57 protein-coding genes and 1 pseudogene (2 of these 58 cut by a window edge) are annotated in these 55228 nt (G+C 60.9%); 26 read left to right on the forward strand and 32 right to left on the reverse strand.

Translation table 11 applies throughout. The features are described 5' to 3' along the window. Positions 1-174, reverse strand: partial view of a GFA family protein gene (locus ACA060_RS17305; RefSeq protein WP_497312001.1) — the beginning only. It extends 219 nt beyond the left edge of the window; 174 of the gene's 393 nt are visible here — the first part of the coding sequence; its start codon is at positions 172-174; its stop codon lies beyond the left edge, outside the window. A gap of 316 nt (positions 175-490) precedes the next feature. On the opposite strand from ACA060_RS17305, the gene ACA060_RS17310 reads away from it, so the two are divergent. After that, positions 491-2197 carry an amidase gene (locus ACA060_RS17310; protein WP_497312003.1) on the forward strand — a complete coding sequence of 569 codons (1707 nt, stop codon included), beginning with the start codon at positions 491-493 and terminating at the stop codon, positions 2195-2197. A gap of 239 nt (positions 2198-2436) precedes the next feature. Here the strand turns inward: ACA060_RS17310 and ACA060_RS17315 are convergent, their stop codons facing one another. The 8 genes from ACA060_RS17315 to ACA060_RS17350 form a co-directional block, all read right to left on the reverse strand. Next, positions 2437-3588 carry a carboxylate-amine ligase gene (locus ACA060_RS17315; protein WP_497312005.1) on the reverse strand — a complete coding sequence of 384 codons (1152 nt, stop codon included), beginning with the start codon at positions 3586-3588 and terminating at the stop codon, positions 2437-2439. A gap of 36 nt (positions 3589-3624) precedes the next feature. Then, positions 3625-4554 (reverse strand): ZIP family metal transporter, encoded by a 930-nt coding sequence (locus tag ACA060_RS17320; RefSeq protein WP_497312007.1) that lies wholly within the window; start codon positions 4552-4554, stop codon positions 3625-3627. A gap of 352 nt (positions 4555-4906) precedes the next feature. Beyond that, entirely contained in the window at positions 4907-5731 is an 825-nt protein-coding gene (locus ACA060_RS17325; RefSeq protein WP_497312009.1) for a DUF3618 domain-containing protein, read from the reverse strand. Further along, positions 5728-6159 (reverse strand): phage holin family protein, encoded by a 432-nt coding sequence (locus tag ACA060_RS17330; protein ID WP_497312011.1) that lies wholly within the window; start codon positions 6157-6159, stop codon positions 5728-5730. Before ACA060_RS17330 ends, ACA060_RS17325 begins: the two co-directional genes overlap by 4 nt. After that, positions 6159-6797: a hypothetical protein gene (locus ACA060_RS17335; RefSeq protein WP_497312013.1), complete on the reverse strand. Its 639-nt coding sequence runs from the start codon at positions 6795-6797 to the stop codon at positions 6159-6161. The genes ACA060_RS17330 and ACA060_RS17335 overlap by 1 nt, the downstream gene beginning before the upstream one ends. A gap of 791 nt (positions 6798-7588) precedes the next feature. Continuing rightward, positions 7589-8914, reverse strand: coding sequence for an OprD family porin (locus tag ACA060_RS17340; RefSeq protein ID WP_497312015.1), 1326 nt, complete (start codon positions 8912-8914; stop codon positions 7589-7591). A gap of 139 nt (positions 8915-9053) precedes the next feature. Then, positions 9054-10403, reverse strand: a complete 1350-nt coding sequence (locus tag ACA060_RS17345; protein WP_109627859.1) for a GntT/GntP/DsdX family permease — start codon at positions 10401-10403, stop codon at positions 9054-9056. A 184-nt stretch (positions 10404-10587) separates the two neighbouring features. Further along, the gene (locus tag ACA060_RS17350; RefSeq protein ID WP_109632739.1) at positions 10588-10968 is read right to left on the reverse strand and encodes a RidA family protein; all 381 of its coding nucleotides are present in this window, start codon (positions 10966-10968) and stop codon (positions 10588-10590) included. Between the two features lie 162 nt (positions 10969-11130). On the opposite strand from ACA060_RS17350, the gene ACA060_RS17355 reads away from it, so the two are divergent. Next, complete coding sequence (locus tag ACA060_RS17355; RefSeq protein WP_178082311.1) at positions 11131-11286, forward strand: hypothetical protein; 156 nt, start codon at positions 11131-11133, stop codon at positions 11284-11286. A 52-nt stretch (positions 11287-11338) separates the two neighbouring features. On the opposite strand, the gene ACA060_RS17360 is transcribed toward ACA060_RS17355, so the two are convergent. Continuing rightward, positions 11339-12355 (reverse strand): M14 family metallopeptidase, encoded by a 1017-nt coding sequence (locus tag ACA060_RS17360; protein WP_497312017.1) that lies wholly within the window; start codon positions 12353-12355, stop codon positions 11339-11341. Positions 12356-12525: 170 nt separating this feature from the next. Here ACA060_RS17360 and ACA060_RS17365 point away from each other — a divergent pair. Further along, positions 12526-13011, forward strand: a pseudogene (locus tag ACA060_RS17365) (TetR family transcriptional regulator C-terminal domain-containing protein); the annotation flags it as partial. Here the strand turns inward: ACA060_RS17365 and ACA060_RS17370 are convergent. The 5 genes from ACA060_RS17370 to ACA060_RS17390 all read right to left on the reverse strand — a co-directional run bounded on the left by ACA060_RS17370 (position 12967) and on the right by ACA060_RS17390 (position 18354). Continuing rightward, positions 12967-13974 (reverse strand): DMT family transporter, encoded by a 1008-nt coding sequence (locus tag ACA060_RS17370; protein ID WP_497312019.1) that lies wholly within the window; start codon positions 13972-13974, stop codon positions 12967-12969. The pseudogene ACA060_RS17365 and the gene ACA060_RS17370 overlap by 45 nt on opposite strands. Then, positions 13974-14672, reverse strand: a complete 699-nt coding sequence (locus tag ACA060_RS17375; protein ID WP_497318295.1) for an ABC transporter permease — start codon at positions 14670-14672, stop codon at positions 13974-13976. The genes ACA060_RS17370 and ACA060_RS17375 overlap by 1 nt, the downstream gene beginning before the upstream one ends. A gap of 5 nt (positions 14673-14677) precedes the next feature. Continuing rightward, a complete protein-coding gene (locus tag ACA060_RS17380) occupies positions 14678-15391 on the reverse strand; it encodes an ABC transporter permease (RefSeq protein WP_109632746.1) in 714 nt (237 codons plus the stop codon). 130 nt (positions 15392-15521) lie between these two features. Then, complete coding sequence (locus ACA060_RS17385) at positions 15522-16322, reverse strand: transporter substrate-binding domain-containing protein (RefSeq protein ID WP_497312021.1); 801 nt, start codon at positions 16320-16322, stop codon at positions 15522-15524. Positions 16323-16350: 28 nt separating this feature from the next. Beyond that, the gene (locus tag ACA060_RS17390; protein ID WP_497312023.1) at positions 16351-18354 is read right to left on the reverse strand and encodes an aminotransferase class I/II-fold pyridoxal phosphate-dependent enzyme; all 2004 of its coding nucleotides are present in this window, start codon (positions 18352-18354) and stop codon (positions 16351-16353) included. A gap of 285 nt (positions 18355-18639) precedes the next feature. Here ACA060_RS17390 and ACA060_RS17395 point away from each other — a divergent pair, with 285 nt between their 5' ends. Then, positions 18640-19185, forward strand: coding sequence for a hypothetical protein (locus tag ACA060_RS17395; RefSeq protein ID WP_497312025.1), 546 nt, complete (start codon positions 18640-18642; stop codon positions 19183-19185). A 39-nt stretch (positions 19186-19224) separates the two neighbouring features. Here the strand turns inward: ACA060_RS17395 and ACA060_RS17400 are convergent, their stop codons facing one another. Both ACA060_RS17400 and glcC read right to left on the reverse strand, forming a co-directional pair. Further along, the gene (locus ACA060_RS17400; RefSeq protein ID WP_497312027.1) at positions 19225-19860 is read right to left on the reverse strand and encodes a hypothetical protein; all 636 of its coding nucleotides are present in this window, start codon (positions 19858-19860) and stop codon (positions 19225-19227) included. A gap of 106 nt (positions 19861-19966) precedes the next feature. Beyond that, positions 19967-20734, reverse strand: a complete 768-nt coding sequence (gene glcC / locus ACA060_RS17405; protein WP_109632754.1) for a transcriptional regulator GlcC — start codon at positions 20732-20734, stop codon at positions 19967-19969. 233 nt (positions 20735-20967) lie between these two features. Between glcC and glcD the strand changes: the two genes are divergently transcribed. The 4 genes from glcD to ACA060_RS17425 are packed head-to-tail and all read left to right on the forward strand — an operon-like array spanning position 20968 to position 25174. Next, a complete protein-coding gene (gene glcD / locus ACA060_RS17410) occupies positions 20968-22467 on the forward strand; it encodes a glycolate oxidase subunit GlcD (protein WP_497312029.1) in 1500 nt (499 codons plus the stop codon). After that, positions 22467-23531 carry a glycolate oxidase subunit GlcE gene (glcE, locus tag ACA060_RS17415; RefSeq protein WP_497312031.1) on the forward strand — a complete coding sequence of 355 codons (1065 nt, stop codon included), beginning with the start codon at positions 22467-22469 and terminating at the stop codon, positions 23529-23531. Before glcD ends, glcE begins: the two co-directional genes overlap by 1 nt. A 3-nt stretch (positions 23532-23534) precedes the next feature. Next, positions 23535-24776 (forward strand): glycolate oxidase subunit GlcF, encoded by a 1242-nt coding sequence (gene glcF / locus ACA060_RS17420; RefSeq protein WP_497312033.1) that lies wholly within the window; start codon positions 23535-23537, stop codon positions 24774-24776. Then, a complete protein-coding gene (locus tag ACA060_RS17425; RefSeq protein ID WP_109632761.1) occupies positions 24773-25174 on the forward strand; it encodes a heme-binding protein in 402 nt (133 codons plus the stop codon). The genes glcF and ACA060_RS17425 overlap by 4 nt, the downstream gene beginning before the upstream one ends. A gap of 158 nt (positions 25175-25332) precedes the next feature. Here ACA060_RS17425 and ACA060_RS17430 read toward each other — a convergent pair whose 3' ends face one another. Beyond that, positions 25333-25641: a hypothetical protein gene (locus tag ACA060_RS17430; protein WP_371922084.1), complete on the reverse strand. Its 309-nt coding sequence runs from the start codon at positions 25639-25641 to the stop codon at positions 25333-25335. A 368-nt stretch (positions 25642-26009) separates the two neighbouring features. Here ACA060_RS17430 and ACA060_RS17435 point away from each other — a divergent pair, with 368 nt between their 5' ends. Both ACA060_RS17435 and ACA060_RS17440 read left to right on the forward strand, forming a co-directional pair. Next, positions 26010-27215 (forward strand): NAD(P)/FAD-dependent oxidoreductase, encoded by a 1206-nt coding sequence (locus ACA060_RS17435; protein ID WP_497312035.1) that lies wholly within the window; start codon positions 26010-26012, stop codon positions 27213-27215. 169 nt (positions 27216-27384) lie between these two features. Beyond that, the gene (locus ACA060_RS17440; RefSeq protein WP_497312037.1) at positions 27385-28836 is read left to right on the forward strand and encodes a M15 family metallopeptidase; all 1452 of its coding nucleotides are present in this window, start codon (positions 27385-27387) and stop codon (positions 28834-28836) included. A gap of 227 nt (positions 28837-29063) precedes the next feature. Here ACA060_RS17440 and ACA060_RS17445 read toward each other — a convergent pair whose 3' ends face one another. Beyond that, complete coding sequence (locus ACA060_RS17445; RefSeq protein ID WP_497312039.1) at positions 29064-29786, reverse strand: tellurite resistance TerB family protein; 723 nt, start codon at positions 29784-29786, stop codon at positions 29064-29066. Between the two features lie 465 nt (positions 29787-30251). Between ACA060_RS17445 and pcsA the strand changes: the two genes are divergently transcribed. The 4 genes from pcsA to ACA060_RS17465 all read left to right on the forward strand — a co-directional run bounded on the left by pcsA (position 30252) and on the right by ACA060_RS17465 (position 32995). Then, entirely contained in the window at positions 30252-30974 is a 723-nt protein-coding gene (pcsA, locus tag ACA060_RS17450) for a phosphatidylcholine synthase (protein WP_109636136.1), read from the forward strand. Positions 30975-30980: 6 nt separating this feature from the next. Beyond that, on the forward strand, positions 30981-31367 hold the full coding sequence (locus ACA060_RS17455) for a DUF488 domain-containing protein (protein ID WP_497312041.1): 387 nt from the start codon (positions 30981-30983) through the stop codon (positions 31365-31367). A 133-nt stretch (positions 31368-31500) separates the two neighbouring features. Next, complete coding sequence (locus ACA060_RS17460) at positions 31501-31968, forward strand: GNAT family N-acetyltransferase (RefSeq protein WP_497312043.1); 468 nt, start codon at positions 31501-31503, stop codon at positions 31966-31968. Positions 31969-32068: 100 nt separating this feature from the next. Next, positions 32069-32995, forward strand: a complete 927-nt coding sequence (locus ACA060_RS17465; RefSeq protein WP_497312045.1) for a universal stress protein — start codon at positions 32069-32071, stop codon at positions 32993-32995. 135 nt (positions 32996-33130) lie between these two features. On the opposite strand, the gene ACA060_RS17470 is transcribed toward ACA060_RS17465, so the two are convergent. Next, on the reverse strand, positions 33131-33943 hold the full coding sequence (locus ACA060_RS17470; RefSeq protein ID WP_497312047.1) for a class I SAM-dependent methyltransferase: 813 nt from the start codon (positions 33941-33943) through the stop codon (positions 33131-33133). Positions 33944-33980: 37 nt separating this feature from the next. Then, the gene (locus ACA060_RS17475) at positions 33981-34250 is read right to left on the reverse strand and encodes a DUF4242 domain-containing protein (RefSeq protein WP_497312049.1); all 270 of its coding nucleotides are present in this window, start codon (positions 34248-34250) and stop codon (positions 33981-33983) included. 182 nt (positions 34251-34432) lie between these two features. Here ACA060_RS17475 and ACA060_RS17480 point away from each other — a divergent pair, with 182 nt between their 5' ends. Beyond that, positions 34433-35425, forward strand: coding sequence for an AraC family transcriptional regulator (locus ACA060_RS17480; RefSeq protein WP_109632775.1), 993 nt, complete (start codon positions 34433-34435; stop codon positions 35423-35425). A 9-nt stretch (positions 35426-35434) separates the two neighbouring features. Here ACA060_RS17480 and ACA060_RS17485 read toward each other — a convergent pair whose 3' ends face one another. The 3 genes from ACA060_RS17485 to ACA060_RS17495 all read right to left on the reverse strand — a co-directional run bounded on the left by ACA060_RS17485 (position 35435) and on the right by ACA060_RS17495 (position 37384). Next, positions 35435-36643, reverse strand: a complete 1209-nt coding sequence (locus tag ACA060_RS17485) for a cytochrome c biogenesis protein DipZ (RefSeq protein ID WP_497312052.1) — start codon at positions 36641-36643, stop codon at positions 35435-35437. Between the two features lie 171 nt (positions 36644-36814). Beyond that, entirely contained in the window at positions 36815-37069 is a 255-nt protein-coding gene (locus ACA060_RS17490; RefSeq protein ID WP_497312054.1) for a hypothetical protein, read from the reverse strand. 48 nt (positions 37070-37117) lie between these two features. Further along, positions 37118-37384: a DUF2790 domain-containing protein gene (locus ACA060_RS17495; RefSeq protein ID WP_109632780.1), complete on the reverse strand. Its 267-nt coding sequence runs from the start codon at positions 37382-37384 to the stop codon at positions 37118-37120. Positions 37385-37690: 306 nt separating this feature from the next. On the opposite strand from ACA060_RS17495, the gene ACA060_RS17500 reads away from it, so the two are divergent. From ACA060_RS17500 to ACA060_RS17520, 5 genes are all read left to right on the forward strand, one after another. Further along, positions 37691-38431 carry a response regulator gene (locus tag ACA060_RS17500; protein ID WP_109632782.1) on the forward strand — a complete coding sequence of 247 codons (741 nt, stop codon included), beginning with the start codon at positions 37691-37693 and terminating at the stop codon, positions 38429-38431. Then, on the forward strand, positions 38428-39738 hold the full coding sequence (locus ACA060_RS17505; RefSeq protein WP_109632784.1) for an ATP-binding protein: 1311 nt from the start codon (positions 38428-38430) through the stop codon (positions 39736-39738). Before ACA060_RS17500 ends, ACA060_RS17505 begins: the two co-directional genes overlap by 4 nt. A 104-nt stretch (positions 39739-39842) precedes the next feature. After that, the gene (locus ACA060_RS17510) at positions 39843-40475 is read left to right on the forward strand and encodes a CDP-alcohol phosphatidyltransferase family protein (protein ID WP_497312056.1); all 633 of its coding nucleotides are present in this window, start codon (positions 39843-39845) and stop codon (positions 40473-40475) included. After that, positions 40462-41061 carry a lysophospholipid acyltransferase family protein gene (locus ACA060_RS17515; protein WP_497312058.1) on the forward strand — a complete coding sequence of 200 codons (600 nt, stop codon included), beginning with the start codon at positions 40462-40464 and terminating at the stop codon, positions 41059-41061. The genes ACA060_RS17510 and ACA060_RS17515 overlap by 14 nt, the downstream gene beginning before the upstream one ends. Next, positions 41058-42005, forward strand: coding sequence for a phosphatidate cytidylyltransferase (locus ACA060_RS17520; RefSeq protein WP_497312059.1), 948 nt, complete (start codon positions 41058-41060; stop codon positions 42003-42005). The genes ACA060_RS17515 and ACA060_RS17520 overlap by 4 nt, the downstream gene beginning before the upstream one ends. Positions 42006-42151: 146 nt before the next feature. On the opposite strand, the gene ACA060_RS17525 is transcribed toward ACA060_RS17520, so the two are convergent. The 3 genes from ACA060_RS17525 to ACA060_RS17535 all read right to left on the reverse strand — a co-directional run bounded on the left by ACA060_RS17525 (position 42152) and on the right by ACA060_RS17535 (position 45221). Beyond that, a complete protein-coding gene (locus tag ACA060_RS17525; RefSeq protein WP_497312061.1) occupies positions 42152-42910 on the reverse strand; it encodes an HvfC family RiPP maturation protein in 759 nt (252 codons plus the stop codon). Next, complete coding sequence (locus tag ACA060_RS17530) at positions 42903-43742, reverse strand: HvfB family MNIO-type RiPP peptide maturase (RefSeq protein WP_497312063.1); 840 nt, start codon at positions 43740-43742, stop codon at positions 42903-42905. Before ACA060_RS17530 ends, ACA060_RS17525 begins: the two co-directional genes overlap by 8 nt. Before the next feature lie 144 nt (positions 43743-43886). Then, positions 43887-45221: an acetamidase/formamidase family protein gene (locus ACA060_RS17535; RefSeq protein ID WP_497312065.1), complete on the reverse strand. Its 1335-nt coding sequence runs from the start codon at positions 45219-45221 to the stop codon at positions 43887-43889. Between the two features lie 434 nt (positions 45222-45655). Between ACA060_RS17535 and ACA060_RS17540 the strand changes: the two genes are divergently transcribed. Further along, positions 45656-46702, forward strand: a complete 1047-nt coding sequence (locus ACA060_RS17540; RefSeq protein WP_497312067.1) for a class I SAM-dependent methyltransferase — start codon at positions 45656-45658, stop codon at positions 46700-46702. A gap of 132 nt (positions 46703-46834) precedes the next feature. Beyond that, a complete protein-coding gene (locus ACA060_RS17545) occupies positions 46835-47665 on the forward strand; it encodes an NAD-dependent protein deacetylase (protein WP_497312069.1) in 831 nt (276 codons plus the stop codon). 122 nt (positions 47666-47787) lie between these two features. Here ACA060_RS17545 and ACA060_RS17550 read toward each other — a convergent pair whose 3' ends face one another. Then, on the reverse strand, positions 47788-48690 hold the full coding sequence (locus ACA060_RS17550) for a LysR family transcriptional regulator (protein WP_497312071.1): 903 nt from the start codon (positions 48688-48690) through the stop codon (positions 47788-47790). 151 nt (positions 48691-48841) lie between these two features. On the opposite strand from ACA060_RS17550, the gene ACA060_RS17555 reads away from it, so the two are divergent. Genes ACA060_RS17555 through ACA060_RS17565 form a run of 3 tightly spaced genes read left to right on the forward strand, consistent with a single transcriptional unit; the run spans position 48842 to position 51432 of the window. Beyond that, on the forward strand, positions 48842-49540 hold the full coding sequence (locus ACA060_RS17555) for a CoA transferase subunit A (RefSeq protein ID WP_497312073.1): 699 nt from the start codon (positions 48842-48844) through the stop codon (positions 49538-49540). A gap of 33 nt (positions 49541-49573) precedes the next feature. After that, on the forward strand, positions 49574-50239 hold the full coding sequence (locus ACA060_RS17560) for a CoA transferase subunit B (RefSeq protein ID WP_054051104.1): 666 nt from the start codon (positions 49574-49576) through the stop codon (positions 50237-50239). Between the two features lie 11 nt (positions 50240-50250). Next, complete coding sequence (locus ACA060_RS17565; protein WP_497312075.1) at positions 50251-51432, forward strand: acetyl-CoA C-acetyltransferase; 1182 nt, start codon at positions 50251-50253, stop codon at positions 51430-51432. A 121-nt stretch (positions 51433-51553) separates the two neighbouring features. Here the strand turns inward: ACA060_RS17565 and ACA060_RS17570 are convergent, their stop codons facing one another. Then, a complete protein-coding gene (locus ACA060_RS17570) occupies positions 51554-52156 on the reverse strand; it encodes an NADPH-dependent F420 reductase (protein ID WP_497312077.1) in 603 nt (200 codons plus the stop codon). Positions 52157-52269: 113 nt separating this feature from the next. Between ACA060_RS17570 and ACA060_RS17575 the strand changes: the two genes are divergently transcribed. Then, the gene (locus tag ACA060_RS17575) at positions 52270-53163 is read left to right on the forward strand and encodes a LysR family transcriptional regulator (RefSeq protein WP_497312079.1); all 894 of its coding nucleotides are present in this window, start codon (positions 52270-52272) and stop codon (positions 53161-53163) included. Between the two features lie 101 nt (positions 53164-53264). On the opposite strand, the gene ACA060_RS17580 is transcribed toward ACA060_RS17575, so the two are convergent. The 3 genes from ACA060_RS17580 to ACA060_RS17590 all read right to left on the reverse strand — a co-directional run. Then, a complete protein-coding gene (locus tag ACA060_RS17580; protein WP_497312081.1) occupies positions 53265-54584 on the reverse strand; it encodes an Nramp family divalent metal transporter in 1320 nt (439 codons plus the stop codon). 79 nt (positions 54585-54663) lie between these two features. Further along, entirely contained in the window at positions 54664-55188 is a 525-nt protein-coding gene (locus ACA060_RS17585; protein WP_109632812.1) for a DUF3833 domain-containing protein, read from the reverse strand. 10 nt (positions 55189-55198) lie between these two features. Continuing rightward, a protein-coding gene (locus ACA060_RS17590) for a chalcone isomerase family protein (RefSeq protein ID WP_497312083.1) crosses the window boundary here: on the reverse strand, positions 55199-55228 show its 3' end. It continues 504 nt past the right edge of the window; only the last 30 of its 534 coding nucleotides appear in the window; its start codon lies beyond the right edge, outside the window; its stop codon occupies positions 55199-55201.

Genomic DNA, 55228 nt, shown 5'->3' on the forward strand with positions numbered 1-55228 from the left:
ACGGGTTTCGCCCGCGATCTTCACCGCCTCCTGAGGGAATATCGCGCTGGCGTTGAAAAGCGCCCCGTGATGCTTGCGGCAGTCCAGACAGTGACAGAGGCCGACCCGGTAGGGCCGCCCTGACGCCTCGATTCGAACATTGCCGCACACGCAGCCACCGGTGAATCGGTCCATGTTGCGTCTCCTCTGAATCAAGCGGTCGAGTCAGTGAAAATAGCATCTGAACGAATGCAGTGGTCCAGAGACCCTAGCCGCAGGTAAAAGCCGGACACACGCCATCACCCGCGCATAAACCGTTTCACTGTTTCCCTCCGTGCCCGCCTTGGTGCTAAATAGACCACCCAGATGATAAGTCCAGCCCCTGTCGTATTGCCGTGCAACGAGAAATCGATATGAACACCCGTTTTGAGACAAGTGCTGCCCCTGCGCCCAACACCCGGCAAGGCGCAAACACTCACCCCCTTCCCCATCAGCCGTCGGTGGTAACAGCATGATCGAAGTCACCGAAGTGTCCATCGCCCAACTGCGTGCCGCATTGGAGTCTGGTCAAACCACAGCGGTGGAACTGGTCCAGGCCTATCTTGCCAGGATCGACGCCTACGACGGCCCCGACACGCTGACCGCGCTCAACGCGGTGGTGGTGCGCAACCCCGAGGCACTCAACGAAGCGCAGGCCTCAGATGCCCGTCGGGCCAAGGGCCAGACGCTCGGCCCGCTGGATGGCATTCCCTACACGGCCAAGGACAGTTATCTGGTGAAAGGCCTTACCGCGGCCTCAGGAAGTCCGGCCTTCAAGGACCTGATTGCCTATCGCGATGCGTTCACCATCGAACGGCTGCGCGCCGCCGGTGCGATCTGCCTGGGCAAGACCAATATGCCGCCGATGGCCAATGGCGGCATGCAGCGCGGGGTCTATGGCCGTGCCGAGAGCCCGTACAACGCTGACTACCTGACGGCTCCTTTTGCCTCGGGCTCATCGAACGGCGCCGGGACGGCCACCGCCGCCAGTTTCGCGGCCTTCGGGCTTGCTGAAGAAACCTGGTCGAGCGGGCGCGGTCCGGCCTCGAACAATGGTTTGTGCGCCTATACGCCTTCGCGCGGGGTGATCTCGGTGCGCGGCAATTGGCCGCTGACGCCGACGATGGACGTGGTCGTGCCGTACGCCCGAACCATGGCCGACCTGCTCGAAGTGCTCGACGTGGTGGTGGCGGATGATCCCGACACCCGGGGCGATCTGTGGCGGATGCAACCGTGGGTGCCGATTCCGAGCGTCGCTTCGGTGCGCCCCGCTTCTTACGCCGAACTGGCCGTAAAGACCGATGTGCTTGCCGGAAAACGCTTCGGCGTTCCGCGCATGTACATCAACGCCGATCCTGAAGCGGGCACCAGCGAGTCGCCGGGCATCGGTGGCCCGACGGGGCAGAAAATCAACACCCGTCCTAGCGTGATCGGCCTCTGGGAAGAGGCTCGCAAGGCACTAGAAGCGGCGGGCGCCGAAGTGGTCGAGGTCGATTTCCCGTTGGTCTCCAATTGCGAAGGTGATCGTCCGGGCGCGCCGACCGTGTTCACCCGTGGGCTGGTGTCGAAGGAGTTCCTGCACCATGAGTTGTGGGACCTGTCGGCTTGGGCGTTCGATGATTTCCTGCGGGCCAACGGTGATCCGAAACTGAATCGCCTGGCCGACGTCGACGGGCCGCTGATTTTCCCGCACGACCCGGGCACCCTGCCCAATCGCGAAGACGACCTTGCCGCGGGCATGGACGAATACGTGAAGATGGCCGAACGCGGCATCACCCCCTGGGACCAGATCACCACCGTGCCGAACGGTCTGCGTGGATTGGAAGAGACACGTCGGATCGACCTTGAAGACTGGATGGATCGACTGAACCTTGATGCGGTGCTGTTTCCGACAGTGGCTGACGTCGGGCCGGCGAATGCCGATGTCGATCTGCAGTCGGCGGACATCGCGTGGAGCAACGGTGTGTGGGTGGCCAACGGCAACCTCGCCATCCGGCATCTGGGTGTTCCGACGGTGACGGTACCGATGGGCGTGATGCCCGATATCGGAATGCCAGTGGGGCTGACCTTCGCCGGTCGTGCCTATGACGATTCAGCGCTGCTGCGCTTTGCTTCGGCGTTTGAATCGGTCGACAACAAACGAGTAGTCCCGCCCCGGACTCCGCCGTTGCAGGGCTGAAAAAGCTGCGCATTGGACCTCAGCCGAACAAGCCCCCTCTGGTGAGGGGGAGTTACCCCTGTTGGGTCGCGAAACAGCCCCCTGTGGCGAGGGGATTTATCCCCGTTCGGCTGCGAAGCAGTCGTAAATCCCGACAACTCGGTTTGTCTGGGCGGACGCTGGGGCTGCTTCGCAACCCAACGGGGATAAATCCCCTCACCACAAAAGCCCCTCTCGCCACATAAGTGTGGTGACCGCGCTTAAATGAGCGCCATTTCACTGGTGCACGGCGCTTGTGACGTTTCCATCAGCAACTGATCGACAACGTCCGACAGAGCGCTTGGCACATCCTCTCCCCCGCGCAAGGCTCGCGCATAGACGCTGCGCTGCCGGTCTGCACTGGTGCCGTCCTGTAGAATTCGGCGCCCCTGGGCAAACACGTTCTCCACTCCCAACTTCTGCGCCGTATCTCCAAGAATCTGTTGCGCCCTGAACAGCCATTGCCCGGCAGAGAATGGCCGGTCGTAACCTTCCATGATGAATGATGCGTGGATCCCGGACCGTTTCGCCCGCCACCGGTTTTCCTTGAGAATCCACTGCGACGCTTGCGAATAACTCGACCCCGGGCGAGGTTGCTCAATGGCATGGGCCGCCAGCAATCGAAACAACGAGACCACGCACAAGACGTCATCCAGGCGCGGACAGGCATCGGTCATGCGCATCTCCAGCGTCGGGTATTTCGCGGCGGGCCGCAGACCCCACCAGCAGTCGCCCGCCTGTTTGATCGTGCCAGTGCGGATCAGCAAGGCGACGTAGGCGTCATAGGCACGTTGATCTTCGAAGAACTCCGGAATGCCCATCCGCGGCCACTCATCACACGCGGTCTGCCGGTAGCTCATGAAGCCGCTGTCGGCGCCGTCCCAGAAAGGTGAAGAAGTGCTGAGTGCCAACAACAACGGCATCCACGGCAAGACTTCGTTCATCACCTGAATACGGTCCACGTGCGCCGGCACTTCAACATGCACGTGCAGGCCGGACAGCAAGCTGCGCCTTGCCACGCGCTGGTAGTCTTCAAACAGTTGAAGAAAGTGCGGATGGTCCGTGGCCTGCTGCAGGCGCCAATCCGCCAACGGATGGCTACCGGCACTGAGCAGTCCCAGACCGTACAATTCGAGCGTTTGCCGCAACCTGGTGCGCGCCGAAAACAGGTACTCGGTTGCTTGTGCGATGCTGGTAAAGATCGGGGACGCGACTTCGATTTGTGCCTTGAACATCTCATGGGCAAAACACTCGCCCAACACTGCCTGGCACGCTTCAATCGAAGCACCGGGAGGGTTCTCGGACATGCGCCGGGTGTTCAGGTCGGTGATGAAGTATTCCTCTTCAATGCCAAACTTCAGGTGTCTGTTCATCGCTTCACCCCTCGCCTTGCGCCCTTGAATATAAGCCTAGCCCAACGCCGTATCGAGAAACATCATGAGCCCGAAACCCAGCATCAGGCCCAGCGTCGCCGGGGTTTCGTGACCGTTACGGTGTGTCTCGGGAATCACTTCATGGGAGACGACGAAGATCATCGCGCCCGCCGCCAGGCCCAGGGCAATCGGGTAACCCAGCGCGAAGCCCGTGGAAATGCCGAGGCCCACGACCGCCCCTAACGGCTCCATCAGCCCTGAGCCGACCGCGATCAGCGCCGCTCGCAATGTCGAGATCCCAGTCACTCGCAGCGCCAATGCAACGGCCAATCCCTCGGGGATGTCCTGGATGGCAATCGCCGTGGTCAATGGCAAACCTACCTTCATGTCGCCATTGGCAAAACTGACGCCGATGGCCATGCCTTCCGGCAAGTTATGCAGCGTGATAGCCAACACGAACAGCCAGACCCGATTGATGCGCTGCGCTTGCGGCCCTCTGCGCCCGATCTTCTGGTGCTCATGGGGGACAAAGCGATCCAGCCCGATCATCAGTGCCACACCCAGGCCCAACCCCAGGACCACGACACACGCCGCCAGCAGCTTGTTACCGCAAATGGCCTGCGCCGCCGCGATGCCCGGCAGGATGAGCGAGAAAGAACTGGCGGCGAGCATCATGCCGGCGGCGAACCCCAGCATGATGTCCTGGGTCCGTGCGGCAATGTCGCGCAAGACCACGGCTAACACCGCGCCGAGCGCGGTCGCGGCGAAACCCGAGACGCCGCCCAGGAACGCATACTTCAGGTTGACGCTGTCCGCCCCGGTCAAGGCGCTGTACCCGCTGACCAGCAGCAAAATGGTGACCCCCACCAAGGTCGACCAGAACAGAATACTCGGCCAACGGCTGCTTTTTCCTGGGTCAAACCAGGCACGCCATGGTGCTTTCACGGGCGAAGAATGTTCCGACATAAGGACACCTATTTTCCGTTGGAACGCTACGCCACACAAAAACCACGCCGAGAGGGACACTCACCCGGTGAAAGCCCCAATGCGCCGCCCACAGTTATCTGAAGGTGCCGCGCCTGAGAAAATTTTAAAAAGATTGATCGCTCGCGACGGGCGGCATCGGAGAGGTGTTTTTGCGCGGTTTTATCACCAGTCGTCGGCGCTCAATCAATCGATTCAAACTTTTGTCTGCCGGCAGATCTCCACTGCAGTCACGAGCGTTTTCATCGTACAGCGGTCTGTGCAAATCGAAAGAAAACGGGAGGCCTGTGTCAGACCTCCCGCTGTTTTTTGCCGCCCTTTATGAAGCACCTGATTACGATGTGCCCAAACCTCGGGACAGATCGGCTGGCGTATCTGAAGCTGCGCGGTACTCCCCTTGCGGTTTCGCTTCTACGTCCGAGTGATCGGTGGTTTTGGTCACGGTATCGCGCACGGCTTCGAACCCTTCCCTTGCCTGCTGCTTTACCTTGTCGGTCAGCCCGGCGCTGGTTTTGCCCATGTAGCGTTGCTCGGTCGCTGTCGAAGGCAATGCCGCGCCCAGCATGGCGCCCAAGGCGATCCCTGCTGCGGCGACCATCAGCGGTTGTTCCTTCAACAACTGACTGAACTGAGTGCCCAGCACCTGTGTACTGCGCACCAATCGGTCACTGGCGTCATGCACGGCATGACTGATGTTGTCGGTGGCAGCCCCCAGGTTGTCGCCCAGATGTGCTGCCTTGCCTTTGACGTTCTCATAACTCTCCTTGAGTGTGTCCGCCGTCTGGTGCAAATGGTCACGCGCACTGTCGATGCCGTCAGCCAGACCGTCGGCCCATTCTCCGACGGTGTTCTGATCCGGGCCCACGCGATAGCCTGGGCGCGGTGACGGTGGCCGATTCTGGCTCATCATCAACCACAGCAAACCGACAGATGTCAGCACGGCGGGAACCGGATTATTACGAACGCTGGTTCCCAGATTGCTCAGGAAGGTGGTGCCGTTGCTCTGCATCAGCGACAGCGCCTGATCGAACATCTGACCTGGGGTGAACTTGCTTTCCAGCGCATCGACGATGTTGCCGATACTCGCCCGCTGCGCATCGATTTCACGCTCGATGGTTTCCGGGCTTTTTGCCGCTTCGGTGTCGAATTCACTGTTCATGAGACTTTCCTCCGCAACGCTTCCTGGTCTTTGTTCAAGGCATCCAGCGTGCGATCAGGCTTGAAGTGGGACGGCTCGAACTGTTTTTTCCCGGACTGCAGCATGGCGTAACCGACGATCATCACCACCACGCCGACAATCAGCGCCGCCAGCCACGGCGCCATCACGGTGCTAAGGCCGTAGACCGCAGACATCAACAAGATGATGAACCCCGCCAACAGGACAATTGCACCTCCCGCAACCCCGGCAATGCCGGCTTTCAGCGTCGTGAGACTGGCTTGAAGTTCGGCTTTGGCCAGCGCCAGTTCCTTGGTGAACAGCGCGGGCACTTCACGGGATAACTGACGTAACAGGCCGACGACCGAAGCGTCATGTTCAGGTGCGGGCACCGGTCTTGAGCCTGGAAAATCCGGATCTTCTCTGTTCATCACAGTGCTCCGTTGAAGGTTGTCGAACCCGGTGTCGAGGTCGTCGCGAAGTTCGAAGGGTGGTCTTGCTCGCTCGGTGTCGCCGGTGTATTGCCGGGGCTTTGATCGGTGCGTGGCGCCACGGAGGTTTCATAGGGGCGTTGCGCACCAAAGCCGCCTGACGGTGGCATCGAGTGGCCGGCTGCCGGGTTGTCGGCATCGGTGAATGTGGCCGCTGGAGAACTGCCAGCTTTGAGGAACCGCGACAGGCCGAAGCCCAGCGCGATGCTGCCGGCGATGAACAGCCCTGGATTGCTGCGGGCCAGCTCGGCGCCGTCATGGAGCAGTTGCTCGGCACTTTTGCCGCGCAGGTTTCCGGCCAGGCCGCTCATGGATTCCGCCATGTCGGCCAGGTAGTCGGACATGCCAAGGGTGTCCTTGCTTTCGAGTTCGGAGACGACTGATTTCGCGCCCTTGGCCAAGGCCTCGATCTGATCGGCGGCGGTGTCGCGGTATTGTCCGAACTGTGCATCCGCTTGTTGTCGGGCACCCTCAATTGCCTCCGTCACGTCCTCCTTCAAGTGCTGGTAGCCTGGCTCCGGCCCTGGGGAGTTGGGCTGGTCTGGCTGACTCCCGGTGGTGCTGTCTGAAGTATTCATGTCGTCCCTCGCCTTCTGTTTTTTAGTCAAGCGTTCCGGGAGTTCGCAGTGAGTGCCAGGCTCCCTCACTGCAGATGACGAAGGGGGGTGATTCGGAGTTCCAATGGAATGATGAGTGATGTGTTCAGTTCGTCGGCTGGCAACTTTTGATGTGAACCTGAGGGGGCATATCCGTTATTTCGGTAACGGCGGCTTAGGGTTCCGCCCTTACGGCGGGCTGCCCACTGCGCAGAACCTCCACTCGGCCTCTCGAGGGGCGACTACCGCCACAGCACCGCGAGGCGGCCTTCGGGCCGAGCTGGCTCTTCGTGCGTATGCATTTCCCTGTGGGAGCTAGCCTGCTAGCGATGGACGTTAACGATTATGCGTGCGGTCTGAATGAACGCGGTGTCTGGACATCCATCGCTAGCAGGCTAGCTCCCACAGGGGATTTTTGGCGGGCATGACATGAGTGTTCACCGCCGATGACCGGGACGGACAACAGGTCGGCTATCAGGCCGCCTCGCTTTGGTTTTTGATCCTGATCTGCCCCGTCGGAAGGCCGAGCGGAGGTTCTGCGCAGTGGGCACCGCGGCAGGGATGCCGCGGTAGCCGCCCCCGGCCATGGATGGCCGATGGCGGCGGGCCCACGGAGCAGGACCGGAGCGAGGGCATGCCGAGCCTAGGCGAGGCACCGTACGTCAGGGGCGAAAGCGTTTGGTTACTTTGCGCTCTTCAAAGTGACCCGCCGTAAGGGCGGAACAAATAGCCGCCATTACTCCAAAAACGGATATGCCCACCACCCAAAACCGTCACAACAACGAAAGCGTGTAGTTAATGATGAACCGATTCTGATCCACATCCCTCCCGGCATCCGTATTCGACTTGCCATTACGCAAACTGAACCCAAGCCCCTTGAGCGACCCCGATTGCAGCACGTAATCAAGCGTCATATCACGCTCCCACTCAGACTGATCCCCCGCATTTTGCGCCTTGATCCCCGTCCCCTTCAGATACGCGATCGTAGCCTTCAACCCCGGCACCCCCAACGGCGCGAAATCATAGCTGTACTGCCCAAAACTGGTCTCCTCACCCGCCCGGGCAAAGCTCTGGATCATCCGGTCCGTAGGCAGATAAACGCTACCACCACCCGCCCCCTTATCAATCAGGCTGCCCTGGTTCGGCTGTACAAAGTTGCTGCCATCACCCACCCGCTGATGCCCCACCGACACCGCATGACCACTGTTCGCATAGGTAACCATCGCCACCCAGGTGTTGTTGTCGATCTCACCGTTGTTATCCTCGGTAAAACCCGACACCCGATACCCTTGCGCCCTGCCCGCCGCAGAACTGTTGGCACCGGTCGACGTGGTACGGAAATAACGTAAGTCAGTGGTAAAGGAGCTTTTGCCATCGATCGGCAGCACATGGGTCAGGCCGAAGAAGTTCTGGTTGTAGAAGTCTTCCATCTGCGCAAAGTAATACTGCGCCTTCAAGTCCTTGGTGACGTTGTAGTCACCCCCGGCGAAATAGAACTTGTTGCTGTCCTGAGTGCTGCCCGCCACCGACAGTCCAGTGCGGTCAGTCGAAGCACGACCGACCGCGTGTTCAAGCACACCACTGGTCAACATCAGGCCATCGATGTCGTTCGAAGTGACCTGCGCACCCGTGAACGATTGCGGCAACACCCGGGCATCGTTCGAGATCAGGATCGGCAACTTCGGCAGCAGCGTGCCATAGCGAAATTCGGTTTTTGAAATGCGCATCTTCGCCGTCGGGCCAAAGCTGCTCCAGGCATCCGCTGCACCGTCGCCATCGGACGGGATCATGCCGCTGCCGTTGTGGCGCCCGGTGCCACTGTCCAGGGTAACGCCGAGCAACGCCTGGGCATCGACCCCGAACCCGACCCGGCCTTGAGTAAACCCGGACTCGTAACGCAAGACAAAACCCTGCGCCGCCTCCTCGGTTTTCGAAGGCTCGGCCGCGCCGTCGCGGTTGTCGCTGTTGAAATACAAGGTGCGCATCGACAGGCTGGCTTTGCTGTCTTCGAGAAAACCATGGCCGGCAGAGTCGGCTGCCTGTGCGCACATCGAACCGGTGGCCAACAAAAGTGCGGTGGGGATTGCTCGCTTGAACATACAGTGCTCCAGGGTGATTTTTTGTTTTTTTGAGTTCTTATGCGACCGCGATCCGCCCCTGGCACCCAACAGCGGCGCGCACAATCACGCGCTCCATGGGTGACCATGAGCCTTGAGGGAAGCGATCGGAGTGTTCGAGTTAGATCAAGTAAGAGAGACCCACGGTCAGCGCAAACGCCACCACCGAAATAATGGTCTCAAGCACGGTCCAGGTCTTGAACGTCTGGGCAACGGTCATGTTGAAGTATTCCTTGATCAACCAGAAGCCGCCGTCGTTGACGTGGGAAAAAATTACCGAGCCGGCGCCGGTCGCCAGCACCAGCAGCTCCGGATGCGGATAACCCAGACCGATGGCCACCGGCGCCACGATCCCCGAGGCGGTGGTCATCGCCACCGTGGCAGACCCGGTGGCAATGCGCATCAACGCCGCAAACAGCCAGCCCATGATCAGCGGCGACAAGTGAAACTCATCGGCCAGGCTGACGATCTGGTTGGTGACGCCGGCATCCACCAGAATCCGGTTCAAGCCACCGCCGGCACCGACCAGCAAGGTGATGCTGGCGGTCGGTGCCAGGCATTCGTTGGTGAACTTGAGGATCGATTCGCGGTTGAAACCCTGGGCGATGCCGAGGGTCCAGAAACTCAGCAGTGTCGCCAGCAGCAGCGCGATCACCGAGTTGCCGATGAACAGCAGAAACTGGTTGAAACCGCTGCCTGGTGTGGAAATCAGGTTGGCCCAGCCACCGATCAGCATCAGCACCACCGGCAACAGAATGGTCGCCATGGTGATGCCGAACCCCGGCAGGCTGTCACGCGGTTCGCGGTCGAGAAACTGGCGTTCCAGCGGGTTCTCCGCCGGCAGTTGAATGCGCGGCACGATGAATTTGGCGTACAGCGGACCGGCAATGATCGCGGTCGGAATGCCGATCAGAATCGCGTACATCAACGTCTGCCCGACCGACGCCCCATACACCTGCACCGCCAGCATTGCCGCCGGGTGCGGCGGCACCAGCGCATGCACCACCGACAAGCCGGCGACCATCGGCAAGCCGACCATCAGGATCGACACGCCGACCCGGCGCGCCACGGTAAAGGCGATCGGCACCAACAACACAAAACCGACCTCGAAGAACAGCGGCAGCCCGACCAGAAACGCGATGCAGACCATGGCCCAGTGCGCATTCTTCTCGCCGAACCGGTCGATCAAGGTGCGCGCCACCTGCTCGGCACCGCCGGACTCGGCCATCATCTTGCCGAGCATGGTGCCCAGCGCCACCACCAGCGCGATGTGTCCCAGGGTCTTGCCGACCCCGGCCTCGTAGGCGCCGACCACGCCGGACGGCGGCATGCCCGCCAGCAAGGCGAGGCCGATGGACACGAGGGTGATGACAATGAACGGATTAAGTCGGTAACGGGCGATCAGAACGATCAGGGCAATGATGGCGATGGCGGCATACACCAGCAGCCAATAGCCGAAGGACAGGGTCATGCGGTACTCCTCGAAAGGGTCACGTCGAATGGGTTGTGAAACTCATAAAACATTTCGAGGCGTGATTTTCAAACGAGGCGAAACTAATTTTCGTAGAGGGATAAGGGTTGTCGCGCAGAGGCATGAAGCCTCGGTGTTTTTGAAACTGGGTCAGGCGGATTTTCATCACGCCTGACCCAAAACGTCAGGCTTTGGCGGCCATCGCGGTGACTTCCACGCGCATGCCTTCGACCGCCAGCGCGGCCACACCGACGGCGGCACGAACCGGCCACGGCTTGGCGAAAAAGCGTTTGTAGACTTCGTTGAACGCCGCGCGGTCGGCCATGTCGGTGAGGTAGATGGTCAGGTGCAGAACCCGGTCCATGGAACTGCCGGCGCCTTCTAGCGCGACCTTCAGCGCCTGCAACGTGCATTCGCTCTGCAGCGTGATGTCGCCCAGTTCCAGGCTGCCGTCGGCGCGGGTGGGAATCTGCGTGGAGACCAGAATGCCGCCGAAGCCGGTGACGTCGGAGGAGATGGAATCCGCGTCAGGATCAGGAGTAAACGCGATGTCTTGGTTTGCCATGGGGGATCTCGTGCTTGAGGAGGTAAAGAGGCGGTCGATGCCTTTTGCGCGGACAGTTTACAGCCCGCAGGCTGGAATGCGTGCGCGGCGGCCCCCAGGAAAAAATCTCGAACTCCCTCCCAGGTGCTGCATCCAATGTGTAGGTCAACGGAGGTACGCACGATGAACAACGATGACAGTGTCAGTGACACCGAAAGGGATCGCAAAGACAGGGACGCCGAAGAGGTCGATGAAACAACGCCTCCCGAAGAGAATGAAGCCGAGGCGCTCCAACGGAAAATAGACGAGATAGAACGCAAAGTCGCGGATGGGAACTAGCGTGAAGGCCATCCCCGCGTGTGTTCAGCGGGGATGGCCGCATGCTCCGCACCTAGTTCGGGTCCAGCAACCCGCCACTCCAGTTGCGCGAAATCCGGCTTCCGGTGAATTTCGCGACCACCATGCCCTGTGACACCAGCCGGTCCCGATAGCGAGTGACCATCCGCCCCGCTTGCTCGGCCACCAGCACCACTTCGGAAGACGGATCACCGGGCCGTCGCAGAATCCGCGCAAACCGTTGCCCTTCCTCGACGAAATCACCCAGTTCCTTTTCAAAGATCAGCACCCCGGGTTGCGGCGCGAGGATAGTTTCCATCTGCCCCATTTCCATCACTTCGACGGGCCAGTCAGCGGGTGACAGCGCTTCGTCGATGACCCCGTAACTGCATAGCCAGGCGTACAGCCCTGCGGCATCCTGCTCGGCCAATCGATCGCTGACATCGCCCTGCCCGCGCAACTCCAGGGTCGCGGCCATGCGCTGGTCGGTGACGCCATCGCGCAACCAGGGCGCAATGATGGTTTCTTCGAAGGAGCCGTCGCCGCCGTCCTCCCAGATGATCGCCACGTCCATTTTCATCGCCGCTGCCAGTTCGCGGCCACGGGGCCAGAAACGGCGGTGCACGTAGAGGTACGGCAAGGCTTCGTCATCGGTGTGCAGGTCGAGCATCACATCCGCCGTGGCCGCCAGTTGCACCAGTTTTTTCTGCCATTCCTGGACGTTGGTCGATGGTCGCTCCATCGCGGCCGACTGGTCGAACGAGCGGTTGAAGTTATGCCCGGTCGCGTCGTGAAAGCGACCGAGAATCCGCCCTTGGCGAAACTGCCCGATGCCCAGTGGATTGGCTTGCGGCACCACGGTCACACGGCCCTTGAGCCGGCCCTCCGCCTCGGCGACCTGAAGCCGTTGCATCAACAGATGCAGCACCAGCATCCCGGCGATTTCGTCGGCATGCACCCCCGCCTGCAAATGCACCGTCGGCCCGCTGCCGTCGCCCTCGAAGCGCCAGGCGCCGACTTGCACCGCGTCGCCGTTGTTGTTGCGAACACCGAACGAAATATCCTGCGCCATCTGCTTGTCCTCCCCCGTCTTGACCGTTAAAAACCGATGCATCGCTGCCGACACTGGAGATTGAACGCACGTTCAACTAAGCTCGCCAGCCAGGCACCGCACCCAAGGATTCCCTTGTGACAACCACCCCTCCTAAAAACCGTCGCGCAGAACCCGATGAGCGTCGCGAAATGCTGGTGGCCGCCACCTTGCGTTGCCTGGTCCGTGACGGGCATGCCGGCATTTCCGTGCGCCGCATTGCCACGGAGGCCGGGGTGTCCGTCGGACTGCTCAATCACCATTTCGGCAGCATCGATGCGCTGATCGCCGACACTTATCAGAAGATCGCCAGCGAACTGACCACCGCCCTGCTCCAGGAAATCCAGCAGGCCGGCACGCCCGCCGAAAAGATGGACGCGTTCCTCAGCGGCTCTTTTTCGCCTCGGGTCATGGACCCGCAATTGCTGGGCGCCTGGGTGGTGTTCTGGAGCCTGATTCGTCACTCCGAACACGTCAGCCAGTCCCACGAAAAAAGCTACAGCGCGTATCTCGATCTGCTGCGCCAACTGCTGGATGAGATGGCCGCCAGCGAAGGGTTCGTGATCCACGACACGCGCCTGGCCGCCATTGGTTTATCGGCGATGCTCGACGGACTCTGGATCGAGTGGTGTCTGAACCCCGAAACCTTCAGCCCCGCCAACGGCCTCCACATCTGTCGTTGCTGGATAAAGGGGCTGCGTCACGGAGCATTCAGCACCGACGACGTCCTGTGACGGGTGGCGACCGAAGATCATCGCCAGGGTGCCGCTGACCGCAATCAACCCGGCACCGATCATCAGCGACACATCCATCAGCGTGCCCCAGATCAGGCTTGACAGCAGGAACGCCCAGATCAATCCGGTGTATTCGAACGGCGCCAACAAGGTGGCGGTAGCTCGCTGAAAACTGGCGAACAGCAGGAACTGACCAATACCACCCACCAGCCCGGCAACCAGCATGCCCAACCACGCCGGGGTCGGCGCCGGGGTGAACGTCCAGGGCAATGCGACGGTCATGCACAGCACAAACACCACGTTGGTGATCAGCATCTGCTCCAGTACTGACGTCTGGTCGTCCACCTGGCGCAACTGGATGTAGGTGAACGCCCAGCACATCGCCGCCAGCAGCGTCAGCACGATTGGCCACGGGTCGACGATCTGGCTTGGGCGACAGGCGATGATCACCCCGACAAACCCGAGGATCAGGGAAAACCACTGCCAGCCGCTGGCCCGTTCCTTGAGAATCACCGCCGCCAGCACCGTGACCATGATCGGCGCGGAAAAATACAGGGTGGTCATTTCCGCCAGCGACAGGTCCCGGGCGGCCGTGTAATACAGCAGCCAGGCGACAATCGACAGCAAACCGCGCACCACCAGCAAGCGTCGGCTCGGCGAATTCCAGGCGCGCTGGATCAGACGCAGGCGCCCCGCCAACAGGCAAGCGACGACCACCACCAGGCTGCGCCAGAACAGGATGGTGACCACTGAGTAGTCGGCCACCAGCCACTTGATGACCGCGTCCTGCAACGCCAGGAACGCGTATCCCAAGGTGCACAGGCCAATGCCTTGCAGCGACCGGTCGACGACTTGCGACGTGCTCATTACACCGACCTGCGCACAGGCGTCCCGCGCCGTTCGGCAAAGGCAAACAGCGCCTCGATCAGGAACGTCAGGCAGACGTAAACGCCGGCCACCAGCAACAGCGGTTCATAGACTTGCAGGGTTTGCGCCCGCACCACGTTGGCGGCGCCCAGCAGGTCGACAATGGCAATCGTCGAGGCCAGCGCCGTGGATTTCAGCAGCATCACGGTCTCCCCGGCCAGTGTCGGCAACAGCAACCGCAGTGCCCGAGGCAAGCGCACCCGCAGCAGCGACTGACGCGGGGTCATGCCAAACGCCGAGGCCGCTTCCATCTCGCCTTTGGGCACCGCCAACAGACCGCCGCGAATCACTTCGCCGACATAGGCCCCCACCGACACCACCAGGGCGAACACGATGTACCAATATCCGTCGCGCAAATAAGGCCAGAGAAAACTGCCGCGTATCAGCGGGAACTGCGCAAACAGACTGCCGAGCCCGTAGTAGAAAATGTAGATCTGGATCAGCAACGGCGTGCCGCGGGTCACGCTGGTGTAGAACAAGCTGACCTTGGCGATCACTTTGTTTTTCGAGATCCGCGCCAGCGCCACCAGCACCGCCAGCGCAAAACCGAACACGCTGGAAATCAACAGGATGGTGATGGTCGTTTGCAGCCCCCGGCCCAACAGCGCCGCGTATTCAACTATCCACGCTGGAATCATTTCATTCACTCAGCCAAAGGCATCCAGCGACGAATACGCCGCTCAAGCCGTCCAGACAGGTAGTTGGACACCAACGTCACCGCGTAGTACAACGCTGCGGCCGTGAGGTAGAACAACAAGTAATGACGCGTCGAGCCCGCGCCTTGCTTGGCGGTGTACAACAGCTCATTGGTGCCGACCACACTGATCAAGGCGCTGTCCTTGATCAGGTTGATCCACAGGTTGGCCATCCCGGCCATCGCATACGGCGCCATGATCGGCAGCGTGACGCGGCGGAACAGGCCAAAACCGCTCAAGCCGAAAGCCTTCGCCGCTTCGATCTGGCCGAAAGGAATCGCCTGGATCGCTGCACGGAAAATCTCCGAGGCGTAGGCGCCCTGCACCAGCCCCAGCACCACGATGGCGGCCAGCGGACCGCTGACATTCACGGTGCCGTAACCCATCTGGGTCATCAGCGAATTGAGGAGCATGGAGCCGACGTAGTACAGCAACAGGATCAGCAGCAACTCCGGAATTGCGCGGAACAAGGTCGTGTAACCGCGCATTAGCGCGGCGATAGGCTTTGGCGCGCCGAGCTTCAGGCAGGCCACCACCAGACCGATGAACAGCCCGAGCACAAAGGCCCCGGCCGATATTTGCAGGGTCATCCAAAGACCCTTCAACAGCGCACCGCCCCATCCTGTTTCGCTGAAGTTGATCAATTCGAACATGGCTGGCATTTCAGTCTCCGGTTAGCGCAATCACTGTCTGATGCAATCCCCTGTGGGAGCGGGCTTGCCCGCGATGGGGCCCTTGAGGCCGCCAAAAGCATCGCGAGCAAGCCCGCTCCCACAGGGATTTGTGTTCAGGTCAGAACGCGGGTTTCACGCTGGTACCGAAGTAGTGCTGGGACAGGTCGTCATAGTCTTTGCTGGCCAGTAAAGAGGAGATGGCCTTGTCGAGTTTGGCCTTGAGTTCGGCGTCATCCTTGCGCAGACCGGCGCCCACGCCCTTGCCGAAGATCGGGTCATACGGCACGGCGCCCAGGTACTCGAGGTTGCTGTTGCGGGCATCCGGGGTCTGGACGAAAGCCGCCATGGCCGTACCGTCCGCCATCATCAGGTCGATGCGCCCGGCAATCAGATCGGCGTTGGCCGAGTCTTGGGTGTCGTAATACTTCACGTCAGCGATTTTTTCGTAGTACTGCTTGAGGTAGCTGGCGCTCACCGTCGAGTTCTGCACACCGATGATCTTGCCCTTGAGGTCATCCGGATACTTTTTCACCGACGCGCCTTTGGGCCCGACAATCGCAATCACAGAGTCGTAATACGCTTTGCTGAAGGCGATCTGTTTTTCCCGTTCTTCTGTCACCGACATCGAAGAGAAAATCACGTCGATCTTCTTCGCCAGCAACGACGGAATGATCCCGTCCCACGCCACTTCCTTGATCTCGCACTCGGCTTTCATTTCGCTGCACAGCTTGTGGATCAGGTCGACTTCAAAACCTTTCCATTCACCGTTGGCCTGCTTCTCGGTGTACGGCGGATAGGGTTCCGCTGCGACCGCGAACCTGATCGGCTGCGGCTGAGTTTGAGCTTGGGCCGCGCTCATGCCAGCCAGCAACACGCAGGCCACGCCCGTCATCCAGTTTGCCAAACGTCGATTTCCCATGATTTTGCCCCGTCTTTTTATGATGTTTTCAGCGAGTCTGATGAGCGTTGACGAACTGCCGGCAACGCTCGCTGCGTGGGTGTACGAACACTTCGTCCGGCGAACCGGTTTCCTCGATCAGCCCTTGGTGCAAGTAGGCGACTTTGGAAGAGACATCGCGGGCAAACGCCATTTCATGAGTCACCAGAATCATGGTCCGGCCTTCTTCCGCGAGGGAGCGGATCACCCGCAGCACTTCGCCGACCAGTTCCGGGTCGAGTGCCGAGGTGGGTTCATCGAACAGCATGACCTTGGGCCGCATGGCCAGGGCCCGGGCGATGGCCACCCGTTGTTGCTGTCCCCCGGAAAGAAACGCCGGGTACTCGTTGCGCTTGGCCGACAGCCCCACGCGTTCGAGCAAGGCTTCGGCCCGCTCAGTGGCCTCCGCACGGCTTTCACGCAGGACCTGGGTCGGCGCTTCGATGAGGTTTTCCAGCACCGTGCGATGGGGCCAGAGGTTGAAGTTCTGGAACACCATGCCCAGGCTGGACCGGATGCGCACCAGTTGCTTGGCATCCTTCACCAGCGGTGCACCGGGACGGTCGAAGTTCAGGTGGATGCTTTCGCCGTCCACCAGAATGCGCCCCTGGTCCGGCACTTCGAGCATGTTGATGCAGCGCAGCAAGGTACTTTTACCCGAGCCGCTGGCACCGATCAGCGAGATCACATCGCCTTCGCGGGCGGTCAGGGAAACGCCTTTGAGCACCTCGATATTGCCGAAGCGTTTGTGCAGGCCATCGACCTCAATCATGGTCTTGGCCTTGACCGGTTCAGCAATCGCTTCGCAGGTGACACGGCTGATCACCGGGCGCGGCGCTTCACCTTTCAACACCAGGACAAAATCGCGGATGCGCTGGCAGGCTTGGGCCAGTCGTTCTTCACCCAGGGTGAATGAAAGCCGCACAAAGCCTTGGGCCGGCTCGCCGAAAGCGGCCGCGTCCAACACCGAGACGCGCGCCTCACGCAACAGCCGCCAGGCGAACTCCAGAGAAGTCAGGCCGGTTTCTCGCACGTCCACCAGCACGAACATGCCGGCATCGGGGTTGAGCACTGAAATGCCCGGGCACTCCGACAGGCTGGTCACCACCAGATCACGGCGACGCCGATAGATGTCGCGCATGCCGTGGGTCACGTCTTCATGGGCCTGAACCGCCTTGAGCGCGGCCTCCATGACAAAGCCCGGCAAGCCGTAAAGCATGCTCAACACCAGGGTTTCGGCATGCGCCACGAGGGCTTCATCGGCGACGATCCAGCCGGTACGCCAGCCGGTCATGGCGTGGGATTTCGACAGACTGCCGACCACCACGCAGCGCTCGGCCATGCCCGGCAATGCCGCCAGGCTGAGGTGTTCGCGTTCGAAGGTCAGGCTCTCATAGACCTCGTCCACCACGACCCACAGGTCATGCTGGATGGCGAGGTCGGCAATGGCTTGCAGCTCTTCGCGGTTGAGCACCACGCCGGTAGGGTTATTCGGATTGGAGAAGAACAGCGCCCGGGTGCGCGGGGTGATGGCCTTGGCCAGCACGGCGGCATCGAGGCGAAAACCTGAATCCGCCGCGCACGGCACGCGTACCAACGTGGCGCCGGAAGCCTTGAGCGTCGCCTCGTAGGTCACGTACATCGGGTCCAGGGCAATCACTTCGTCGCCGGTATTGAGCAGGCACATCGAGGTGATGAACAGCGCGTTCTGTGCCCCCGCCGCGATGATCACGTTGGGTGCCGTCACCTCGCGGTCGAACAGCAAGCTGTATCGGGTGGCGATGGCTTCTCGCAACGCCTGGCGCCCGGCGATTTCGGTGTAGTGGGTGTCCCCTTCGCGCAGCGCATGAATCGCGGCATCGGTGATGAAATCGGGGGTGGGAAAATCCGGATCGCCGACGCTGAGAATGATCACATCCTCACCACGGCGTTGGGCTTCAAAGGCCGCATTGTGAATATCCCAGGCGGCAACGCCGTCGCCTGAAATCCGCTCAACAAAGGGTGAAAACCGCATGCCAGTGCCTCGTTCGAATAGAAGAAACGCAAGCCCGCGCTACCAGCCGGGGAGGTGGAACGAACATAGTCGAAGCTGAACACTCGTTCAACAGAAAAGTGACCAGGGTTCGCGTTCAGCGTAAACAGGTCGTTTTTACGACAGTCGTGCCGTTTCCAGGCCGACAAAACGAAAGGCTTCGACAAGCGGCTCGCCGCCGTCGACAAGACGTTTAAAAGCCAGTTGCTAGCCATCTGCCATCAACCGATAATCCTGCCCCCGCAAACACTCACGCAAGGAAACGCCGTGAAAAAGTCCCTACTGTTAGTCCCCCTGTTCGCCCTGTTGCTGCAAGGTTGTGGCGTGACCATGACCCGTTATGAGCCGAGCTTCGAAAACGTCCAACAACTCAAGCAGACTCCACCCCTGCAATCGATCAGCAATGCTCAGGTCAAGGCAGATGCCGGTCAGGGCTCGTTGACTGTCCGGGCCAACCCGATCAGCTCGCCGAGTGGCAGCATCACGCAACATATACAGGATGCCATTACCGAAGAGCTGGGCCGGGCGGGCCTGCTGAACCCGCAAGCTCAGCGACATCTGGATGTGTTGGTGGTCAAGAATGAGCTGACTGCAGGCATGGGCACCGGAACGGGCCAGCTTGCGGCGCGCTTTACGTTGCTCAAGGGTAATGAGGTGGTTTACGACGCGACCAAGGATGTCAGCCGCCAGTGGGACAGTAGCTTTTTCGGCGCCATCGCGATTCCCAATGCCGCCAATGCCTACAACCCGATGGTTCGTGATTTGCTGAAGACGTTGTACAGCGACCCGCAGTTCATTCAAGCCCTCAAGTAAGGGCAAAAAAAGAGCCGCTCATGCGGCTCTTGTTTTTTGTCAGGCTCGCGGCACGTTTGCATCGAGTGCCGAGTACTTCAGGCTTTTGCTCTCGACCACCTGCTTGAGCAACGCATTGACCTGGCGGCTGAAGGTATCGGTGATTGCCTCTTTCGGGGTGTTGGCCATCAACGGCACAAACCAGATGCCCATCCAGGTGTTGATCCCGTCATGGTTGCTCGCGTTGGTCAGCGTTTGCCCTTGCGAGTCGAGTGTCTCCAGGCTCATGGTGTATTGGTCGGTCGCCATGGTCGGAATGACGGTAAACGTCAGGCCGCTGATAAAGGCCATGACCAGCTGACCACCGCCCGGTGGATGGTTGTAAACCTTCAAGCGCAGGTTGTAATCACCCGGCTGTTTCTGGAACTCGTCCAGCGTGACACGGCCGAACAGACCGGAATCGCTCAGCACTTTTTGCAGTTCGGGTTTTAGCATGTCGCGTGCTTGCGGCATTTCGACGGCTGAAGCGCTTTTCGGCTCGCCTTGATAGAAATCGAAGTCTACATAGACGTTCGGTTTGTTCGAATAACTGGACATCGACGGCAGGTTGACCGGAGCGACTTCGTCTTGGGTGAAGCTGGCGCAACCACTTAGCCCGAGCACCAAGGCCAACCCTAGAACTTTCCCAAATTGCATGACAACTCCCTTAAATGATGGCATAGCGCCTCCATGCGGGAGGCTGGCCGCGATTCTAGAGCGTTGTCAGCGATTGTAAAAGGCCATCACTTAAAAACGAGCTGCCTCACGCCCACCCTTCCAGCCGCAACGTGGCCCTGACCAGACGCTGCTCTTCGCTTTCGATTTCCCTGAGGTTCTCGCAGATGCTCTGGATGTGCGCGATGGCGGCCTTGCGCGCCTGCTCGGGCATGCGACCGGTCACGGCGTTGTAGAGCCGGGCGTGCTGCCGGTCGATCTGGCGCTTTTGCGGTGCGCGGTGGTAGAGGTTGTTGACCGAGGCGAACACCGTGTTGAGCAGCAAGTCCGTCAGCGAGCGCAAGGTTTGCACCAGCACCGGGTTGTGCGAGGCCTCGCAAATCGCCAAGTGAAAGGCATGATCGAGCCGCGCGTGTTCGCTCGCTTCCATCGACCGCGTGTGAGCATCAAGCAGCGCTTCATAGCTGCGGGTGATGAGGACAAAATCCGCCTCGGTGCCGCGTAAGGCGGCCAGCCGAGCGGACTCGCCTTCCAGCAGGCTGCGCACCTCGAACAAATCGTAGAGCGTGCGCGGTTGCGAGCTGAACAAATGCATCAGCGGCGATGCGGCCCCCTGACCCGACAGATCCGCGACAAACGATCCCTTGCCCTGCTCCGTCTTGATAATCCCCCGGGCACGCAGCAATTTCAGGCCCTCGCGCAGCGCTGTGCGCGAGACGCCGAGCTTTTCGGTCAGGCGCCGTTCCGAGGGCAACAGCTGCCCGGTCTTGAGGACCCCGTCCACGATCAGGCGCTCTATGCGTTCACAGACCACGTCTGCGACTTGAGGATTGCGGGTCACTTGCGCACTGTCCATCGAGCCTCCAACTGGTATGACCAGCGTTGCCGGCAAAACCCGACACGTCGAATACAACTCTAACTGCCTGTTTAGACGCTTATTTTTTCCATGAACTCGGAAATCACCGCCAAGGAACTGGTTCGACCACTCAAACAACCCATGGACAGTAGGACGCGCCAGGCCAATGATGCAAGTGAGCTTTCACCAGAAACAGGCCTCTAATAAAAACAACGGAGGGTCGTGAACTGCCTATGAACATCCTCTACGATGAGCGCGTCGACGGCGTTCTGCCTGATGTCGACCGAGCGGCACTGCTCCAGGCATTGCGCACTCGCTTGCCAGACCTGGAAGTCCTGCATCAGCAGGAAGAACTCAAGCCATACGAATGCGACGGACTTTCCGCTTACCGCACCACGCCGATGCTGGTGGTGCTGCCGCGCCATCTCGACGAAGTCCAGGGCGTGCTTAAACTCTGCCATGAATTTCACGTCCCGGTGGTCGCTCGCGGCGCCGGCACCGGGTTGTCCGGCGGTGCGTTACCGCTGGAGAAAGGCGTGCTGCTGGTGATGGCGCGCTTCAATAACATCCTGCACATCGACCCCGCTGCCCGTACCGCACGGGTCCAGCCGGGTGTGCGCAACCTGGCAATTTCCCAGGCCGCCGCGCCGTTCGGCTTGTACTACGCGCCGGATCCCTCCTCGCAGATCGCCTGTTCCATCGGCGGCAACGTCGCCGAAAACGCCGGCGGCGTGCATTGCCTGAAATACGGCCTGACCGTGCACAACCTGCTCAAAGTCGACATCCTCACCGTCGATGGCGAACACCTGAGCCTGGGCTCCGAAGCGCTCGACTCCCCGGGTTTTGATCTGCTGGCGTTGTTCACCGGTTCCGAAGGCATGCTCGGGGTGATCACCGAAGTCACGGTCAAACTGCTGCCCAAACCGCAAACCGCCAAGGTGCTGCTGGCGGCGTTCGATTCCGTTGAAAAAGCCGGTCGCGCCGTGGGCGATATTATTGCCGCCGGCATCATTCCCGGTGGCCTGGAGATGATGGACAACCTGGCCATTCGCGCCGCCGAAGATTTTATCCACGCGGGGTATCCGGTCGACGCCGAAGCCATTCTGCTGTGCGAACTCGATGGCGTTGAAGCCGACGTTCACGATGACTGCGACCGCGTGCGCCAAGTGCTGGAACAGGCCGGTGCCACCGAAGTGCGCCAAGCTAAAGATGAGGCCGAACGCGTGCGCTTCTGGGCCGGGCGCAAAAATGCGTTCCCGGCGGTGGGTCGCCTCTCGCCGGATTATTACTGCATGGACGGGACGATTCCGCGCCGCGAACTGCCCGGTGTGCTGCAGGCGATTGCTGCGCTGTCGGCTGAATACGACCTGCGCGTGGCCAACGTTTTCCACGCCGGCGACGGCAACATGCACCCGCTGATTCTGTTCGATGCCAACCAGCCCGGCGAACTCGATCGCGCCGAAGCCCTGGGCGGAAAGATCCTCGAATTGTGCGTGAAAGTCGGCGGCAGCATCACCGGTGAACACGGGGTCGGCCGCGAGAAAATCAATCAGATGTGTGCGCAGTTCAACAGTGATGAGCTGACGCTGTTCCATGCCGTCAAAGCCGCGTTCGATCCGGGCGGTCTGCTCAATCCGGGCAAGAACATTCCAACCTTGCACCGCTGCGCCGAGTTCGGCGCGATGCATGTCCACATGGGTCAGTTGCCCTTCCCGGACCTGGAGCGTTTCTGATGCGCAGCGAACACGATATCGATGACAGCGCCAGCCTGCTGGAGCAGGTCAACCTGGCTCTGCAAAGCGCCATCCCGTTGCGCATCCAGGGCTCCAACAGCAAAGCGTTCCTGGGCAGGATCGCGGCGGGAGAAGTCCTCGACACGCGCAGCCACCGCGGCATCGTCAGCTACGACCCGACCGAACTGGTAATCACCGCACGCTGCGGCACGCCACTGTCTGAATTGGCCGTGGTGTTGGACGCGGCGCAGCAGATGCTGCCGTGCGAACCGCCCTCCTTCGGTGACGGCGCTACCGTGGGCGGAATGATTGCCAGCGGGTTGTCGGGACCGCGGCGTCCGTGGTCAGGATCGGTCCGGGACTTCGTCCTCGGGACACGGGTCATCACCGGCCACGGCAAGCATTTGCGCTTCGGCGGCGAGGTCATGAAAAACGTCGCCGGCTACGACCTGTCGCGCTTGATGGCGGGCAGTTATGGCTCCCTTGGCGTGATCACCGAAGTCTCGCTGAAGGTGCTGCCCAAACCTCGGCAAGCGTTAAGCATCAGTCTGGAAATGGACAGTGATCGCGCCTTGCTGCGCCTCGCCGAATGGGGCCAGCAACCGCTGCCGATCAGCGCTGCGTGTCACGACGGTCAGCGCCTGCACCTGCGGCTTGAAGGTGGCGAAGGCTCGGTGAAAGCGGCGCATGACCGCTTGGGTGGCGAGTTGCTGGAGGGTTCGTATTGGGCGGATCTCAACGAACATCGGTTGAGTTTCTTTGATGAAGACCAGCCGCTCTGGCGCTTGTCCGTCCCGCACAACACCCCACGGCTTTCCCTGCCCGGCCTGCAAATGATCGACTGGGGCGGCGCCCAGCGCTGGCTCAAATCAGACGCGCAAGCGACGTTCATTCGCAAAGTCGTCGATGAAGTCGGCGGGCATGTGACCTGTTACAGCCACGGTCTGATCGACAGCCCGTTCCAACCGCTGCCCGCAGCACTGATGCGCTACCACCGCAACTTGAAGGACCAACTCGATCCACGGGGCCTCTTCAACCCCGGTCGCCTGTACGCGGAGCTTTGACCCATGCAGACCACCTTGAGCGAACAGGCCCGCCAACTGCCCCGCGCCGAAGAAGCCGAAAGCATTCTGCGCACCTGCGTGCATTGCGGCTTCTGCAATGCCACCTGCCCGACCTATCAACTGCTCGGCGATGAACTGGACGGACCGCGCGGGCGCATCTACCTGATCAAGCAAGTGCTGGAAGGCAACGAGGTCACCCAGAAGACTCAACAACATCTGGATCGCTGCCTGTCATGCCGTAATTGCGAAACCACCTGCCCCTCGGGCGTCGACTATCACAACTTGCTCGACATCGGCCGCGCGGTGGTCGATGCAGCGGTACCGCGCTCACTCGACCAGCGCTTGCTGCGCGAAGGCCTGCGCGGCATCGTGCCCAATCCGGGGCTGTTCAAAGCATTGGTCAGCAGCGGCCAGATGTTCCGTGCGTTGCTGCCCAACACGCTGCGAGCCAAGTTGCCGCGCCATGTGTATCCGGCCAAACAACATCCGACCGCCCGCCACGCGCGGCAAGTGCTGATGCTTGAAGGCTGCGTGCAGCCGAGTCTGTCGCCGAACACCAACGCGGCCACCGCGCGTGTCCTGGATCGACTGGGGATCAGCGTTATGCCGGCTCGCGAGGCCGGGTGCTGCGGCGCGGTCGATTATCACCTGGACGCACAAGCGGCCGGCCTTGATCGCGCGCGCCGCAATATCGACGCGTGGTGGCCGAGCATTGAGCAAGGCGCCGAGGCAATTGTGCAAACCGCCAGCGGTTGCGGCGCCTTCATCAAGGACTACGGCCACCTGCTCAGCGCCGATCCGGCGTATGCCGAGAAGGCCAGGAAGGTCAGTGCGTTGGCCAGGGATCTGGTTGAAGTACTGCGCGACGAGCCGTTGGAAAAGCTCGGCATACACAGCGATCAGCGCCTGGCATTTCATTGCCCCTGTACCTTGCAGCACGCACAAAAGCTCGGCGGAGCGGTTGAAGCGCTGCTGACGAGGCTGGGTTTCAACCTGACGTTCGTTCCTGATGGTCATCTGTGTTGCGGCTCAGCGGGCACCTATTCGCTCACCCAACCGGAGCTGTCCCGGCAACTGCGCGACAACAAACTCAACGCACTGGAAAGCGGTCATCCCGAAGTCATTGTCACGGCCAACATCGGCTGTCAGTCGCACCTCGACGGAGCGGGCCGAACCCCGGTCCGGCACTGGATCGAGCTGGTCGAAGCCGCGTTGCCCCCATCGAGCCCCGGAGTATTCCCATGAAAAGCAAAGCCGTACTGAGCCAGACCGAAGTCAGCCGGATTCTCAGCGCCGCCCGCAGTGAAGCGCAGAACAATCAATGGGCCGTGACCATCGTGATTGTCGACGATGGAGGCCATCCTCTGGCCCTGGAACGCCTTGACGGTTGCGCGCCGATCGGCGCCTACATCGCCACCGAAAAGGCCCGCACTTCCGCCCTTGGCCGGCGTGAATCGAAGGGTTATGAAGAGATGGTCAACGGAGGACGGTCCGCGTTTTTGTCGGCGCCGTTGCTGACTTCCCTTGAAGGTGGCGTGCCTATTATTGTCGACGGTCAGGTGATTGGCGCAGTGGGTGTGTCTGGCGTGAAAGCCGAGCAGGATGCGCAAGTGGCCAAGGCCGGGGCGCAGTGCCTGAACTGAGAAAACCAGATCACACCGCAGAACCCTGTGGGAGCGGGCTTGCTCGCGAAGGCGGCAGCACAGTCAACATTGATGTCGACTGATACACCGCTTTCGCGAGCAAGCCCGCTCCCACAGGAGGTTACGCTTAACTGACCGATATCGAACTATTCGCTTCTCTATTTACGCGCCAACTTGTACCGCACGCACTCCTCATAAAAACTCTGCCGGACATCCGCCGGCTTGAATCGCGACTTGCTGTCGTAAGTCTGCTCGGTGATGCCCATCGCCATCATGCGCATCCACGCCTTGTTGAATTTGTACGCCTGAATCTTCTGCCGGGCGGCATACAGCGAGACCCCGGCCAGCTTCAGTTCCTGGGCCCTCGCTGCCGTTCCCGCTCCCCAGCTGCACATATACCGATCATTGGAGGCCAGTTCCTTGGCCTGGGCAGTGGCTGCAACGCTGGCCAGGGCAAACGAGATCATCGTGACAAATACACTTCGCAATTGCATTCCGCCTAACCACCTGAAAATGAAGTGATTTTGGCGACAACTTTGAAGCTTCGGGGCCAGCAAAATGCCTCTTTTGCCCGTTAACGGTGGATCGCTTCACACGGTTGCCTGGCTGCCTGAACCCTGTGACGCCGACAAACTGCTGGACTGCATCAAGACCACCCTCCTCCCGCTAATACCTTGGTATATCTTCCGCGCACTGAAGTATGACTTTGCTGAACCGATGTAGAAGTGCGCCCAGCAGACTCCGTCAATACCCTGCACTCACAGCGGACGACTGCCGTCCCGCCAACTTGAAAAACACCTTCAAGACTATTGACCACTCTTTTCAGGAACAAATCATGAAACAGCAAATTCTGGTTATCGGTGCGGGGTTCGGTGGTGTATGGAGTGCATTGAGCGCCGCACGTCTGCTGGACATGCACGACCGTAACGACGTGGACATCACCTTACTGGCGCCTCAGGCGGAATTGCGCATCCGTCCCCGCTTCTACGAACCCGACGTGCACAAGATGTTCGCCCCGCTGGACGCACTGTTCGACTCGGTCGGCGTACGTTTCGTCAAAGGCATGGCCGAGCGCATCGACGAGCAGGCAAAGACCGTCAGCTACCGCGATGAAGCGGGTCGCGAGGGAGCGTTGAGCTACGACCGTCTGGTGCTGGCGGCCGGCAGCCAGTTGGCCCGTCCGAAAGCAGTGCCAGGCCTTGCCGAGCACGCCTTCGACGTGGACCAGATCGAAGCCGCCGTGCGTTTGGAAAACCACATCAAATCCCTCAAGGACAAGCCGTACAACGTTGCCCGCAACACTGTGGTGGTCGCCGGTGGCGGCTTTACCGGGATCGAGACCGGCACCGAGATGCCGGCACGCCTGCGGGCTGTGCTGGGCGATGACCAGGACGTACGCGTGATCATCGTCGACCGCGCGCCGCAGATCGGTGCGACGTTGGGTGACGGCATTCGTCCGTCGCTCATCGAGGCCTCCGAACACCTGGGCGTCGAATGGATCGTCAACGCGAGTGTTGCTGCGGTGGACGCCAACGGCGTTACCCTCGCCGATGGCCGCCACATCGAGGCGCAAACGGTGATCTGGACCGTCGGTTTCCGCGCCAGTCCGCTGACCGAACATCTGACCAGCGATCGCGATCCGCAAGGACGCCTGCACGTCGATGAAAACCTGAAAGTGTTGGGCCAGAAGCATGTCTATGCCGCCGGCGACGTCGCCTATGCCGCCACCGACGACCTTGGCAATTTCGCCGCCATGTCGTGCCAGCATGCGATCGCCCTGGGCCGTCACGCCGGGAACAACGTTGCTGCGGATCTGCTGGGCGTCGCGCCAACCCCTTACCGTCAACCGAAATACGTGACCTGCCTCGACCTGGGTGCCTGGGGCGCGGTGTTCACCGAAGGCTGGGATCGCCAGCTCAAACTGGTCAAGGACGAAGCCAAGGAGCTCAAGACGCAGATCAACACCCAGTGGATCTACCCGCCAGCCGCTGATCGGGCCATTGCTTTGGCAGCGGCTGACCCGATGATTCCGGTGGCCTGAAGACCTGGCCTGAACCTGGCGCCCGCGACAACATCGCGGGCGTCTTCGTTTTTGCACCGTAAAGCCAGCTGCCGGACATGAATCGGCCATACACGGGCATTCATGGTTTAAGCTCCGTTTGAAGTGTTCTCCGGACAAAAACTTCATGCGCTTAAACCTGAAGGTTCGTATGCCCTCCTCGCTACCATTCCCGAATCAATCGCGCCGCCGCCCGTGCCTGCGATCGCTGCTGTTGCTGAGCCTCATCGTTCCTGGCATGGCCAGTGCCGAGTCAAAGCCGGAACACATGGTCTACCTGCGCACGATTGACCCCACCATCGAGCAAGACATCCGCTACGCCAGCGCCCACAACTTCACCGGACACCCACTCGACGGTTACGCCGCTGCCGAATGCCTGCTGTCGCTGGACACCGCCCAGGCCCTCGCCCGGGTGCAACAGGCACTTCAAAAGCAAGGCTACGGTTTGAAGGTGTTCGACTGCTATCGACCCAGCCGTGCGGTGGCCGATATGGGCCGCTTCGCGACTGAGCCGGGAGACCCGCGCAAGGCCGAGTTCTATCCACGCGTGGACAAGCAGGACTTCTGGAGACTGGGTTACGTGGCGCGGGTGTCGAATCACTCCAGAGGCTCAACCGTCGACCTGACGCTGACCGGCCCCAAGGCACCATCCGCCGACACCTGGACACCCTCGGCCGCACAAGTCGATTGCACCGCGCCGTATGCCCAACGCTGGCACGACGGCGCACTCGACATGGGCACCGGGTACGATTGCTTTGATGAGCGCGCGCATACCGCCAACCCGACCATCAATGCGACCGCAAAGGAAAACCGTCAGCGACTCAGCAGCGCCATGGAAAAAGAGGGATTTGCCGGGTACTCGAAAGAGTGGTGGCACTTCACGTTCGGTGGAGAGGGAGCGCCGAAGAACGTGATGGATTTTCCCATTACGCCGCTGAGTGCCAGCGAAGTGCTGGACACCAGCCGCCAACTGATTGTGGTCACCACAAAAAACTGGGATGACATTCAGGGCAATGCCCAGCGTTATGAGCGGGTTGGGGGAAGCTTTCGAAAAGTCGGTGACGGGTTTGCGGTGGTGGTCGGTAAGAACGGAATGGCCTGGGGCAAGGGTCTGGGCAACGTTGAGCCCGGTGAAGGACCGGTCAAACGTGAAGGAGACGGGAAAGCGCCTGCGGGGATATTCAAGCTTGGAACGGCGTTCGGCTACGACACGACGGGCAATACAAAACTGCCTTATCTCGCGCTGACATCAACCACTGAATGCGTGGATGACAGCAAATCCGCACGTTACAACGAACTGGTAGACGGCGCGGCGACAGCCAAGGACTGGAACAGCTCTGAGCGGATGCGCAAAGAGGATGGCTACCGCAAAGGCATCTTTATCGAGCACAACACGCCGGCGTCACCAGGTGGCGGTTCGTGCATTTTTTTCCATATCTGGCGCGGTCCTGACTCACCTACGTTGGGGTGTACTGCGATGGGTCAGGGGGATATTTCGCGGTTGTTCGAGTGGCTGGATCCTCGTGAGTCTCCGGTGTTGGTGCAGATGCCTGAGGGGCAGTATGAGCAATGGCGTGGACGCTGGAAGTTGCCGCAGCATTGATAGAACAGGTGAATCGAGTGCTGAGTAACCACGTCCCAGTCGAGTAAGCGCGGAGCCCCTGCATCTGCCGTTGTAGCGAGGAGGCTTGCCCCCGTTGGGCTGCGAAGCGGCCCCCTGTATTCCTCCAGGCGCACGCAGCTTGAAGGATTGACGACTGCTGCGTAGACGAACGCAGCCTCGCAAGCTCGGCAGCTGCTACAGATCAAGGGCGTTCGGGATTACATCACTTATGCCACACCACGCTTGGCCTGCTGCTCCAGATGCACTTGCAGCTGCGGATCAATCTTCAGTGCAGCCGCCAGCTCATCCAGATAGTTGCGCTCGGCATCCTGCTGATCGTCCACCAGCATCACACTGGCCAGGTACATCTCTGATGCCATGCCAGGATCCGTTGCCGACTGCGCCACATCGGCAGCATCCAGCGGCCGGGCAACTTCGTCATCCAGCCATTGCTGCAGCTGCGGGTCGTCGGTGTGGCGGCCAATTTCGGTGCTGATCATCTGCTTCTCGGATTCATCGATCCGGCCATCAGCCTTGGCCGCCGCAATCAACGCGCGCAGGATCGCATGGCTGTGGTCCTCGACTTCCGGGCCGGACAACAAGTCGACCGTGCGCGGTGCCTGTTGCGGCGCAGCCGCCTGACTGCGTTGCCACGCCTGATACGCCTGAAATGCCATCATTCCGAGGGACGCCAGGGCCGCATAGTTGGTGCCGCCACCCGAGCGGGTCCGGGTCGCGCCGCCCATGGGCGAAGCGCCTCCCAGCAGGCCACCGAGCAATCCACCCAGTCCGCCGCCACCCATGGCTGAACCGCCGCCACCGCCCAACAGGCCGCCCAGCAACCCGCCAAGCCCGCCGCCGATGCCGCCCTGAGCGGATGCGCCACCCTGTTGCGCCCCGGAGCCCTGGCCGGCCCGCAGGAGTTGTTCGAGCAAATCGCTGGTGTTCATGACGACGTCCTCATCGATGGGAGTGACCCGGTCTGGCAACAATAGTCCTCGCTACTGAATGCGCCACCACCGTTTGGCTGACATGACACAGACCCGACTGGCGAAGAAAACGAAATCATCCTCAGCCGAGTAAGAACCCTGTGGTGAGGGGATTTATCCCCGTTGGGTCGCGAAGCGGCCCCCAGCGTCCTTTCAAAGAGACTCAATTGTCCGGATTTACGACTGCTTCGCAGCCGAACGGGGATAAATCCCCTCACCACAAAGGCAGATGTGCCTGAAGCGCCGTGTTTAAGTGGAAAGCCTTGCGGATTAATCCGAAGTATTTCTTGCCGGCCCAGCTAAGATTCACTGACGGTGAACCTTATTCCCGGATTTCCGGTCGATACCTGCAACCGAACCGGTTTGCCGCCGCCCTTGATAACGAGGGTGATGACTGGCTTGCTTCACTTTCTGGAGAACGCCCCCGTGATATCCACCCTACACATCGCCAGGCTCAAAGCATGGGGCGCCCATGGTTTTACCGCCACCGGCGTGGTCACTGCCTTCCTCGCCACCCTCGCCCTGCTGGAGAACCAGGCCACCAACTGCCTGCTGTGGCTGGGCGTGGCCCTGATTGTCGACGGGCTGGACGGTGCCCTGGCACGCAAGGTCAATGTGCAGTCGGTGCTGCCGAGCTTCGATGGGTCGATCCTCGATCTGGTGATCGACTACCTGACGTATGTGTTCATCCCCGCATTATTCATCTATCGCTACATCCCGTTGCCGGACTACACGCTGCTGCTGACCGTGTCGCTGATTCTGGTGTCGTCGCTGTTTTGCTTCTGCAACGTCAACATGAAAAGCAAGGACAACTACTTCCAGGGCTTCCCCGCCGCGTGGAACGTCGTGGCCCTGTGCCTGTACATCATCGCCCCGTCGCCGTGGATTACCTTCCTGACCGTCATCGGCCTCGCCTTGCTGACCGTAACGCGGATGAAATTCCTGCACCCGTTCCGCGTGCGCAAGTTCATGCCGATCAACATCGCCGTGACCGCCATCTGGTTGCTGTGCAGCTTGTCGCTGGTGGTGAACCATCCGGTGGTCAACCCGATGGTGATGGGGCTTTGGCTGCTGATGTCGGCTTACTTTCTCGGCATCTGCATCTGGCGCACCGCCATGGAGTGGTTTGACGGATCGCGTCACAAGTAACGCGGTATGGCGATCCATATCGTAAGACTTGGCTCACCCCGCCTGCCTGATGAAGGGCTGCGGATCGGCACGGTACGCCGCCCACCTCGCGGGGTACCGAAGGCCGAGTTTGCCAGTCGGGATTTTTATGATGTGTGGCAGCCGCTGCTGTCGCCCAGCGCCGAACTGGTTGCAGAAGCCAAAGCCGCCGAGGATGAGAAAGCCTGGGAGGCCTTTCGGCGCAAGTTCAAGGCCGAAATGAACCACCCGGCGCCCAGTCAGTTGCTGGATCTGCTGGCCGCCCTCTCCCATCAAACCTCACTGGCGGTCGGGTGTTATTGCGAGGAAGAGGCGCATTGCCACCGTTCCGTATTGCGCGAGCTGCTTGAAGCGCGCGGCGCCCGGATTACATGATCATTCCCTGTAGGAGCGAGCCTGCTCGCGATGACTGCTTTCCAGCCGATGTAGGTGTCGACTGACACTCAGCCATCGCGAGCAGGCTCGCTCCCACAGGGGGAGTGGTGTTTTCAAAGGACTGAGGTAGCACATGAAACCGCAAATACGGCCCGCCACCCCAGCAGACGCACCCGCCATCAGCCAGGTCATCATCCAGTCGCTACGCCAGTCCAACGCCCAGGACTACTCCCCCGACATCATCGCGCAGGTGGAAAAGAGCTTTTCCATCGAATCCGTTCGCACGTTGTTGAGCCAACGACAGGTCTTCGTCGCAACGATCGAAAATCGTGTCGTGGCCACGGCCAGCCTTGATCGCGATGTGGTGCGCAGCGTATTTGTCGACCCCGCCCATCAAGGACGCGGCCTCGGAAGGCAATTGATGGCAACCATAGAGTGCATCGCCACCGAAGCGAAAATCGAGGTCTTGCGCGTCCCCTCCTCCATCACCGCAGAAGCCTTTTACTTCAAGCTGGGCTTTCGCAAGGTCCGCGATGAATTCCACGGTGCCGAGCGCACCCTAATAATGGAAAGGCGCCTCCCCGCCCTGCGACCGTCATAAACCCCAACCTGCGCCGGGCTGACGGACGGGATCTCGATCATGGTCAATACTTAAGGATTGAATGACTGCTGTCTCTTCGTTCATCCACGGGAGGTTCGCCATGTCTGGTCAATCACGCTTCATGCTGGTCGCCTCGCCACTGATGGAGCACAGCCCCGCCTTCGACAGGGCAGCGGCGCTGGCCAAGGCCGAAGACGCGGCGTTGCACATCGTGGCTTTCGATTACCTGGAAGGTTTGGCCACGGCGAGCCTGGTCAACGAAAAGGCCTTGGAACAGATTCGCCTGGGCTACGTCGATCGACACCGCCAATGGCTCGAAGAGCAGGCCCGCCCCTTGCGCAAGATCGGGGTCCACGTCACCACCGAGGTGGCATGGGTCGAAAAACCGCTGGAAGAAATCCTGATTCACCTCAAAGAGCAGCCGATGGACGTGCTGATCAAGGCCCTGGAGCACGAATCGCTGCTGTCGCGGCTGATGTTCACCCCGCTCGACGTGCATCTGCTGCGTGAATGCCCGGTGCCGCTGCATTTCGTCAGCCATGCCATTCACGCCCTGCCACGCCGGATCGTCGCGGCGGTCGATCCTTTCCATCGCGATGATCACTACAAAACCTTCAATGACCGGATCCTTCACGAAGCGGCGAAACTGGCGAGTGCCTGCAACGCCGAGCTGGATGTGGTGTACGCCTATGACCTGTCATCCATCAGCGCGGATGAGTTCGGCTTCGACAACGGTTCGGCATTTTTCAATTCGGGCAAGGCCAAGACCCTGTTCGACTACCAGGAAGACGCCTTCAACGAATTGGCCGAGCGCAACGGCATCGCGCCCGAGCAGCGGCACATGATCATGGGCAATCCGGCCAAGGTATTGACCCGTTATGCCGATGCCTATGACGTCGATGTGATTGTCATGGGCCGGGTCGGCCATCGCGGTCTGGGCCGGTTGATCGGCAGCACGGTGGAGCACCTGCTGTACAAAATGCCGTGCAGCGTGTGGGTGGTGTATACCGAGCGGGTGGATGAGTGAGCCCTTGAACACACCACATATCCCTGTGGGAGCTAGCCCGCTAGCGATGGCGGAGTGCCAGGCAACATCATTGTCGATTGACACTCCGCCATCGCTAGCAGGCTAGCTCCCACAGAGGTTGTGTGTGCTGCCGGGTCAGCGCCGGGTGATCACCACTTCGAGGTATTCACTCGGCACCACCAGCGATTTCTCTCCCGCCCTGTTCATCTTGTTGATCAGTCCGGCAAGGTCGCTTTCCAAGGCCTGGCCACTTTCGGGAGGCAGCGCCGCGAAGGCTTTGTGGACCGGGCCGTACCAGGTGCGGAAAGTGTCGATGAAGTGCGCCGCCGAGCGATAGCGGAAGTTGAAAGTACGGCGCGTCACCTGGACCTGGAAGTCGCGCTCATCGAAGTGCGTGTGCAACCAGGCTTCGGTTCCCCAGTTTGAAGGCGGTTGCGCGCCTGCTGGTGGCGGCAGATGCCGACCCAGGGTCTTGAACATCTGGCCGACGAAGCCTTCCGGCGTCCAGTTGGCCAAACCGATGCGGCCGCCGGGGCGACACACTCTGGCCAGTTCCGAAGCCGCTTTGGCCTGGTCCGGCGTAAACATCACACCGAAGGTCGAGAGCACGGCATCGAAGCTGGCGTCTTCGAACGGCAGCGCCTCGGCGTCGGCGACCTGAAAGGTCACCTCCAGGCGTTCGGCCCGGGCCCGGTCTTCGCCGCGCTCCAGCAGCGCCGCCACGTAGTCGGTCGAGGTGACGTTGCAGCCCCGGCGTGCAGCAGCGAGCGTCGCATTGCCGTTACCGGCGGCCACGTCCAGCACACGCTCGTCGCAGAGCAAGTCACAGGCTTCGGCCAGTTGCTCGCCAACAATCTGCAAGGTGGTGCCGATCACGGCATAGTCACCGCTGGCCCAAGAGGCCATCTGGCGGTTTTTCAGGGCAATGAGATCAAGGGGGGTACTCATTAATTCTGCTCCGTAAGGATTGGAACGCTGTCCCGGCTTATTCCGCCGTGGTCGGATCGATAATGTTGGTGACCTGGGAAATTCGGTTGGCCGGGAATCCGCTCTGCCTGGCGTGCTCCTGGATCAGCGCTTCGCTCGGCGAGATGTACACGCAGTACAACTTGTCGCCCGTGACATAACTCTGAAGCCACTGCACCTCTGGCAAATCGCGCAACGCCCGGCAGGACCTTTGCGAAGCCGCTTTCAAATCCCTTTCTGACAGTGTTCCAGCACCTGGAATCTCGCGTTCTATGACGAACTTCGGCATGGCAACCTCTCATTCTTGTTATTGATGACAGGGTCGGCAGTGGCCCTGTAGGCAAACTATCGCTCTGCGCCACGCTGGCGTCCTGCCCGATCGTCGGGCAACTCTGTCCGATCGTCCGGAGAATGCACGTTCGAAGGCGACACGCTCACAATCAGGAAGCCCCAGCCGCACGGAAAACCACCATGGACGCCCTGTCCCAAACCCTGCGCGTCGTCCGCCTGGTCGGTGCGATTTTCATCAACGCCAGGTTCACGGCGCCCTGGTGCTACCAGTCGCCCAGTGCCGACACCGCTGCCCCGTTTCTGGAGCCCGGCGCCGAGCGGGTGGTGATCTTTCACTTGATCACCGAAGGCGAATGCTACGTCGAGATGGGCAACGCTCCGCCGCTGCGGCTGACCGCTGGCGATGTGGTGGTATTCCCTCAGGGCGATGCCCATCGCATGAGTTCGCAACCCGGGCTGACGCCGGTCGCCGGCAAGCGCCTGGACGTGGTGCTGGCGCGCCGTCCACGACAATTGAGCTATGGCGGTGGAGGCGCGGTGACGCGTCTGGTGTGCGGTTATCTGGCGTGCGATACGCGGTTGGCGGGCATGTTGCTGACCGGGTTGCCGGCCGTGGTCCGGGTCAATGTGCGTGGCTCGAATGCGGGTATCTGGCTGGAATCTTCCGTCCGTTATGCACTGGCCGAAGCACGCTCACCCAGGCCCGGCGGCGAAGGTGTGCTGGCGAAACTGGCCGAGGTGCTGTTCATCGAAGTGCTGCGCCTGTACATGAACGAGCACGGTGAAGGCCGGACCGGATGGCTGGCGGGTGTGAGCGACCGGATTGTCGGTGCCGCCCTGAACGCATTGCACAAAAAACCCTGTCACGCCTGGACCCTGGATGAACTGGCGCGGACCGCCGGCACGTCCAGGTCGGTATTGGCGGAGCGCTTTGCGCAATTGGTGGGGAGTTCGCCGATGCAGTATTTGACGCAATGGCGGATGTTGCTCGCGGCCAACCTTTTACGCAGCAGTAACAGTTCGTTGATGCGGATTGCCGAAGAGGTGGGGTACCAGACCGACACGGCGTTCAGCCGGGCCTTTCGTCGAGAGTACGGAGCACCACCGGCAGCCTGGCGGCGCAATCAGGAGAAAAAACCAATGGCCCACGGCGCGCAGCCTGTGAGCCATTGATGTCGCGGGTTACGCGGAAGGTGCCTTGGCCTCTTCCAGCAGTTGCTGAATCATTTTCTCCTGGGTTTCGTAGGCGCCTTCACCGAAGTGGGTGTAACGCACCTGGCCCTTGGCGTCGATCAGGTAGTGAGCGGGCCAGTACTGGTTGTCGAAGGCGCGCCAGATCGCGTAGTTGTTGTCGATGGCCACCGGGTAGGTAATGCCGAGCTCTTTGACCTGATCCTTGACGTTGTCGATGATGCGCTCGTAACCGTATTCAGGGGTGTGGACGCCGACGACCACCAGGCCATCCTTCTCGTACTTCTTCGCCCAATCCTTCACGTACGGCAAGGTGCGCTGGCAGTTGATGCAGTCGTAGGTCCAGAAGTCCACCAACACCACTTTGCCTTTGAGCGAATCATTGCTCAACGCTGGCGAGTTCAGCCATTGCACGGCACCGGACAGTGACGGCATAGGGCCCTGGGCGTTGTCCATGGAGTCGGCCTTGACCTTGCTGACGAAGTAATCGACGACTTTCGGCACGGTTTCCATCACGCCTTTTTCGAGGCTGCTGACGCCTTCGGACGAGGTGCTGGCCAACAGTGTCCGGTCGGCACCGGTGGAAATCACCGCCACGGTGGCCAGCACGGCAACACCGGCACCACGACGCAGCCAACCGGTGACCGGAATCGAGGCTTTCAAGCGATTGACCAGGCCGCGACCGGCGAAGAGCAAGGTGCCCAGCGACAACGCGCTGCCCAGGCCGTACGCCAACAGCAACAGGCTGGTCTGGGCGTTGGCGCCTTGCAGCATGGCGCCGGTGAGAATTACGCCGAGGATCGGTCCGGCACACGGTGCCCAGAGCAGGCCGGTAGCGACGCCGATCATGACCGAACCCAGCGGACCGGACATTTTGCGGGTGTCGGGGTCGAGGCGATTGCCCAGCGCCACGAAGGGACGGGCCATCCAGTCACCGACACGGGCGGAAATCAGCGACAGGGCAAACAACCCCATCACGAAGAGCGCGACGTGGCGACCGGTGTTGTTGGCTTGCACCACCCATTCGCTGCTGACCACGGCCAGGCTCGAGATCAGGGCGAAGGTCAGGACCATGCCGCCAAGGGTGAGCAGGATCGAGGAACGTGTGCGTTTGACACCGGCGAACAGAAACGGCACGACCGGGAGGATGCAGGGGCTGAGGACGGTCAATATGCCGCCCAGGAAAGCGATGAGAAACATGGGATCACCTAAACATGTGAGGGGTGGCGATTCACACCAATCCCCTGTGGGAGCGGGCTTGCTCGCGAAGAGGCCAGTACATTCAAAATTAATGTCGACTGACACTCCGCTTTCGCGAGCAAGCCCGCTCCCACAGGGGATTGGCGGTGAGCTCAAAACAGTGTTCGGGCTTCAGGCCGTCTGGTTATCCAGCAAATGCCCTTGCGGCGTCCGGCTGGCGCCGTTCTCTGCAACCAGCTGACCCTGCGGCGTACGGCTTGCACCGTCCTCGGCCAGGAAGGCATGGCCGCCCTGCTCCGCCACCGGCGTCAGCTGGAAGCAGGTCGCGCTGCCGCAGCTTTTCTGTTCAACCGCGGCATTGGCATGGGCCGCCGCACCGGCTACGGAGAAAGCAACAGCGGTCAAATAGCGAGTGACGTTGTTCATGGTGTTCTTCCTGTTTCAAAGGGGATTGGCAATCGGTCAGCGAAGAACTCAGTTGTCCGCGTTGCAGCCGTCAGCAAACTTGCGGTAATCGAGCACCTGGGTGTGCTGCTGGGAATCCAGGTAGGTCAGCTGGGCATTCACAATCCCGCAGGAAGGCGCGGCGTCCTCTTTCAGCGACACTACTTTCTTGATGTCCAGGTGGGTGCCGTAGGTGTAGGTTTTGGCGCTGACATCGGTAGCTTCGGCGCGGGCCGACAAGGTGCAGATGTTCAGGGCGGCAAACAAACAAGCGGCGTAGATGGCTTTGGTGTTCATGGTGATTTCCTCAAGGCTTCAATGGGTAGATCGTTCAATTGAGAAGAGGCGGTGTGGGTTGCCTCGATGGAACCCATTAGAAGCTCGCGAGGTATCTCGTCTGTGTCGAAAACAGACCCGTGTAAATCGGTACGTATCAAAGCCGGCCCCTGATACAGAGCGATACAAAACCCCCGGAAAATCGTATTTTTGCGTTCGCGTGTATCCGCTGCCACGCCAGATACACTGCAATACAAAGGGCTGCGGGCGAGCAGGCAAAGGCTCGATAGACTGCGCAACATCCCCCATTGATAGAGGCTTGGCCCCATGGAACACGTCGATCACATTCTCATCGTGGACGATGACCGCGAGATCCGGGAACTGGTAGGCAACTACCTCAAGAAGAACGGCCTGCGCACCACGGTCGTCGCCGACGGACGTCAGATGCGCACCTTCCTTGAGTCCACGCCGGTGGACCTGATCGTGCTCGACATCATGATGCCGGGCGACGATGGCCTGATGCTCTGCCGCGAGTTGCGCGCCGGCAAACACAAGGCCACACCGGTGCTTATGCTCACCGCCCGCAACGACGAAACCGACCGCATCATCGGCCTGGAAATGGGCGCCGACGATTACCTGGTCAAGCCATTCGCCGCCCGTGAATTGCTCGCACGGATCAACGCCGTACTGCGCCGCACGCGGATGCTGCCGCCGAACCTGGTAGTCACTGAAAGCGGTCGCCTGCTGGCGTTCGGCCGCTGGCGCCTCGACACCTCGGCCCGGCACTTGCTGGATGAAGACGGCACCATGGTCGCGCTCAGCGGCGCGGAATATCGGTTGCTGCGAGTATTCCTCGATCACCCTCAACGGGTGCTCAATCGTGACCAACTGCTGAATCTGACCCAGGGCCGCGACGCCGATCTGTTTGATCGCTCCATCGACTTGCTGGTCAGCCGTTTGCGCCAGCGCTTGCTGGACGATGCCCGCGAACCGGCCTATATCAAAACCGTGCGCAGTGAGGGCTACGTGTTTTCGCTGCCGGTGGACGTGCTCGGTGCGCCGTCATGAACCTGTCGCTTCGTTGGCCACGCACCCTCGCCTCACGGTTGTCGCTGATCTTCCTGGTCTGCCTGATCCTGGCGCAGGCGCTGTCCTTCGGCGCGCAGTATTACGAGCGTTACGAAAGCGCGAAAAACACCATGCTCGGCAACCTCGAAACCGACGTCTCGACCTCCATTGCCATCCTCGACCGCTTGCCGGCCGAAGAACGCATGAGCTGGCTGCAACAACTGAACCGTCGCAATTACAGTTATCTGCTCAATGAAGGGTCGCCGGGCACCCGCATGGAAGACATGCCCATCGCGATGACCTCGATCAAAGACGCCATCGGCAAGGATTACCCGATGACTGTGACCGACATTCCCGGCCCGCAAAAGCACTTCCAGGTCCACCTTAAACTCGCGGACGGCAGCCCCGTCACCATCGATGTGCGTCCGGCAATGGTGGCGCTGTCGCCGTGGTTACCCATCGTGTTGTTGGGTCAGTTGGCGCTGATGATCGCCTGCACCTGGCTGGCCGTCAGAATCGCTATCCGCCCCCTCACCCGCCTTGCCGAGGCGGTGGACAACCTTGATCCCAACGCCCACGCGGTGCACCTGGATGAAAAAGGCCCGACCGAAGTTGCCCACGCCGCCATCGCCTTCAATTCGATGCAGGCGCGCATCGCCGCGTACCTGAAGGAGCGCATGCAACTGCTGGCGGCGATTTCTCACGACCTGCAAACCCCGATCACCCGCATGAAACTGCGCGCCGAATTCATGGACGACTGCATCGAGAAAGACAAATTGTGGAGTGACCTCGGCGAGATGGAGCACTTGGTGCGCGAAGGCGTGGCGTATGCCCGCAGCGTGCACGGCGCCACCGAAGAAAGCCGCCGCACCGACCTGGATTCGTTCCTCGACAGCCTGGTGTTTGACTACCAGGACGTGGGCAAGGACGTGCAGCTCAGTGGCAAATGTGGCGCGGTAATCGACATCCGGCCGCATGCCTTGCGGCGGGTGCTGGTCAACCTGACGGATAACGCACTGAAGTTCGCCGGGGCCGCTGAACTGAAGGTGGAAGCGAAAAAAGACAGCCTGTCGGTGAAGGTCATGGATCGCGGGCCGGGCATTGCCGAAGAGGAACTGGCCCACGTGATGGAACCGTTTTATCGGGTAGAGAATTCGCGCAACCGCAGCACCGGCGGCACCGGTCTGGGGCTGGCGATTGCACAGCAATTGGCGTTGGCGCTCGGGGGATCGTTGACGTTGAGCAATCGTGAAGGCGGCGGGTTGTGTGCGGAGTTGAAGCTGCCGGTACGACCAGGCAGTCAGTAAACAGACCCAAAGGCCAAGGAAAGCCTTTATATTGTCGGCACCGTCGCGTCACACGCGGCGGTGGCGCACCCGATAGCAACCGACACTTATATGGATATTGGCGAATGGATGACAACAGAAGGCCCATCAAGACGCGCTCTGCGGGCTGGGCGAAACACATCACCGACCTCCTGGTGAAAAGAAACATCTCCCCCAATCAGATCTCCGTCGCCAGCATCGCCTTTGCGCTCGCCGGGGCGGTGGCATTGAATATTGATAACGGGCTCATCGGCTCAATCCTCTGCGCTGTCGGCATTCAATTGCGCCTGCTGTGCAACCTCTTCGACGGGATGGTAGCGATCGAGGGCGGCAAGAAATCCGACATCGGCAGCCTCTACAACGAATTCCCCGACCGCATTGCCGACAGCCTGCTGATCGTCGCGCTGGGGTATGCCATCGGCTACGCCGATCTTGGCTGGTTCGCGGCGTTGGCCGCGGCACTGACGGCGTATGTCAGGGTGTTCGGCGGCTCGATTGGCCTGAAGCAAAGCTTCATCGGCCCCATGGCCAAGCAGCATCGCATGGCCGTGATGACCGTGGCCCTTCTGTTGAATGCCGTCGAAGCCAGCGTTTATGCCACTCACTACGTACTGTTGATCGCGCTGGTCGTCATCGCTGTCGGCTCAGCCGCGACCTGCGTCACGCGCACGCTGGCCATCTCGCGCCAGCTCAAGGGGAATGCTCATGTGGATCAGTAACGCGCTGATATCTGTTCTTCGCTTCCTGATCGGCGTCACCGCCCGCTGGGAAAGCCCGCCGGACCTGACACGCCAACGCATTTACTTCGCCAATCACTCCAGTCACATGGACACCCTGGCAATCATCGCCGCCCTGCCACCGGAAGCCCGGGTGAACGTGAAACCGGTCGCCGCCGCTGATTACTGGGGAAAGAACAAGTTTCTCTCGTACATTTCGCAGAAAGGCCTGAATGCGGTGCTGATCGAGCGCAATCCGGCGCCCGGCGTCAATGTGCTAGAGCCGATTTTTGATGTGGTGCGTGCCGGCCATTCGATCATCATCTTTCCGGAAGGCACGCGCGGCAGCGAGGCGTTGCCCGGTCCTTTCAAATCAGGCCTGTACCGTTTGGCCGAGACCTTCCCCGATGTGGACCTGGTGCCCATCTACCTGGAAAACCTGCATCGCTCCATGCCAAAAGGCAAACACGTCCCGCTGCCCATCATCTGCACGATCCGTATCGGCGACCCGCTGCAACGGATCAGTGGCGAGGAAAAACAGGTGTTTCTGGATCGGGCGCGTGAAGCGATTGTGAGGTTGGCGGAATGAATCTTGACCAAAAGTTCTTGTGGTTCTTCGGCGCCATTGCCTGTCTGTTGGCGATCGCTTCGATCATCGGCCGGATTCTGGCCAAGCGCGCTAAATCAGAAAGCTCGATGTCGACCATCGAAAACCTCAACCAGCGGGTGAATGCCTGGTGGGGCATGGTCATCATCTTCTTCGTGTCCTACCTGTTGGGCGGCAACGCAACGGTCATCCTGTTTGGTTTCATTTCATTGTTCGCGCTCCGGGAATTCATCACCCTGACGCCGACACGGCTTGGCGACCATAACGCGCTGTTTTCGGCGTTTTTCATTCTGATTCCGCTGCAATATGTGCTGATCGGCACCCACTGGTATTCGCTGTTCACCCTGTTGATTCCGGTGTACGCGTTCCTGCTGTTGCCGGCGATTGCGGTGCTGAGCCAGGACACCGACGCGTTCCTGGAACGGGCAGCCAAGATCCAGTGGGGGGTGATGATTTGCGTCTACTGCATCAGCCACGCGCCGGCCCTGTTGCTGCTGGACCTGGAAGGCTTCAAGGGGCAGAACGCGCTGCTGTTGTTCTACCTCGTGTTCGTCGTGCAGTTGAGTGATGTGTTGCAGTACGTATTCGGCAAGCTCTTCGGCAAGCACAAGGTTGCACCGCTGGTGAGTCCGTCGAAAACGGTGGAAGGCTTGGTCGGTGGCGGTCTGTCCGCGACGCTGATTGGCGGGTGCATGTTCTGGATGACCCCGTTCAATTTCTGGCAGTCGCTGCTGATGTCGCTGGTGATCGTGGTGATGGGTTTTCTGGGTGGGTTGGTTATGTCCGCCATTAAACGCAGCCTGAGCGCGAAGGATTGGGGGACCATGATCAAGGGGCATGGCGGCATGCTGGATCGGATGGATTCGATTTGCTTTGCGGCGCCGATCTTCTTTCACCTGACGCGGTACTTCTTCTCCGCCACATAAATATCCATTCACACCACTAAACCTGTGGGAGCGGGCTTGCTCGCGAAGGCGGTGTGTCAGTCGACAGTGATGTTGCCTGACACGACGCCTTCGCGAGCAAGCCCGCTCCCACAGGGTCAAGTGGTGTTTGGGGGGATTGCATTCGGTCAGGCAATTACGCCAACAACCCCTTCCCCGTGCATCTGCCGCAACAACGCCGCGCCACTCGCCATGAATTCCGGCGATCCAGCGGCCCCCGCCTCCACCGCCAACCCTTCCAGCTGCGCCTGCCCGTCCAGCTCGGGAAATTCCTCGATCCGCTGCAACAACCGCCACGCCAACGGGCTCAGCTCGGAAAATTTCACACTCCAGTCCTCAGCCCGACGCACCAACAATAAGGTGGGTTGAGGCCGTGCGACGTCCGGCTGATGATCCGGCCCCACTAACTGCACCGGCCACGCATAGGCCAATGGCCAGGCCAGCGGCGACACCTGCAACGGTCGTTCCAGGATCAAGGCCACATCACTCGGCGCCAACGGCTCCGCCTCGGACTGCTGCAATGCCATTTCAACCCACTCGTAATGCGCCAGTTCCACCATGAACGGCGGCCACTCGCGCTCACCTAACGCCTGCGGTCCGGAGGCCAGGAACTCGACAAACTCCTGGGCGATTTCGCCGAATTTCGGGGTGCGCGCGCGGTAGTCGCGCAGGAAGATTCGCACCAGCGAACGCCAGTGCTCATCACCGAGAATCTTGATCAGCACCGGAAAGGTCCCGCTGAGCAACAACGACAGGTTGGAAAAAATCAGGTCGCGGTAAACCTGTGCCCGCGCCACATCCATCCCGGCCGGCGGCGCGCAGTGATCGGGATCTCGCAGGTACTGGCCCAGCGTGGATTGCTGGTGATGCAACGAGTGTTTAACCACGGTTCACCCCCTCAGCCTGCAAACGGCGAATAGTCTGCAATTCAGCCACCAGTTCGGAGAACGCCGGGAAGTTGAAATCCCGCTCCAGCAGCGTCGGTTGTGCGCCAAACCGGGCGTAAGCCTGGGCCAGCAACGACCACACCACTGGTTTCACCGACGCGCCATGGGTGTCTATTTTCAACGTATCGGACTCATCGAAGTGCCCGGCCACGTGCATCGCCACCACCCGGCCCGAATCGATGCCGGCCAGAAAGTCCTGCGGATCGAACCCATGGTTGATCGAGTTGACGTAGACGTTGTTGACGTCCAGCAACAGGTCGCAATCGGCTTCACGCAGGACCGCGTTGGTGAAGGTCACTTCGTCCATGTCCTGCTGGGGTGCGGCATAGTAGGACACGTTTTCCACCGCCAGGCGCCGACCGAGAATGTCCTGGGCCTGGCGAATTCGAGCGGCAACGTGATGCACCGCTTCTTCGGTAAACGGCAACGGCAACAGGTCGTAAAGATGACCGTCATCGCTGCAATAACTCAGGTGCTCGCTGTACAGCGGCACGTTGTAGTGATCGAGGAACACCCGGACTTCCTGCAAAAACCCGACGTCCAGCGGCGCCGGTCCACCCAGCGACAGCGATAAGCCGTGGCAGGACAACGGAAAACGCTCGGCCAGGGCACGCAACGCATGACCGTGGGCACCGCCGATGCCGATCCAGTTTTCCGGGGCGACTTCCAGAAAATCGAAATCGCCGGTACGGGCGGCCTGGAGGTCTTTCATTAATCCGCGACGCAAGCCAAGCCCGACGGTCGCTTTCGCTGAGGTGATGGAGGTCTGCATGATGTCGATCTCGAAGGTTGCCAGTTCGGAATCACAGTTAACCCAAGCGGTGTATCGGGGCTGTGTTGCGCAGCGGCAGAAAATCGCAGCGCTTGTATCGCCAGCGGGTCTGTACACACTTCGGTACAGACCCTTTGGCAGGCGTTACGCCAGGTCGTATTTCTCGCGCACCAGATGACCGATGCCGATGCGATCGAGCACGTCCATCGGGCACAGGAAGGTCACGCGGACGGTGCCCGGCAAGCGACTGATATCGATCGAGCCGGTGATGGTCGCTCGGTTGAGCACTTCGTCATACGGCAGGCCGGTGACCGAAGCGGCGCGTTTCAAACCGTTCTCGACGGCGACGTTGAGGTTCTCGCCGCTGCCGATAAAGGTGATGGGACCGCTCTGCTCGATGTCGTGCTGCCCCCAACGCTCACCCAGTTCGCGGACTTTCTGCCGCTGTTCGGCATTCATCGGCCGCGCCATGGGCGGCAGATCGTCGAGGTTTTGCAGGAGGATCGGCCCTTCCAGCGTCAGGTTTTTCACCACTTGCACCACCACTTCGGTTTCCCCGGAGCAATCGGTGGCGTGCCCGGCGATTTCGCCGTTGCCCTGCTGGGCGTGCATGTCGCCCATGTACACACCGGCTCCCGGCACTTTCACCGGGCAGATCAGCACGCAGCCTTCACGGATCGAGTTGGTGTCCATGTGGCCGTCAGTCTTGGCCGCGTGCAGCTCTTCGCGGGTCATGCCGAAACGGTGAGGCGCGTTGATCAGGTATTGGCCGAAATCGGCGCAGTTGTGCGAATCGGGCAAGTCACGGGACGGCGTGGTACCGATGTTGCCGAGGAACGGGCGCATGTGCGCGGCAACGCCGGGAATGTCGGCGCGGGCCAGGGACAGGATCGAGTGCTGGGCGGCGAATTCCGGCAGGGCTGACATTTGCGAGGCATTGCCGGCCAATCGGTTGGCGACGTCCTGATTGACGGTCAGGCTGACCTGGTTCTGCGCATCGAACACGATCACGTAGCCATGGCTGAAGCGAAACGCGCTGACTTCGGCGCCGCAGTTGTTACAACGAATCGACTCCTCGCCAATGCCTTCGACATGACTGGCCGGGTGGTCGGTGCCGCACTTGGAGCAGAACTTGGCGACGAACGGGTCGCCGTTGTATCGCCCCTCCACGAAGCTCATCACCCCGGACGAGGTCGCCAGCGAAGTGACGCGCATACTTTTGATTTTGATCGCTACGGCGTCGCCGACTTCGGCTCCGGTGATGGCCACCGGTTGCGTCACTTCGTGGCCCCCCTCAAAGGCCGGCGTGATCATCGGACCCCAGCAGCCCGGCGGCGTGCCGGTGATCAGGGTGCCGCCATCGGCCAGAGGTCCGAGCATCGGTTGGCTGGGGCCGATGAGGCCGTTGGTGTACTGATCGACGCGCAGGTGGTTGACGGGAGTGGATTGCAGGTCGGTTTCAGGCTGGAGCGTGGTCATTGTTGTCCCCTTCACGGTGTATAGGGTGCCAAGCGGCCTATGCAGTTCATCGCAGGTTTGTATCTGGGCTGTGTTCGGCGGTGGCGGGGAATGAACTGGAATGTGTCGGGATGCCGGTTAGATACAGTGCGATACACACCACCAATACCCTGTGGGAGCTAGCCTGCTAGCGATGGGCGTTAACGATTACGCCTGCTGTCTGAATGACCGCGGTGTCTGGACCTCCATCGCTAGCAGGCTAGCTCCCACAGGGGTTCAGTGGTGTCAGGGAGATGGGCTTTCGTCGCTCCAGGCCGCGGCGCACGGGGCTCGGACTAAACTTACTGCACGCAGGACGTGCAGAGCGTCCTGGTCATTCCCACGACCACCGCCCAGGGTGAACGCCTCGAAAAACAAGGCCTCTGGACCGTGATCCTGCTGAAGGAGCACACGTGATGGACGAGGCCAGACTCAATGATTTCATGGGCAAACTGGTGAACGACATGGGCGGCGCGGCGATGCTTGCCAACGTCATCCTCGGCGAAGAGCTTGGCCTGTACCGGGCCATGGCCGACAGTCAGCCGATCACCCCCGAAGCACTCGCCGACAAGACCGGCTGCAATCCCCGCCTGTTGCGCGAATGGCTCAGCGCCCACGCCGCTTCCGGTTACATGGAGCACGAGAGCGGCCAGTTCCGCCTGCCCGAAGAGCAAGCGCTGGCATTGGCCATCGAGGATTCGCCGGTTTACATCGCAGGCGGTATCGGGGTGGTCGCGTCGTTTTTCCATGACAAGGACAAACTGGTCAACGCGATGCGCGGCAACGGCGCCCTGGCCTGGGGCGATCACCATCCGTGCATGTTCAGCGGCACGGAACGGTTCTTCCGGCCCGGTTACAAGGCGCACCTGATCGCCGAGTGGCTGCCCGCCCTCGACGGCGTGGTCGCCAAATTGCAGTCCGGCGCCAAAGTGGCGGACATCGGCTGCGGTCACGGTGCATCAACGGTGATCATGGCCCAGGCGTTCCCGGACTCACGGTTCGTCGGTTTCGACTACCACGCACCGTCCGTCACCGTCGCCACCCAACGCGCCGAAGAAGGCGGCGTTTCCGGCCGCGCGCGGTTCTTCCAGGGCACCGCGAAAAGCTTCCCCGGCGACGACTATGACCTGGTCTGCTATTTCGACTGCCTGCACGACATGGGCGACCCGGTGGGTGCGGCAAAACACGCGTATGAGGCGCTGAAACCGGACGGCACGGTGCTGCTGGTGGAACCGTTCGCCAACGACTCGCTCGACGATAACGTCACCCCGGTTGGGCGGCTGTTCTACGCCGCGTCGACCTTCATTTGCACCCCGAACTCGCTGTCTCAGGAAGTCGGCCTCGGGCTCGGCGCTCAGGCGGGTGAGGCACGGTTGCGCAAGGTCTTTACCGAAGCCGGATTCAAGAGTTTCCGGCGGGCGACGGAAACGCCGTTCAACCTGATTCTGGAGGCGCGTAAGTAATCCCTGGACCTGTGGCGCATGGCTTGCGGGTGATGGCGTTTTTGAAATCGCCTTCGCCGGCAAGCCGCGCTCCTACAGGATTATCGGCAAGTGCTACCCTGCAGACACTCAAGGCCCTGCGGAGTGTTGAACATGCTCGACGAACAACTCGACCGACTCCAGCGATTGATGGCCGAGCAGCCATTCATGGTGCTGACCGGCGCCGGCATCAGCACCCCGTCGGGCATTCCGGACTACCGCGACAATCAGGGCGTGCGGCGCGGCCGGCAACCGATGATGTATCAGGAGTTCCTGTCGGCCCCGGAATCACGGCGCCGTTACTGGGCGCGGGCGATGCTCGGCTGGCCGCGTGTGCGCCAGGCTCAGCCGAACGTGGCCCACGAAGCCCTGGCCAGTTTGCAAAGCAGCCAGCAGATCAGCGGGCTGATCACCCAGAACGTCGACACCCTGCACGATCAGGCCGGCAGCCATGATGTGATCGAACTTCACGGCAGCCTGCACCGGGTACTGTGCCTGGACTGCGGACAGCGCAGCGAGCGGGATTCGATTCAGCAACTGATGGAAGCGCAGAATCCCTATCTGGCCGGGGTCGATGCGGTGCAGGCACCGGATGGCGACACGTTGCTGGATCCGGCGTTCGAGGCGCGGTTCCAGGTGCCGCATTGTCCGCATTGCGCGGGTGAAAGGATGAAGCCGGACGTGGTGTTTTTTGGCGAGAATGTGGCGCAGGTGACGGCGGCCAAGGCCATGGCGGCAGTGGAACAGGCTGCAGGGTTGTTGGTGGTGGGGTCTTCGTTGATGGCGTACTCGGCGTTTCGCTTGTGCCGGGTGGTGGCGGATCAGGGAAAGCCGTTGATGGCGATCAATCTGGGCAAGACCCGGGCAGATGACCTCCTGGATATGAAGATTGAGGCATCGTGCGAACAGCTGTTGCCCTTGCTGGCTCAGCGCCTGACCACTTAATGACTGACGAAACCCAATCCCTGTGGGAGCGAGCCTGCTCGCGATGAGGCCAGCACCTTCAACATTGATGTCGCCTGATACACCGCCATCGCGAGCAGGCTCGCTCCCACAGGGGATTGTGATCAGGGCATGGACACTTGTTGGCCCAGGTTCTCGGCTTTGAGGATATCGAACAACGCCTGCGCCGCCGCCGACAGCTCCACCCCAGGCTTGGTCAGCACCCCGATCGCCCGTTCCACCACCGGGTCGCGCAAGGTAATGCACCGCGCACCCAATTCGCGCATCTGCCCGGCGCACAACGCCGGCACGGCGCTCACGCCCAATCCGCTGGCGACCATGCGCCCGACCGTCGCCAACTGATGGCTTTCAAATTCCACCGGCAACTTCATCCCCCGGGCCTGCAAGTGTTCTTCCAGCATCACCCGAACCGTCGAGGGGCGCTGCAAGGTAATGAACGGTTCCTTGAGCAAAGTCTGCCAATCAATGTCTTGCCGTTCGGCCAACGGCGAATCGTCCGGCACCACGGCAACAAAACGGTCCATATACAACGGCGTGAACTCCAGGGATGAACTCTGGCTCGGCTCAAACGCCACCCCCAGTTCCACCTGTCGGTCGCGCACCATTTCCAGCACTTGCTCGTTGATCACGTCGTTCACCGTGACGTTGACCTTGGGATACCGGGCGCGAAAGGTCTTGAGGATCGGCGGCAGCAGATTGCCGGCAAACGAGGGCATCGCCGCCAGGGTCACGCGTCCGCGCTGCAGGGTGAAACGCTGGCGCAGTTCATCCTCGGCGTTGTCCCAGTCGGCAATCAGCCGGCGCGCCAGCGGCACCAGGGATTCGCCTTCTGCCGTCAACGCCACATTGCGCGTGTTGCGGGTGAATAACCGGCCGCCCAGCCCCTCTTCCAGGGCCTTGATGGTCAGGCTCAAGGCCGATTGCGACAGGTGCAACCGCTCGCAGGCCACGGCGAAACTCAGGCTCTGGGCGACGGCCAGGAATGCGCGGATCTGCTTGACTGTCATGACCGCTGGCTCCAACGTAGTACAGATGACTGATTAGTGAGTTTTATCTATCAATCAACCTTAAAAATCAACTTAACAAATAAATCCTCCAGCGAGACACTCCTACCCCATACGGCTAGCCAGCCGCCCACAAAGAATAAAAGAGGTGCATATGGCAGGTTTCGACAAGCGCGTGAGTTCCTATGAAGAAGCTCTGGCAGGTCTTGAAGACGGCATGACCGTGATCGCCGGCGGCTTCGGCCTGTGCGGGATCCCGGAAAACCTGATCGCCGAGATCAAGCGCAAAGGCACCCGCGACCTCACCGTAGTTTCCAACAACTGTGGCGTCGACGGTTTCGGCCTTGGCGTTCTGCTGGTAGACCGGCAGATCCGCAAGGTGGTGGCCTCCTACGTCGGCGAGAACAAACTGTTCGAAGACCAATTGCTGAAAGGCGAAATCGAAGTCGTCCTGACCCCGCAAGGCACCCTGGCCGAAAAAATGCGCGCAGGCGGTGCCGGCATCCCGGCCTTCTTCACCGCCACCGGCGTCGGCACGCCCGTTGCCGATGGCAAGGAAGTGCGTGAATTCCATGGCCGCAAGTACCTGATGGAAGAATCCATCACCGGTGACTTCGCCATCGTCAAAGGCTGGAAAGCCGACCACTTCGGCAACGTCATCTATCGCCACACCGCCCAGAACTTCAACCCGCTGGCCGCCACCGCCGGCAAGATCACCGTGGTCGAAGTCGAAGAAATCGTCGAACCCGGCGAGCTGGACCCGTCGCAGATCCACACCCCTGGCATCTACGTCGACCGGGTCATTTGCGGCACGTTCGAGAAGCGCATCGAACAGCGCACCGTGCGTAAGTGATCCCCAGCCCCCGGACCTGAAGGAAAAATAACAATGGCACTTTCCCGCGAACAAATGGCTCAACGCGTCGCCCGCGAAATGCAGGACGGCTTTTACGTGAACCTGGGCATCGGCATTCCGACCCTGGTCGCCAACTACATCCCTGAAGGCATGGAAGTCATGCTGCAGTCGGAAAACGGCCTGCTCGGCATGGGTCCCTTTCCTACTGAAGAAACCATCGATGCCGACATGATCAATGCTGGCAAACAAACGGTGACCGCGCGTATCGGCGCGTCGATCTTTTCCTCGGCCGAGTCCTTCGCGATGATTCGCGGGGGTCATGTCGACCTGACCGTGCTGGGTGCTTTCGAAGTCGACGTTGAAGGCAACATCGCCTCGTGGATGATCCCCGGCAAACTGGTCAAGGGCATGGGCGGCGCGATGGACCTGGTGGCCGGCGCAGACAACATCATCGTCATCATGACCCACGCGTCCAAGGACGGTGAGTCCAAGCTTCTGTCCAAATGCAGCCTGCCGCTGACCGGCGCCGGTTGCATCAAGCGTGTGCTGACCGACCTGGCTTATCTTGAAATCGAAAACGGCGCGTTCATTCTCAAAGAACGTGCACCGGGCGTCAGCGTCGAGGAGATTGTCGCCAAGACCGCCGGTAAACTGATCGTGCCGGATCACGTTCCGGAAATGCAGTTCGCTGCTCAGTGAGGAATCATTCCATGCAAGACGTCGTTATTGTTGCCGCCACCCGTACCGCCATTGGCAGTTTCCAGGGGGCCTTGGCGAGCGTTTCCGCCGTTGATCTCGGTGCTGCGGTGATCCGTCAGTTGCTGGCGCAAACCGGTCTGGACGTAGCTGAAGTCGATGAAGTGATCATGGGCCAGGTGTTGACCGCCGGCGCCGGGCAGAACCCTGCGCGCCAGTCCGCGATCAAGGCCGGCCTGCCCTTCACCGTGCCTGCGATGACCCTGAACAAGGTCTGTGGTTCGGGCCTGAAAGCGCTGCACCTGGCCACTCAGGCGATTCGCTGCGGCGATGCCGACGTGATCATTGCCGGCGGCCAGGAAAACATGAGCCTGTCCAATTACGTTATGCCGGGCGCTCGCACCGGTCTGCGCATGGGTCACGCGCAAATCGTCGATACCATGATCAGCGACGGCCTGTGGGATGCGTTCAACGATTACCACATGGGCATTACCGCCGAGAACCTGGCCGAGAAGTACAGCCTGACTCGCGAGCAACAAGACGCCTTCGCCGCGGCCTCCCAGCAGAAAGCCACGGCCGCCATCGAAGCCGGGCGTTTTGCCGACGAGATCACGCCGATCCTGATTCCACAGCGCAAGGGCGATCCGGTCGCCTTTCAGGTTGACGAGCAGCCACGGGCCGGCACCACCGCCGACTCCCTGGGCAAACTGAAACCGGCCTTCAAGAAGGACGGTTCGGTGACGGCCGGCAACGCCTCGTCCCTGAACGACGGCGCCGCCGCCGTGATCCTGATGAGCGCTGAAAAAGCCAAGGCCCTGGGCCTGCCCGTGCTGGCGAAAATCGCCGCTTACGCCAACGCGGGCGTCGATCCGGCGATCATGGGCATCGGCCCGGTCTCGGCGACGCGTCGCTGCCTGAGCAAGGCCGGCTGGTCGATCGACCAACTGGACCTGATTGAAGCCAACGAAGCCTTCGCCGCGCAATCCCTGGCGGTGGCCAAGGACCTGGAATGGGACTTGAACAAGGTCAACGTCAACGGCGGCGCCATCGCCCTCGGTCACCCGATTGGTGCATCGGGCTGCCGTGTGCTGGTGACCTTGCTGCACGAAATGATCAAGCGTGACGCCAAGAAAGGCCTCGCCACCTTGTGCATCGGTGGTGGTCAGGGCGTGGCTTTGGCGATCGAACGGGCGTAAAGCGTTCAACAGACTGCGCGGGGACCCACGAAGAGCCGCGCGGTCTGGTAACACCCCCGGTGCGACTCACGTCGCACCGGGTCCCAAACAAAGCCGCTCCTACAGGGGGTGTTGCGTTGTGTCAGGGGAATTTAACCAGGTTCAGCGTAGGCAACGGTCCACCCGGAAACTGCGCCAGTCGCGCGCCGACACTCAACTCCCCAAGATCAATCCCGAAGAAGCCCAATCGCTCGGTCAACCCGATCACTTGAGCGTTCGCCTCGGCGTCATTACCCGATACAAACAGCACCCGCTGCCCGCCCTCCGCCGCCGGATCGCTTTCCAGCAACCGCGCCGCCAAATGATTGAACGCCTTGACCACCCGCGCCCCAGGCACCCATTCGGCAAACACTTCGCTGGACATACGCCCCTGCAAATCCACAGCATTGAACGACGGCGCCTCGATCGAGTTGTTGGCATCGATGACAATCCGCCCGTCAAAATCCGGCAGGCCCGCCAATGCCGTCGGCAATTTCGACCAGTTGACGGCGACCAGCACAATGGCTTGTGCGGCCGCTTCTTCACGGGTTCCTGCACGAGCCGTTGGCCCGAGTTCTTCCACCAGCGAAGCCAGTGTTTCTGGCCCACGGCTGTTGGCGATAACGATCTCAATGCCTTTGCGTGAAAGCGCTCGGGCAAAGGCTGAGCCAATGGCGCCGGCGCCGATGATTCCAATTTTGATCATGAATGGTTCACTCCGAGGGGTTGTCGTTGGAGTGAATACTGAGCTTGCCATTAGGACTTTATTAGACGGTAATGCCTTGAATCATCTTCAAGCATTGCTATCAGGTGCCAGCCATGGAAACCCTTGCCAACCTTGAGTCGTTTGTCCGCAGCGCCGAGACCGGCAGCTTTTCTGCCGCGGCCCGCTTGCTGGCGCTGACGCCCGCCGCCGTCAGTCGCAATGTGGCGATACTCGAACGAAACATCGGTGTGCGGCTGTTCCAGCGCTCGACCCGCAAACTGTCGCTGACCGAGGCTGGCGAGCGTTTTATGGCGAGCATCGGTGGCAACCTGCAAGCATTACAGTCGGCGATCAGCGCGATGAGCAGCGATCAGGGCGAGCCGGCCGGGGTACTCAAAGTCAGCCTGGCGCCGACGTTTGGCATCGATCATGTGCTACCGCTGTTGCCGGAGTTCCTCAAGCGTTACCCGCTGATCAAACCGGAATGGCACTTCGAAAACCGTCAGGTGGAACTGATTGCCGAGGGCTATGACGCGGCCATCGGCGGTGGTTTCGAGTTGACGCCCGGGGTCATCTCCCGAACCTTGGCGGCGGCGCATGTCGTGGCAGTGGCATCACCGGCCTATATGGCGGGACGCACGCCGCCCGACAGTCCGCCGGACTTGCACCGATTGAACGGCATCGTGATGCGCGGCACCCGCACCGGACGGATTCGGCAGTGGGTCATGCAGGATGGTGCGGGCAATGAGGCGCAGGCGATTTTGACCGAGAACATCGTGCTCAACGACCCGGCCGCCATGCGTGAGGCGGCGATCCTCGGCCTGGGCGTGTCGCTGCTGGTGTTGCCGGACGTCGCGGCGAATATCCAGCGCGGCGAACTGCTGCGCCTGCTGCCCGAGTGGCACGCCGACGCTGGGCCGATCTCGTTGTACTACCCGAGCCGGACGTTGATGCCGGCCAAGACCCGGGTGTTTATTGATTTTTTGGTTGAAGCGTTTCAGAAGTAGACCGCGTTATCGTTCATCGCGGGCAAGCCCGCTCCCACAGTGGATTTGTGTCGTACATCAAACCTGTGGGAGCGGGCTTGCCCGCGATGAAGCCAACCCAGTCACCCGAGAAACTGGAAGATCAACCAGCTATTCGCCCCACTGATCACCACAAACAACCCCCACGCCAACACCCGCGTCGGCCAGCGGTTCACAAACGGCCCCATCAGTTTGTGATCGTTGGTCATGCGAATCAGCGGATACAACGCGAACGGCAACTGCAGACTCAACACCACCTGACTCAACACCAGCAACTTGCCAATCGCGTTATCACCCATCAACCAGACCCCGATGAACGCCGGGATCAACGCCAGCCCGCGGGTAATCAGCCGCCGTTGCCAGCAAGGGAGCCGCAGGTTCAGATAGCCCTCCATGATCACCTGCCCGGCGATGGTTCCGGTAAAGGTCGAACTCTGCCCCGAAGCCAGCAACGCCACCCCGAACAACACGCTGGCCAAGGCGCCGCCCACCAGCGGATCGAGCAAGTGATAGGCGTCCTGGATGTCCACCACGTCGGTGTGCCCGCTCTTGTGAAACGCCGCTGCAGCGAGGATCAGGATCGCCGCATTGACCAGCAGCGCCAGCGCCAGGGAGCCAATGGTGTCGATGCGCGCCAGTTTGACCGCGTCCTGCTTGCTGGCCAGGTCCTTGCCGATCATTCGGGTCTGTACGATCGAGGTGTGCAGGTACAAGTTATGCGGCATTACCGTGGCCCCGAGGATGCCGATGGCCAGGTACAGCGGCGCGGCATCGCCGATGGCTGACAGGGACGGTGTAAAACCACGGGCCACGTCCGGCCAGTACGGTTTGATCAGCAGCAACTCGACGAAGAAGCACACGCCGATGGTGCTCACCAGCACCAGCATGATCGCCTCCAGCCGGCGGAAACCACGGTTTTGCAGGGCCAATACCAATAGCGTGTCAAACGCGGTCAGCGCGATGCCGACGGTCAGCGAACAGCCCAGCAGCAGATGGAACGCCAGGGCACAACCGAGTACTTCCGCCAGGTCAGTGGCGATGATCGAGATTTCCGCCAGCACCCATTGGGTCCGCGCGGTCCGCGTGCTGTAGCGCTCCCGGGACAGTTGCGCCAGGTCACGACCCGTGGCGATGCCCAAGCGCGAACACAAACATTGCACCACCATCCCCGCCAGACTCGCCAGCAGCACCACGAACAACAGGCTGTAACCGAACCGCGAACCCGCCTCGATGGCGGTCGCCCAATTGCCCGGGTCCATGTAACCGATGGACACCAGTAAGCCTGGACCGGCAAAGCGCAGCATGCGCTTGAAGAATGAGGCGCTCGGGTCAACGGCAACGCTGCCCGCCACTTCCGGCGGGCAAAACGGCGCAGTGCCGACTTTGGGCAAACTGAATTTCACGCAAACATCCGTCGACAGGTGGAAAAGCGCAGCTTAGACGTTTCAGCCTGTGCGCCCAAGGGGCAAAAATGCCCGGGTATCAGGCGCCGTGTCGGCGGAAGAACAACGTCACCTGGCCTAACTCAACGCCGAACTTGGTCATGGCGGAGCGATTGGCCATGGTGTTTTCGTCCAGCAAGTACATCCAGTCATCGAAATGCACCTGGTAGACCTTGCCGTCCACCGGCAGGCTGAGTTCATAGCGCCAGTGCAAAGCGTTGCCGGCCACCTCTCCGCGGGACTCGCCGACCACATCGCCGGCCGTGCCGCGCCAACGGCCTGGACCGTCAGGGTACAACGTCCAGACGCGGGTCTGTTTCGTGCCGTCGCTGTAGGTAAAGGCTTCATGCATGATCAGGTTCTGGCCGTCCATTCGACTGTTGATCAGCACATGAAAGCGTTTGATCACCTCGCCCGAGCGTTTCTGGAACATCCCCCAGCCATCCACTCGCCCGACGAAGAACCCGGGCAGATCGAGTTTGGGGGATTGCTCGCTGTAGCGCTGCACATCAACGCTGCAACCGGCCAGGCAAACGAACAACACCAGCAGCAGTTTCTTCAGCATGTCATGCACCTCAAGGAGTGGCGCTGCCCAGCAACTGCTG

This window comes from Pseudomonas sp. LBUM1671 (assembly GCF_059695685.1).

What these genes read in the sequence shown, in the direction of transcription:
- ACA060_RS17310 (WP_497312003.1), top strand. Translation starts at nt 491, where the DNA reads ATGATCGAAGTCACCGAAGTGTCCATCGCCCAACTGCGTGCCGCATTG.
- ACA060_RS17315 (WP_497312005.1), bottom strand. Translation starts at nt 3,588, where the DNA reads ATGAACAGACACCTGAAGTTTGGCATTGAAGAGGAATACTTCATCACC.
- ACA060_RS17320 (WP_497312007.1), bottom strand. Translation starts at nt 4,554, where the DNA reads ATGTCGGAACATTCTTCGCCCGTGAAAGCACCATGGCGTGCCTGGTTT.
- ACA060_RS17325 (WP_497312009.1), bottom strand. Translation starts at nt 5,731, where the DNA reads ATGAACAGTGAATTCGACACCGAAGCGGCAAAAAGCCCGGAAACCATC.
- ACA060_RS17330 (WP_497312011.1), bottom strand. Translation starts at nt 6,159, where the DNA reads ATGAACAGAGAAGATCCGGATTTTCCAGGCTCAAGACCGGTGCCCGCA.
- ACA060_RS17335 (WP_497312013.1), bottom strand. Translation starts at nt 6,797, where the DNA reads ATGAATACTTCAGACAGCACCACCGGGAGTCAGCCAGACCAGCCCAAC.
- ACA060_RS17340 (WP_497312015.1), bottom strand. Translation starts at nt 8,914, where the DNA reads ATGTTCAAGCGAGCAATCCCCACCGCACTTTTGTTGGCCACCGGTTCG.
- ACA060_RS17345 (WP_109627859.1), bottom strand. Translation starts at nt 10,403, where the DNA reads ATGACCCTGTCCTTCGGCTATTGGCTGCTGGTGTATGCCGCCATCGCC.
- ACA060_RS17350 (WP_109632739.1), bottom strand. Translation starts at nt 10,968, where the DNA reads ATGGCAAACCAAGACATCGCGTTTACTCCTGATCCTGACGCGGATTCC.
- ACA060_RS17355 (WP_178082311.1), top strand. Translation starts at nt 11,131, where the DNA reads ATGAACAACGATGACAGTGTCAGTGACACCGAAAGGGATCGCAAAGAC.
- ACA060_RS17360 (WP_497312017.1), bottom strand. Translation starts at nt 12,355, where the DNA reads ATGGCGCAGGATATTTCGTTCGGTGTTCGCAACAACAACGGCGACGCG.
- ACA060_RS17370 (WP_497312019.1), bottom strand. Translation starts at nt 13,974, where the DNA reads ATGAGCACGTCGCAAGTCGTCGACCGGTCGCTGCAAGGCATTGGCCTG.
- ACA060_RS17375 (WP_497318295.1), bottom strand. Translation starts at nt 14,672, where the DNA reads ATGATTCCAGCGTGGATAGTTGAATACGCGGCGCTGTTGGGCCGGGGG.
- ACA060_RS17380 (WP_109632746.1), bottom strand. Translation starts at nt 15,391, where the DNA reads ATGCCAGCCATGTTCGAATTGATCAACTTCAGCGAAACAGGATGGGGC.
- ACA060_RS17385 (WP_497312021.1), bottom strand. Translation starts at nt 16,322, where the DNA reads ATGGGAAATCGACGTTTGGCAAACTGGATGACGGGCGTGGCCTGCGTG.
- ACA060_RS17390 (WP_497312023.1), bottom strand. Translation starts at nt 18,354, where the DNA reads ATGCGGTTTTCACCCTTTGTTGAGCGGATTTCAGGCGACGGCGTTGCC.
- ACA060_RS17400 (WP_497312027.1), bottom strand. Translation starts at nt 19,860, where the DNA reads ATGCAATTTGGGAAAGTTCTAGGGTTGGCCTTGGTGCTCGGGCTAAGT.
- glcC (WP_109632754.1), bottom strand. Translation starts at nt 20,734, where the DNA reads ATGGACAGTGCGCAAGTGACCCGCAATCCTCAAGTCGCAGACGTGGTC.
- glcD (WP_497312029.1), top strand. Translation starts at nt 20,968, where the DNA reads ATGAACATCCTCTACGATGAGCGCGTCGACGGCGTTCTGCCTGATGTC.
- glcE (WP_497312031.1), top strand. Translation starts at nt 22,467, where the DNA reads ATGCGCAGCGAACACGATATCGATGACAGCGCCAGCCTGCTGGAGCAG.
- glcF (WP_497312033.1), top strand. Translation starts at nt 23,535, where the DNA reads ATGCAGACCACCTTGAGCGAACAGGCCCGCCAACTGCCCCGCGCCGAA.
- ACA060_RS17425 (WP_109632761.1), top strand. Translation starts at nt 24,773, where the DNA reads ATGAAAAGCAAAGCCGTACTGAGCCAGACCGAAGTCAGCCGGATTCTC.
- ACA060_RS17430 (WP_371922084.1), bottom strand. Translation starts at nt 25,641, where the DNA reads ATGATCTCGTTTGCCCTGGCCAGCGTTGCAGCCACTGCCCAGGCCAAG.
- ACA060_RS17435 (WP_497312035.1), top strand. Translation starts at nt 26,010, where the DNA reads ATGAAACAGCAAATTCTGGTTATCGGTGCGGGGTTCGGTGGTGTATGG.
- ACA060_RS17440 (WP_497312037.1), top strand. Translation starts at nt 27,385, where the DNA reads ATGCCCTCCTCGCTACCATTCCCGAATCAATCGCGCCGCCGCCCGTGC.
- ACA060_RS17445 (WP_497312039.1), bottom strand. Translation starts at nt 29,786, where the DNA reads ATGAACACCAGCGATTTGCTCGAACAACTCCTGCGGGCCGGCCAGGGC.
- ACA060_RS17455 (WP_497312041.1), top strand. Translation starts at nt 30,981, where the DNA reads ATGGCGATCCATATCGTAAGACTTGGCTCACCCCGCCTGCCTGATGAA.
- ACA060_RS17460 (WP_497312043.1), top strand. Translation starts at nt 31,501, where the DNA reads ATGAAACCGCAAATACGGCCCGCCACCCCAGCAGACGCACCCGCCATC.
- ACA060_RS17465 (WP_497312045.1), top strand. Translation starts at nt 32,069, where the DNA reads ATGTCTGGTCAATCACGCTTCATGCTGGTCGCCTCGCCACTGATGGAG.
- ACA060_RS17470 (WP_497312047.1), bottom strand. Translation starts at nt 33,943, where the DNA reads ATGAGTACCCCCCTTGATCTCATTGCCCTGAAAAACCGCCAGATGGCC.
- ACA060_RS17475 (WP_497312049.1), bottom strand. Translation starts at nt 34,250, where the DNA reads ATGCCGAAGTTCGTCATAGAACGCGAGATTCCAGGTGCTGGAACACTG.
- ACA060_RS17480 (WP_109632775.1), top strand. Translation starts at nt 34,433, where the DNA reads ATGGACGCCCTGTCCCAAACCCTGCGCGTCGTCCGCCTGGTCGGTGCG.
- ACA060_RS17485 (WP_497312052.1), bottom strand. Translation starts at nt 36,643, where the DNA reads ATGTTTCTCATCGCTTTCCTGGGCGGCATATTGACCGTCCTCAGCCCC.
- ACA060_RS17490 (WP_497312054.1), bottom strand. Translation starts at nt 37,069, where the DNA reads ATGAACAACGTCACTCGCTATTTGACCGCTGTTGCTTTCTCCGTAGCC.
- ACA060_RS17495 (WP_109632780.1), bottom strand. Translation starts at nt 37,384, where the DNA reads ATGAACACCAAAGCCATCTACGCCGCTTGTTTGTTTGCCGCCCTGAAC.
- ACA060_RS17500 (WP_109632782.1), top strand. Translation starts at nt 37,691, where the DNA reads ATGGAACACGTCGATCACATTCTCATCGTGGACGATGACCGCGAGATC.
- ACA060_RS17505 (WP_109632784.1), top strand. Translation starts at nt 38,428, where the DNA reads ATGAACCTGTCGCTTCGTTGGCCACGCACCCTCGCCTCACGGTTGTCG.
- ACA060_RS17510 (WP_497312056.1), top strand. Translation starts at nt 39,843, where the DNA reads ATGGATGACAACAGAAGGCCCATCAAGACGCGCTCTGCGGGCTGGGCG.
- ACA060_RS17515 (WP_497312058.1), top strand. Translation starts at nt 40,462, where the DNA reads ATGTGGATCAGTAACGCGCTGATATCTGTTCTTCGCTTCCTGATCGGC.
- ACA060_RS17520 (WP_497312059.1), top strand. Translation starts at nt 41,058, where the DNA reads ATGAATCTTGACCAAAAGTTCTTGTGGTTCTTCGGCGCCATTGCCTGT.
- ACA060_RS17530 (WP_497312063.1), bottom strand. Translation starts at nt 43,742, where the DNA reads ATGCAGACCTCCATCACCTCAGCGAAAGCGACCGTCGGGCTTGGCTTG.
- ACA060_RS17535 (WP_497312065.1), bottom strand. Translation starts at nt 45,221, where the DNA reads ATGACCACGCTCCAGCCTGAAACCGACCTGCAATCCACTCCCGTCAAC.
- ACA060_RS17540 (WP_497312067.1), top strand. Translation starts at nt 45,656, where the DNA reads ATGGACGAGGCCAGACTCAATGATTTCATGGGCAAACTGGTGAACGAC.
- ACA060_RS17545 (WP_497312069.1), top strand. Translation starts at nt 46,835, where the DNA reads ATGCTCGACGAACAACTCGACCGACTCCAGCGATTGATGGCCGAGCAG.
- ACA060_RS17550 (WP_497312071.1), bottom strand. Translation starts at nt 48,690, where the DNA reads ATGACAGTCAAGCAGATCCGCGCATTCCTGGCCGTCGCCCAGAGCCTG.
- ACA060_RS17555 (WP_497312073.1), top strand. Translation starts at nt 48,842, where the DNA reads ATGGCAGGTTTCGACAAGCGCGTGAGTTCCTATGAAGAAGCTCTGGCA.
- ACA060_RS17560 (WP_054051104.1), top strand. Translation starts at nt 49,574, where the DNA reads ATGGCACTTTCCCGCGAACAAATGGCTCAACGCGTCGCCCGCGAAATG.
- ACA060_RS17565 (WP_497312075.1), top strand. Translation starts at nt 50,251, where the DNA reads ATGCAAGACGTCGTTATTGTTGCCGCCACCCGTACCGCCATTGGCAGT.
- ACA060_RS17570 (WP_497312077.1), bottom strand. Translation starts at nt 52,156, where the DNA reads ATGATCAAAATTGGAATCATCGGCGCCGGCGCCATTGGCTCAGCCTTT.
- ACA060_RS17575 (WP_497312079.1), top strand. Translation starts at nt 52,270, where the DNA reads ATGGAAACCCTTGCCAACCTTGAGTCGTTTGTCCGCAGCGCCGAGACC.
- ACA060_RS17585 (WP_109632812.1), bottom strand. Translation starts at nt 55,188, where the DNA reads ATGCTGAAGAAACTGCTGCTGGTGTTGTTCGTTTGCCTGGCCGGTTGC.